Annotated in this window: 58 protein-coding genes and 2 other annotated features (1 of these 60 only partly in view); of the genes, 51 read left to right on the plus strand and 7 right to left on the minus strand. The window is 39.2% G+C overall.

The window, feature by feature from the left end; all coding sequences use genetic code 11:
* Positions 1-379 precede the first annotated feature (379 nt).
* From clpX to yihA, 4 genes are all read left to right on the plus strand, one after another.
* Positions 380-1645, plus strand: a complete 1266-nt coding sequence (clpX, locus tag AC4NPH_RS12180; RefSeq protein WP_013059367.1) for an ATP-dependent protease ATP-binding subunit ClpX — start codon at positions 380-382, stop codon at positions 1643-1645.
* A 152-nt stretch (positions 1646-1797) separates the two neighbouring features.
* The gene (gene lonB, locus AC4NPH_RS12185) at positions 1798-3465 is read left to right on the plus strand and encodes an ATP-dependent protease LonB (RefSeq protein ID WP_063672733.1); all 1668 of its coding nucleotides are present in this window, start codon (positions 1798-1800) and stop codon (positions 3463-3465) included.
* Positions 3466-3724: 259 nt separating this feature from the next.
* Positions 3725-6049 carry an endopeptidase La gene (gene lon / locus AC4NPH_RS12190; protein ID WP_041816624.1) on the plus strand — a complete coding sequence of 775 codons (2325 nt, stop codon included), beginning with the start codon at positions 3725-3727 and terminating at the stop codon, positions 6047-6049.
* The gene (yihA, locus tag AC4NPH_RS12195; protein WP_013059364.1) at positions 6046-6633 is read left to right on the plus strand and encodes a ribosome biogenesis GTP-binding protein YihA/YsxC; all 588 of its coding nucleotides are present in this window, start codon (positions 6046-6048) and stop codon (positions 6631-6633) included. The genes lon and yihA overlap by 4 nt, the downstream gene beginning before the upstream one ends.
* A gap of 93 nt (positions 6634-6726) precedes the next feature.
* Here the strand turns inward: yihA and AC4NPH_RS12200 are convergent, their stop codons facing one another.
* Positions 6727-7212: a LiaF transmembrane domain-containing protein gene (locus AC4NPH_RS12200; RefSeq protein WP_013059363.1), complete on the minus strand. Its 486-nt coding sequence runs from the start codon at positions 7210-7212 to the stop codon at positions 6727-6729.
* A gap of 329 nt (positions 7213-7541) precedes the next feature.
* Here AC4NPH_RS12200 and hemA point away from each other — a divergent pair, with 329 nt between their 5' ends.
* The 8 genes from hemA to ysxE all read left to right on the plus strand — a co-directional run bounded on the left by hemA (position 7542) and on the right by ysxE (position 16176).
* Positions 7542-8882 carry a glutamyl-tRNA reductase gene (gene hemA / locus AC4NPH_RS12205; RefSeq protein WP_491938768.1) on the plus strand — a complete coding sequence of 447 codons (1341 nt, stop codon included), beginning with the start codon at positions 7542-7544 and terminating at the stop codon, positions 8880-8882.
* Between the two features lie 14 nt (positions 8883-8896).
* A complete protein-coding gene (locus tag AC4NPH_RS12210) occupies positions 8897-9730 on the plus strand; it encodes a cytochrome C assembly family protein (RefSeq protein WP_013059361.1) in 834 nt (277 codons plus the stop codon).
* Positions 9731-9743: 13 nt separating this feature from the next.
* Complete coding sequence (hemC, locus tag AC4NPH_RS12215) at positions 9744-10676, plus strand: hydroxymethylbilane synthase (RefSeq protein WP_053487758.1); 933 nt, start codon at positions 9744-9746, stop codon at positions 10674-10676.
* On the plus strand, positions 10676-11449 hold the full coding sequence (locus AC4NPH_RS12220) for a uroporphyrinogen-III synthase (RefSeq protein WP_013059359.1): 774 nt from the start codon (positions 10676-10678) through the stop codon (positions 11447-11449). The genes hemC and AC4NPH_RS12220 overlap by 1 nt, the downstream gene beginning before the upstream one ends.
* A 17-nt stretch (positions 11450-11466) precedes the next feature.
* Entirely contained in the window at positions 11467-12447 is a 981-nt protein-coding gene (gene hemB, locus AC4NPH_RS12225; protein WP_013059358.1) for a porphobilinogen synthase, read from the plus strand.
* Positions 12448-12463: 16 nt separating this feature from the next.
* Positions 12464-13753: a glutamate-1-semialdehyde 2,1-aminomutase gene (gene hemL / locus AC4NPH_RS12230; protein ID WP_013059357.1), complete on the plus strand. Its 1290-nt coding sequence runs from the start codon at positions 12464-12466 to the stop codon at positions 13751-13753.
* Positions 13754-13900: 147 nt separating this feature from the next.
* Complete coding sequence (spoVID, locus tag AC4NPH_RS12235) at positions 13901-15049, plus strand: stage VI sporulation protein D (RefSeq protein WP_063672731.1); 1149 nt, start codon at positions 13901-13903, stop codon at positions 15047-15049.
* Between the two features lie 77 nt (positions 15050-15126).
* A complete protein-coding gene (ysxE, locus tag AC4NPH_RS12240) occupies positions 15127-16176 on the plus strand; it encodes a spore coat protein YsxE (RefSeq protein ID WP_013059355.1) in 1050 nt (349 codons plus the stop codon).
* A gap of 11 nt (positions 16177-16187) precedes the next feature.
* On the opposite strand, the gene AC4NPH_RS12245 is transcribed toward ysxE, so the two are convergent.
* Positions 16188-16385 (minus strand): YszA family small membrane protein, encoded by a 198-nt coding sequence (locus tag AC4NPH_RS12245; RefSeq protein WP_013059354.1) that lies wholly within the window; start codon positions 16383-16385, stop codon positions 16188-16190.
* 230 nt (positions 16386-16615) lie between these two features.
* Positions 16616-16860: a binding site (T-box leader), on the plus strand.
* A gap of 82 nt (positions 16861-16942) precedes the next feature.
* Here AC4NPH_RS12245 and AC4NPH_RS12250 point away from each other — a divergent pair.
* From AC4NPH_RS12250 to pheA, 23 genes are all read left to right on the plus strand, one after another.
* Entirely contained in the window at positions 16943-19585 is a 2643-nt protein-coding gene (locus tag AC4NPH_RS12250; protein ID WP_055992453.1) for a valine--tRNA ligase, read from the plus strand.
* A gap of 96 nt (positions 19586-19681) precedes the next feature.
* The gene (locus tag AC4NPH_RS12255; protein ID WP_055992456.1) at positions 19682-20980 is read left to right on the plus strand and encodes a bifunctional folylpolyglutamate synthase/dihydrofolate synthase; all 1299 of its coding nucleotides are present in this window, start codon (positions 19682-19684) and stop codon (positions 20978-20980) included.
* 156 nt (positions 20981-21136) lie between these two features.
* The gene (locus tag AC4NPH_RS12260; protein WP_013059351.1) at positions 21137-21694 is read left to right on the plus strand and encodes a DUF420 domain-containing protein; all 558 of its coding nucleotides are present in this window, start codon (positions 21137-21139) and stop codon (positions 21692-21694) included.
* 185 nt (positions 21695-21879) lie between these two features.
* On the plus strand, positions 21880-22074 hold the full coding sequence (locus tag AC4NPH_RS12265) for a hypothetical protein (protein ID WP_491938770.1): 195 nt from the start codon (positions 21880-21882) through the stop codon (positions 22072-22074).
* Positions 22071-22862 carry a prepilin peptidase gene (locus AC4NPH_RS12270; protein WP_491938771.1) on the plus strand — a complete coding sequence of 264 codons (792 nt, stop codon included), beginning with the start codon at positions 22071-22073 and terminating at the stop codon, positions 22860-22862. The genes AC4NPH_RS12265 and AC4NPH_RS12270 overlap by 4 nt, the downstream gene beginning before the upstream one ends.
* A gap of 83 nt (positions 22863-22945) precedes the next feature.
* Positions 22946-24019, plus strand: coding sequence for an SPOR domain-containing protein (locus AC4NPH_RS12275; RefSeq protein ID WP_053487753.1), 1074 nt, complete (start codon positions 22946-22948; stop codon positions 24017-24019).
* Positions 24020-24129: 110 nt separating this feature from the next.
* Positions 24130-24699: a Maf family protein gene (locus AC4NPH_RS12280; protein ID WP_013059347.1), complete on the plus strand. Its 570-nt coding sequence runs from the start codon at positions 24130-24132 to the stop codon at positions 24697-24699.
* Positions 24700-24714: 15 nt separating this feature from the next.
* On the plus strand, positions 24715-25401 hold the full coding sequence (gene radC, locus AC4NPH_RS12285) for a RadC family protein (protein WP_063672727.1): 687 nt from the start codon (positions 24715-24717) through the stop codon (positions 25399-25401).
* Between the two features lie 229 nt (positions 25402-25630).
* The gene (locus tag AC4NPH_RS12290; protein WP_013059345.1) at positions 25631-26656 is read left to right on the plus strand and encodes a rod shape-determining protein; all 1026 of its coding nucleotides are present in this window, start codon (positions 25631-25633) and stop codon (positions 26654-26656) included.
* Between the two features lie 19 nt (positions 26657-26675).
* Positions 26676-27557, plus strand: coding sequence for a rod shape-determining protein MreC (gene mreC, locus AC4NPH_RS12295; RefSeq protein WP_013059344.1), 882 nt, complete (start codon positions 26676-26678; stop codon positions 27555-27557).
* Positions 27557-28075 carry a rod shape-determining protein MreD gene (gene mreD / locus AC4NPH_RS12300; RefSeq protein ID WP_013059343.1) on the plus strand — a complete coding sequence of 173 codons (519 nt, stop codon included), beginning with the start codon at positions 27557-27559 and terminating at the stop codon, positions 28073-28075. Before mreC ends, mreD begins: the two co-directional genes overlap by 1 nt.
* Before the next feature lie 116 nt (positions 28076-28191).
* Entirely contained in the window at positions 28192-28875 is a 684-nt protein-coding gene (gene minC, locus AC4NPH_RS12305) for a septum site-determining protein MinC (protein WP_013059342.1), read from the plus strand.
* Positions 28876-28877: 2 nt separating this feature from the next.
* On the plus strand, positions 28878-29678 hold the full coding sequence (gene minD / locus AC4NPH_RS12310) for a septum site-determining protein MinD (RefSeq protein WP_013059341.1): 801 nt from the start codon (positions 28878-28880) through the stop codon (positions 29676-29678).
* A 120-nt stretch (positions 29679-29798) separates the two neighbouring features.
* A complete protein-coding gene (locus tag AC4NPH_RS12315) occupies positions 29799-30581 on the plus strand; it encodes a M23 family metallopeptidase (protein WP_013059340.1) in 783 nt (260 codons plus the stop codon).
* Positions 30574-31440 carry a M50 family metallopeptidase gene (locus AC4NPH_RS12320; protein WP_053487751.1) on the plus strand — a complete coding sequence of 289 codons (867 nt, stop codon included), beginning with the start codon at positions 30574-30576 and terminating at the stop codon, positions 31438-31440. Before AC4NPH_RS12315 ends, AC4NPH_RS12320 begins: the two co-directional genes overlap by 8 nt.
* An 83-nt stretch (positions 31441-31523) precedes the next feature.
* Complete coding sequence (locus AC4NPH_RS12325) at positions 31524-32993, plus strand: Rne/Rng family ribonuclease (RefSeq protein WP_063672725.1); 1470 nt, start codon at positions 31524-31526, stop codon at positions 32991-32993.
* Between the two features lie 78 nt (positions 32994-33071).
* Positions 33072-33143 (plus strand) — a sequence feature (ribosomal protein L21 leader region).
* A 14-nt stretch (positions 33144-33157) separates the two neighbouring features.
* The gene (gene rplU / locus AC4NPH_RS12330) at positions 33158-33466 is read left to right on the plus strand and encodes a 50S ribosomal protein L21 (RefSeq protein ID WP_013059337.1); all 309 of its coding nucleotides are present in this window, start codon (positions 33158-33160) and stop codon (positions 33464-33466) included.
* Between the two features lie 9 nt (positions 33467-33475).
* Positions 33476-33808: a ribosomal-processing cysteine protease Prp gene (locus AC4NPH_RS12335; RefSeq protein WP_097812590.1), complete on the plus strand. Its 333-nt coding sequence runs from the start codon at positions 33476-33478 to the stop codon at positions 33806-33808.
* Positions 33809-33824: 16 nt separating this feature from the next.
* A complete protein-coding gene (gene rpmA / locus AC4NPH_RS12340) occupies positions 33825-34118 on the plus strand; it encodes a 50S ribosomal protein L27 (protein ID WP_013059335.1) in 294 nt (97 codons plus the stop codon).
* Positions 34119-34289: 171 nt separating this feature from the next.
* Positions 34290-34826 (plus strand): Spo0B C-terminal domain-containing protein, encoded by a 537-nt coding sequence (locus AC4NPH_RS12345; RefSeq protein ID WP_029320103.1) that lies wholly within the window; start codon positions 34290-34292, stop codon positions 34824-34826.
* Between the two features lie 51 nt (positions 34827-34877).
* On the plus strand, positions 34878-36164 hold the full coding sequence (obgE, locus tag AC4NPH_RS12350; RefSeq protein ID WP_013059333.1) for a GTPase ObgE: 1287 nt from the start codon (positions 34878-34880) through the stop codon (positions 36162-36164).
* A gap of 33 nt (positions 36165-36197) precedes the next feature.
* The gene (locus tag AC4NPH_RS12355) at positions 36198-36647 is read left to right on the plus strand and encodes an ACT domain-containing protein (protein ID WP_013059332.1); all 450 of its coding nucleotides are present in this window, start codon (positions 36198-36200) and stop codon (positions 36645-36647) included.
* Between the two features lie 28 nt (positions 36648-36675).
* Entirely contained in the window at positions 36676-37548 is an 873-nt protein-coding gene (gene pheA, locus AC4NPH_RS12360) for a prephenate dehydratase (protein ID WP_013059331.1), read from the plus strand.
* A 29-nt stretch (positions 37549-37577) separates the two neighbouring features.
* Here the strand turns inward: pheA and AC4NPH_RS12365 are convergent, their stop codons facing one another.
* The gene (locus AC4NPH_RS12365) at positions 37578-38123 is read right to left on the minus strand and encodes a transcription repressor NadR (protein ID WP_013059330.1); all 546 of its coding nucleotides are present in this window, start codon (positions 38121-38123) and stop codon (positions 37578-37580) included.
* A 15-nt stretch (positions 38124-38138) separates the two neighbouring features.
* The gene (locus AC4NPH_RS12370) at positions 38139-39275 is read right to left on the minus strand and encodes an IscS subfamily cysteine desulfurase (RefSeq protein WP_098399859.1); all 1137 of its coding nucleotides are present in this window, start codon (positions 39273-39275) and stop codon (positions 38139-38141) included.
* A gap of 89 nt (positions 39276-39364) precedes the next feature.
* Between AC4NPH_RS12370 and nadB the strand changes: the two genes are divergently transcribed.
* The 6 genes from nadB (at position 39365) to AC4NPH_RS12400 (ending at position 46100) form a co-directional block, all read left to right on the plus strand.
* Positions 39365-40909, plus strand: coding sequence for an L-aspartate oxidase (gene nadB / locus AC4NPH_RS12375; protein WP_013059329.1), 1545 nt, complete (start codon positions 39365-39367; stop codon positions 40907-40909).
* A 36-nt stretch (positions 40910-40945) separates the two neighbouring features.
* Positions 40946-41839 (plus strand): carboxylating nicotinate-nucleotide diphosphorylase, encoded by an 894-nt coding sequence (gene nadC, locus AC4NPH_RS12380; RefSeq protein ID WP_013059328.1) that lies wholly within the window; start codon positions 40946-40948, stop codon positions 41837-41839.
* Positions 41796-42896: a quinolinate synthase NadA gene (gene nadA, locus AC4NPH_RS12385; protein ID WP_055992468.1), complete on the plus strand. Its 1101-nt coding sequence runs from the start codon at positions 41796-41798 to the stop codon at positions 42894-42896. Before nadC ends, nadA begins: the two co-directional genes overlap by 44 nt.
* A gap of 214 nt (positions 42897-43110) precedes the next feature.
* Positions 43111-44391, plus strand: a complete 1281-nt coding sequence (gene safA / locus AC4NPH_RS12390) for a SafA/ExsA family spore coat assembly protein (RefSeq protein ID WP_097812591.1) — start codon at positions 43111-43113, stop codon at positions 44389-44391.
* A complete protein-coding gene (locus tag AC4NPH_RS12395) occupies positions 44381-45346 on the plus strand; it encodes a phosphotransferase (RefSeq protein ID WP_228541022.1) in 966 nt (321 codons plus the stop codon). Before safA ends, AC4NPH_RS12395 begins: the two co-directional genes overlap by 11 nt.
* A gap of 94 nt (positions 45347-45440) precedes the next feature.
* A complete protein-coding gene (locus tag AC4NPH_RS12400) occupies positions 45441-46100 on the plus strand; it encodes a YhcN/YlaJ family sporulation lipoprotein (RefSeq protein WP_013059324.1) in 660 nt (219 codons plus the stop codon).
* A 103-nt stretch (positions 46101-46203) separates the two neighbouring features.
* Here the strand turns inward: AC4NPH_RS12400 and AC4NPH_RS12405 are convergent, their stop codons facing one another.
* Entirely contained in the window at positions 46204-47283 is a 1080-nt protein-coding gene (locus AC4NPH_RS12405; protein ID WP_429582125.1) for a YsnF/AvaK domain-containing protein, read from the minus strand.
* A 290-nt stretch (positions 47284-47573) separates the two neighbouring features.
* On the opposite strand from AC4NPH_RS12405, the gene AC4NPH_RS12410 reads away from it, so the two are divergent.
* The 7 genes from AC4NPH_RS12410 (at position 47574) to yajC (ending at position 52785) form a co-directional block, all read left to right on the plus strand.
* Entirely contained in the window at positions 47574-48086 is a 513-nt protein-coding gene (locus AC4NPH_RS12410; protein WP_081252168.1) for a BofC C-terminal domain-containing protein, read from the plus strand.
* A 321-nt stretch (positions 48087-48407) separates the two neighbouring features.
* Positions 48408-49019 carry a Holliday junction branch migration protein RuvA gene (gene ruvA, locus AC4NPH_RS12415; protein ID WP_013059321.1) on the plus strand — a complete coding sequence of 204 codons (612 nt, stop codon included), beginning with the start codon at positions 48408-48410 and terminating at the stop codon, positions 49017-49019.
* A gap of 16 nt (positions 49020-49035) precedes the next feature.
* Complete coding sequence (gene ruvB, locus AC4NPH_RS12420; protein WP_013059320.1) at positions 49036-50037, plus strand: Holliday junction branch migration DNA helicase RuvB; 1002 nt, start codon at positions 49036-49038, stop codon at positions 50035-50037.
* Positions 50034-50234, plus strand: coding sequence for a DUF2905 domain-containing protein (locus AC4NPH_RS12425; RefSeq protein ID WP_013059319.1), 201 nt, complete (start codon positions 50034-50036; stop codon positions 50232-50234). Before ruvB ends, AC4NPH_RS12425 begins: the two co-directional genes overlap by 4 nt.
* A gap of 23 nt (positions 50235-50257) precedes the next feature.
* Positions 50258-51286 (plus strand): tRNA preQ1(34) S-adenosylmethionine ribosyltransferase-isomerase QueA, encoded by a 1029-nt coding sequence (gene queA, locus AC4NPH_RS12430; protein ID WP_013059318.1) that lies wholly within the window; start codon positions 50258-50260, stop codon positions 51284-51286.
* Between the two features lie 23 nt (positions 51287-51309).
* Positions 51310-52449 (plus strand): tRNA guanosine(34) transglycosylase Tgt, encoded by a 1140-nt coding sequence (tgt, locus tag AC4NPH_RS12435; protein WP_013059317.1) that lies wholly within the window; start codon positions 51310-51312, stop codon positions 52447-52449.
* Positions 52450-52521: 72 nt separating this feature from the next.
* Positions 52522-52785, plus strand: coding sequence for a preprotein translocase subunit YajC (yajC, locus tag AC4NPH_RS12440; RefSeq protein WP_013059316.1), 264 nt, complete (start codon positions 52522-52524; stop codon positions 52783-52785).
* A gap of 35 nt (positions 52786-52820) precedes the next feature.
* Here yajC and AC4NPH_RS12445 read toward each other — a convergent pair whose 3' ends face one another.
* A complete protein-coding gene (locus AC4NPH_RS12445; RefSeq protein WP_013059315.1) occupies positions 52821-53204 on the minus strand; it encodes a TIGR04086 family membrane protein in 384 nt (127 codons plus the stop codon).
* 146 nt (positions 53205-53350) lie between these two features.
* Between AC4NPH_RS12445 and AC4NPH_RS12450 the strand changes: the two genes are divergently transcribed.
* Positions 53351-54004 (plus strand): DUF421 domain-containing protein, encoded by a 654-nt coding sequence (locus AC4NPH_RS12450; protein WP_029320123.1) that lies wholly within the window; start codon positions 53351-53353, stop codon positions 54002-54004.
* Positions 54005-54024: 20 nt separating this feature from the next.
* Here the strand turns inward: AC4NPH_RS12450 and spoVB are convergent, their stop codons facing one another.
* Positions 54025-55575 (minus strand): stage V sporulation protein B, encoded by a 1551-nt coding sequence (gene spoVB / locus AC4NPH_RS12455; RefSeq protein WP_029320125.1) that lies wholly within the window; start codon positions 55573-55575, stop codon positions 54025-54027.
* A gap of 123 nt (positions 55576-55698) precedes the next feature.
* On the opposite strand from spoVB, the gene AC4NPH_RS12460 reads away from it, so the two are divergent.
* Together AC4NPH_RS12460 and secDF are read left to right on the plus strand one after the other, a co-directional pair.
* The gene (locus tag AC4NPH_RS12460; RefSeq protein ID WP_013059312.1) at positions 55699-55992 is read left to right on the plus strand and encodes a post-transcriptional regulator; all 294 of its coding nucleotides are present in this window, start codon (positions 55699-55701) and stop codon (positions 55990-55992) included.
* 137 nt (positions 55993-56129) lie between these two features.
* On the plus strand, positions 56130-57671 hold the 5' portion of the coding sequence (gene secDF, locus AC4NPH_RS12465) for a protein translocase subunit SecDF (protein ID WP_013059311.1). Its footprint extends 696 nt past the window's final position; 1542 of the gene's 2238 nt are visible here — the first part of the coding sequence; it begins with the start codon at positions 56130-56132; its stop codon lies beyond the right edge, outside the window.

Below are 57671 nucleotides of genomic sequence, written 5' to 3' on the forward strand. Positions count from 1 at the left end.
AGTAAGAAACAAGGCGCGACTTGATCGTGCCTTGTTTTATAAACTTCAATAGTTTTTTTATATCATAACCAACACCGTAGAAGCAGCTTTAACCCATTGTTTGAAATCCGTGGTTATGAAATAGGCCCAATAAGAGGACACTATATAATAGCAGATCTCCATTCTGTTATGCTCATCAACAACATATACATAAAACGTTTTAGTATCTATTCAAGAAAATGTATGGTAAAATGCAATACAAATCTTTTCATAGCGCTTTTACTATGTGATAAAGAGGGGCATTTACCTACAAATAGATGAGTTGTTCATGTTGTTGGGCTATAGCGCGGATAGAAATCAGCTTCGAGCACTTTAGTAAATACTACAAGGGGTGAAAATTATGTTTAAATTTAACGATGAAAAAGGGCAGTTAAAATGCTCATTTTGTGGTAAAACACAAGAACAAGTACGCAAGTTAGTTGCGGGTCCAGGTGTTTACATATGCGATGAATGTATTGAACTTTGCACGGAAATCGTAGAAGAAGAGTTAGGTACAGAAGAAGAAGTAGAATTTAAAGATGTACCAAAACCAAAAGAAATTCGTGACATTTTAGATGAGTATGTAATTGGTCAAGAGGATGCGAAAAAATCGTTATCCGTTGCGGTATACAACCATTACAAACGAATCAATTCAAACAGTAAAATTGATGACGTTGAGTTATCAAAAAGTAATATTGCATTAATTGGACCTACAGGAAGCGGTAAAACTTTACTAGCTCAAACATTGGCTCGTATTTTAAACGTACCGTTTGCGATTGCAGATGCAACATCTCTAACAGAAGCGGGTTATGTAGGAGAAGATGTTGAAAACATCTTATTAAAATTAATTCAATCAGCTGATTACGATGTGGAGAAAGCTGAAAAAGGTATCATCTACATCGATGAAATTGATAAAGTAGCGCGTAAGTCTGAAAACCCATCTATTACACGTGATGTATCAGGTGAAGGTGTGCAGCAGGCTCTTCTTAAAATCTTAGAAGGTACTGTAGCAAGTGTTCCTCCTCAAGGTGGACGTAAACACCCTCATCAAGAATTTATTCAAATTGATACAACAAATATTTTATTTATTTGCGGTGGTGCATTTGACGGAATCGAACCTATTATTAAGCGTCGTCTAGGTAAAAAAGTAATTGGTTTCGGTTCAGAAACAAAACAACAAGACTTTACAGAAAAAGAGTTACTAGCAAAAGTATTACCGGAAGATTTATTAAAATTTGGTTTAATTCCAGAGTTTATTGGTCGTTTACCGGTTACTGCTAGCTTAGTGCCTCTTGATGAAGAAGCGCTAGTTGAGATTTTAACAAAACCGAAAAATGCACTAGTGAAACAATATCAAAAAATGCTTGAACTTGATGACGTTGAACTTGAGTTCGAAGACGAGGCTTTAGTAGAAATTTCTAAAAAAGCAATCGAGCGTAAAACAGGTGCTCGTGGTCTACGTTCAATCATTGAAGGTATTATGTTAGATGTAATGTTTGATCTTCCTTCACGTGATGATATTACAAAATGTATTATCACAGGTGAAACTGTTCGTGATCAAGCGGCTCCTAAGTTCGTATTAGAAGACGGATCTACTATTCAAGAAGGCAGCAAAACATCAGCATAAAAAAAGCCGGGTACTCAAATTGAGTATCCGGCTTTTTTCTGTTGATGAAGCACAACTAAATTTTACTTTTTACTAGAATCTTGTTTATTCCTACTGCTGCAGGGAGATAATAACTGATAATTATCTTACTAAACTGCGCAGGAGGTTTATCTATGAACTGGACGAATATTGCCTTAATGGTCCAACTCTTTTTTGGTATCATCATTGGCTTATATTTTTGGAATTTATTACGCAATCAGCGTACGCAAAAAGTCTCAATTGACCGGGATTCAAAGAAAGAAATGGAGCAATTGCAGAAAATGAGAGCCATCTCTTTAACTGAGCCGCTTGCTGAACGTGTGAGGCCGTCTAGCTTCTCCGATATTGTCGGACAAGAGGATGGAATTCGGTCACTAAAGGCTGCCCTTTGCGGCCCTAATCCACAGCACGTGATTGTATACGGGCCGCCTGGAGTAGGAAAAACAGCAGCAGCACGTTTAGTGTTAGAAGAAGCAAAAAAAAATAAAAAATCACCTTTCAAACAATCGGCTGTATTTGTAGAGTTAGATGCAACTACGGCGCGTTTTGATGAGCGAGGCATTGCTGATCCTTTGATTGGGTCTGTTCATGATCCTATTTACCAAGGAGCAGGTGCCATGGGCCAAGCTGGAATTCCGCAGCCAAAACAAGGAGCGGTTACAGATGCACACGGGGGAATTTTATTTATTGATGAAATTGGAGAGCTCCATCCTATTCAGATGAATAAGCTGTTAAAGGTTCTAGAAGATCGAAAAGTGTTTATGGAAAGCGCCTATTACAGCGAAGAAAACACACAAATCCCGACACATATTCACGATATTTTTCAAAATGGGTTGCCAGCAGACTTTCGCTTGATTGGTGCGACGACTAGAACGCCTAATGAAATTCCGCCTGCCATTCGTTCCAGATGCGTAGAGGTATTTTTCCGTGAGCTTGATCGTGACGAAATTATTACAGTTGCAAAAAAAGCAGCAAATAAAGTAAGAATGGATATATCAGAAGAAGGTTTATCTCTTTTTTCTACATATGCACGCAATGGACGTGAAACGGTTAATATGATGCAAATTGCGGCTGGATTAGCGATATCAGAGGAACGAACGGACATTAAAAATGAAGATATTGAATGGATTGTTCATTCTAGTCAACTATCTCCAAGACACGATCCGAAAATTGCAGATGAGGAAAAAGTGGGACTTATTAATGGATTAGCGGTGTACGGGCCCAACTCTGGAGCACTTTTAGAAATTGAAGTCAAAGCGATTCCTGCAAAAGAGAAAGGGAACATTATTATTACAGGTATCGTTGAAGAGGAAAGTATAGGGACTCAAGGGAAGTCTATCCGCCGTAAAAGTATGGCTAAAAGCTCAATTGAAAATGTCATAACGGTTCTTCGTTCAATGGATGTTCCAGCCGATGAGTATGATATTCATGTAAACTTTCCGGGAGGCGTGCCAATTGATGGACCTTCTGCTGGTATTGCGATGGCAACAGGGATCTACTCAGCGATTTATGAAGTGCCAATTAAACATACGGTAGCAATGACAGGAGAAATTGGTCTGCACGGCAACGTAAAGCCAATTGGCGGTGTGATTCCAAAAATCAAGGCAGCAAAACAAGCGGGCGTTCAGACGGTGATTGTGCCAAAGGAAAATATGAATGCAATGGTAGAAAAGGTAAAAGGTATCGATATTATTCCTGTCCATCATTTAACAGAGGTGTTCGAACAAGCACTATTGTCTATACATGAGCATGTTGCACATTTGTCGGTAGATCCAGCTATTTCAAATAGAGAATCTAGCTAATTCTATCATGATAATTAAAAATTAATGGTCAGATGAATATTCATCGCCTTTTTCGCGTATAAAACCTTTATACATAGACAACGAAAAAGGCGTTTTTTTATGAAAAGAGCTTAAAAAGATATATTTTGCCTTTTAATTCTTTCTCATGGTACAATTAGTAATTACTATTGTTAGACATGTGTATACAAATGAGATAAAATTGTTAAAAGAATTCACACTTTACATACTTTAATTGACGAGCATTGGAGGTGTTCATTGCATGGCAGAAAAAGAAAAATTGACAATGCCGCTATTGCCTTTACGAGGTTTGATCGTCTATCCGACAATGGTGCTTCATTTAGATGTTGGGCGAGATAAATCTGTGCAAGCATTAGAAAAAGCAATGATGGATGATCACTTAGTTTGTTTAGTATCACAAAAAGATATGGGTATCGATGAACCAACAAAAGAGGATTTATATAGAACCGGTACGTTAGCAAAGATTAAACAAATGCTAAAGCTGCCGAATGGAACGATGCGCGTCTTAGTAGAAGGACTAAATCGCGTAACCGTTACAGAATTTGAAGACAGCGAAGAATATTTTGTTGTGCACGTGGAAAAGCAAAACGAAGAACATCAGGTTGATGTAGAAGATAAAGCGCTGATGCGCACGCTTTTAGACTATTTCGAACAATACATAAAACTTTCCAAAAAGGTGTCCGTTGAAACTCTTTCAACCGTAAGCGACATTGAAGAACCAGGAAGATTAGCGGATATTGTAGCCTCTCATTTACCAATAAAAATTCAGCTTAAACAAGAAATTTTAGAAATAACTGATGTGAAAGAAAGATTAAATACGATCATTTCTCATATTCAAGACGAGCAAGAAGTTTTGCAGCTGGAGAAAAAAATTGGACAGCGTGTAAAGAAATCAATGGAACGCACTCAGAAAGAGTATTATCTTCGTGAGCAAATGAAGGCGATTCAAAAAGAGCTTGGAGACAAAGAAGGAAAGACGGGAGAAGTAGCAACACTTCGCGAAAAAATTGAAGCAAGTGGGATGACGGACCATGTCAAACAAGTGGCGTTTAAAGAATTGGATCGCTATGAAAAAATTCCTGCTACCTCCGCTGAAAGCTCAGTCATTCGAAATTATATCGAGTGGTTGATTGCGCTACCTTGGACAAATGAAACGGAAGATACGCTCAATATTCATAATGCTGAACAAGTGCTGAACGATGAGCACTATGGCCTTGAAAAAGTGAAGGAACGCGTATTAGAGTATCTAGCTGTGCAGCAGTTGACAAAATCTCTTAAAGGCCCTATTTTATGTTTAGCAGGACCTCCTGGCGTAGGGAAAACATCCCTAGCCCGTTCAATTGCTACGTCTCTAGATCGTCATTTTGTACGAGTGTCTCTAGGCGGCGTGAGAGATGAGTCAGAAATCCGCGGTCATCGTCGCACGTACGTGGGAGCTATGCCTGGACGCATTATTCAAGGAATGAAAAAAGCAGGAACGATTAATCCGGTATTTCTGCTTGATGAAATCGATAAAATGTCAAATGATTTCCGTGGAGACCCGTCTTCTGCTTTGTTAGAAGTATTGGATCCTGAACAAAACCATAATTTCAGCGATCACTATATAGAAGAAACGTATGATTTATCAAAAGTGATGTTCGTGGCTACAGCTAATAACTTAGCTACGATTCCGGGGCCGTTGCGCGATCGAATGGAAATTATTCAAATTGCTGGTTACACGGAGCTGGAAAAGCTTGAAATCGCGAAGCGTCACCTATTGCTGCGCCAGCTAGAAAATCACGGATTGCAAAAGGGCAATTTGCAGATTCGCGATGACGCGTTAACAGCAATCATCCGTTTATATACGAGAGAAGCCGGTGTTCGTAACCTTGAACGCGAAATTGCTTCCATTTGCCGAAAAGCAGCTCGTATCGTAGTCTCTGGCGAGAAAAAGCGCGTGGTGGTGACGGCCAAAACGCTTGAAGAATTCCTTGGTAAGCCTAGGTTCCGTTACGGACAGGCTGAGACGGAAGATCAAGTCGGCGTTGCTACAGGTCTTGCTTACACAACTGTAGGAGGAGACACGCTAGCCATTGAAGTAAGCTTGTCCCCTGGTAAAGGAAGACTAGTGCTAACCGGAAAGCTTGGAGACGTAATGAAAGAATCAGCTCAGGCAGCATTTAGCTACGTGCGTTCAAATACAGAGAAACTAGGAATTGATGAAAAGTTTTATGAAAAACATGATATTCATATCCATGTTCCAGAAGGAGCTGTACCAAAGGATGGACCTTCTGCAGGAATTACCATTGCCACTGCTCTAGTATCAGCACTAACGGGTAAACCAGTGCGCAGAGAAGTAGGAATGACAGGAGAAATTACACTAAGAGGTCGCGTATTACCAATCGGCGGTTTAAAAGAAAAGTCACTTAGTGCACATCGTGCCGGATTAACTAAAATATTAATCCCTCATGATAATGAACGTGATATTGAAGATATCCCTGACAGTGTACAAGAGGAATTAGACATCGTTCTTGTGTCACATGTGGACCAAGTATTGGAACATGCGCTAGTAGGAGAGGTAAAATGAAAGTAACTCAAGCCGATATTGTCATCAGTGCCGTACGCCCTGAACAATATCCTAAAGAAAACCTGCCAGAGTTTGCGTTAGCAGGCCGTTCAAATGTAGGGAAATCATCTTTTATTAACAAGATGCTCAATCGCAAAAGCTTAGCGCGTACGTCGTCTAAGCCCGGAAAAACTCAAACGCTTAACTTCTTTTTAATTAATGAAATCCTTCACTTTGTAGACGTACCTGGCTACGGATTTGCAAAAGTGTCTAAAAAAGAGCGTGAAGCATGGGGGAAAATGATTGAAACGTATTTAACAAATCGTGAGCAGCTTAAAGCTGTGTTAATGATTGTTGATCTACGCCATGCCCCTTCAAAGGATGACGTTATGATGTATGAGTTTTTGAAGCACCATGACCTTCCCGTTATGGTTATTGCGACGAAAGCTGATAAAATTCCTAAAGGAAAATGGCAAAAGCACTTAAAAGTAGTGAGAGAAACGCTGGACTTAGATCCAAATGATGAATTAATTCATTTCTCATCTGAAACAGGTGAAGGAAAAGATAAAGCGTGGAAATCTTTGCAGTATCGCATGACTCACTAAACAAAGGAATAGAATCTAAAAAAATGGAACGTTTATCATCACTCTAACAGGAAGTGAGTCAAACGTTCCATTTTTTTAACTTGTTTACATAGATTACTTTCGTTTGAAAAATAATAAATATAGCCCAACTAGTAACAATAAAATAGGCCAGAAGGTTGTTAAATAATTTACGCCGTCTTCAACTTTTGGCAAAAATAGTTTAAGACGGTCTGAAAACATCATTAAAATGGCAATAATTAAAAGGGTGCCGCCTTGGAAAAAGCCTGATTTGGCTTTTCTAGCACTGAGTAAAAAGCTAATGGCCACCATAAAAACGACCATGCTAATATTCGTAGGCCAAAAGGGAATTTGTTCACTTACATAGAAATGAATACCTAAAGTGATTAATATGTAGCTTGCAAGCAAGTTTGAATGATCTTGAGATAAAGCAGACTCAGTTAACAGGGCTGCTCCTATTAAAATTAACAGTACAGGCCACGTGTATACCTTTGCTGCAATGCTCATATGTAGTTCATTCAGTAAGAAAAAGATTCCAAATCCAACTAGTAAGACACCAAAAAACATTGATTGCTTTTTCATAGTAACCTCCAGGTGTTTCAAAACAGAAAACGTGATAAAACGCTGCTTTTTTGATACAATTTATTACGGAATAACAGTTAATATCTTAACACATGTTTTCAAAGACTGTTCACATTTTTTTTTCGAATGACTTATAGAACATGTTATAATAGTTAGAGATAAGGCGAAGCTTACACCTGTGTAATGTCCGCCGCTTTTTACGAATAGTAGAATGAAGAACGCCGGATTTTACGGGCAGTTATCTCACTGTAGCTCTTTGGAAATTTAGGGGTTACTGCCCGTCAAATTCGGATAAATAAGCACATTTCAATTATAGGGGGTATGTACAAATGCATATTATAGCAGTCGGCTTAAACTTTCGAACAGCCCCTGTTGAAATAAGAGAAAAGCTTAGTTTTAATGAGCAAGAACTAGCAGCTGCCATGAAAACGTTAAGCGGCCAAAAAAGTATTTTGGAAAACATCATTGTTTCAACATGCAATCGTACGGAAATTTATGCTGTTGTTGATCAATTACACACGGGCCGTTATTATGTAAAAGCATTTTTAGCTGAATGGTTCGGAATAGATAAAGAAGAGTTTTCGCCTTATTTAACCATCTATGAAAATGATGGAGCCATCGAACATTTATACCGAGTAGCATGTGGATTAGATTCAATGGTGATTGGTGAAACACAAATTCTTGGACAAGTGCGTTCAAGCTTTTTGCTTGCTCAAGAAGAAGAAACAATTGGAACGGTTTTTAATCAGCTGTTTAAACAAGCTGTGACATTAGCCAAAAAAGCTCATCATGAAACAGAAATTGGTGCGAATGCAGTTTCTGTCAGCTATGCAGCTGTAGAGCTTGCTAAAAAGATTTTTGGAGACTTATCATCCAAACATGTGTTGATTCTTGGTGCGGGAAAAATGGGTCAGCTTGCCGTACAGAATTTATATGGCAGCGGAGCTAAAAAAGTAACGGTAGTGAATCGAACATTTGAAAAGGCACAAGAGCTAGCAAACCGTTTTTCTGGAGAAGCCAAACCGTTTGCTGATCTTCAACATGCTTTAAGCGAAGCAGATATCTTAATTAGTTCAACAGGGGCTAATGACTATGTAGTAACGAAACAAATGATGAGTGAAGCCGAGCGTACGCGTAAAGGTCGTCCATTGTTTATGGTAGACATCGCCGTTCCGCGTGACTTAGATCCAGAACTAGACGAGCTAGAGACGGTCTTTTTATATGATATCGACGATTTAAACGGGATTGTAGAATCCAATTTGCAAGAGCGTCAAAAAGCTGCGGATGAAATTGAAATTATGCTTGAAGCTGAAATTGTTGCTTTCAAGTCTTGGCTTGGTACATTAGGCGTTGTGCCTGTTATTTCTGCACTTCGTCAAAAAGCACTTACCATTCAAGCTGAAACGATGAAAAGCATTGATCGTAAGCTTCCAGATTTATCTGAGCGTGAGCGCAAAGTTTTAAATAAACATACAAAAAGTATAATTAATCAACTTCTTCGCGATCCAATTTTACACGCGAAAGAATTGGCTGGAGAGAAACATGCTGAAGAGTCTTTAGAGCTGTTCATGAAAATTTTTAATATTGAACAGGAAGTTGCTTTACAAAAAGAAAAAGAAGAGCAGCTTCATACATCGATTACGTCTCATTCAGTAGCTTATCAGTCTTAAGTGAGGATTGAATAATGGTTGATATGGAATTAACCAGAATCTATGAATTGATTGTGATTTTATACGCGGTGAGCGTTTTATTATATTTTATTGATTTTGTACAAAATAACCGGAAGGCAAACTCGATAGCCTTCTGGTTACTTTCTATTGTGTGGGTTTTGCAAACAGCCTTTTTAATTTTACGAATGTTTGAGACGGGAAGGTTTCCTATTCTTACCGTTTCTGAAGGGCTGTATTTTTACGCGTGGGTCTTAATTACTCTTTCACTTGTGATTAATCGCCTGTTCCGCGTTGATTTTATGGTGTTTTTTACAAATGTGATTGGTTTCTTAATTATGGCTATTCATACGTTTGCTCCACTTGAAACATACACTGCTGTCCAGTCGGAGCGCCTTGTGTCAGAATTATTAATCATTCATATTACTATGGCTATTTTATCTTATGGCGCTTTTTCAGTCTCTTTTGTTTTTTCCGCTCTGTATCTTGTTCAGTATAATTTATTGAAAAAGAAGAAGTGGGGCAAGCGCTTGCTAAGAATTGAAGATTTAACAAAGCTAGATTACATGTCCTATGTATTAATTTTAATTGGTGTACCGCTGTTATTGCTTTCGTTAATCTTAGGAATCATATGGGCTTATATTAAATACGTAGATTTTCATTGGTACGATACAAAAGTGTTAGGTTCATTTTTAATGTTTGTTGCATACAGCGCTTACTTGTATGCTAGACTGCGTAGAGGTATTCAAGGAAAGGCAATCGCAATGTGGAATATTGGATTGTTCTTAGTCTTACTTATTAATTTCTTTTTATTTGGCAGTTTATCGAATTTTCACTTTTGGGGTTCGTAATTAGGAGGACAACATGCGAAAAATTATTGTCGGCTCTCGTCGAAGCAAACTTGCGTTAACACAGACCAAGTGGGTCATTGAACAGTTAAAAAAACAAGGTCTTCCTTTTGAGTTTGAAATTAAAGAAATGGTTACAAAAGGGGACCAAATTTTAAATGTAACGCTGTCCAAAGTAGGCGGTAAAGGTCTTTTTGTAAAAGAAATTGAACAAGCCATGTTAGATAAAGAAATTGATATGGCCGTTCATAGTATGAAAGATATGCCGGCTGTTTTGCCAGAAGGATTAACGATTGGATGTATTCCTTTACGAGAAGATCATCGTGATGCGCTTATTTCAAAAAATGGCGAGCGATTTGAGGAGCTACCAAGCGGTGCTGTGATTGGGACAAGCAGCTTGCGTCGAGGGGCACAGCTTCTATCTATGCGTTCAGATATCGAAATTAAATGGATTCGAGGAAATATCGACACACGCCTAGAGAAATTAAAAAATGAAGATTACGATGCGATTATCTTGGCAGCTGCAGGGTTATCTCGTATGGGCTGGTCGAAAGATACGGTCACTCAGTACCTAGAGCCGGAAATAAGTGTTCCCGCTGTGGGACAAGGAGCTTTAGCTATCGAATGCCGAGAAAATGACCATGAATTATTATCGCTTCTTCAAGCTCTAAATCATGATGAAACCGCTCGTGCTGTTAGAGCTGAACGCGTATTTTTAAAAGAGATGGAAGGCGGATGCCAAGTGCCGATTGCGGGTTATGGGCGTATATTGGACGGCGGAAACATTGAGCTAACGTCGCTAGTTGCGTCTCCTGATGGCAAAACGATTTACAAAGAGCACATTACGGGAAAAGACCCCGTTGCTATCGGTTCAGAAGCTGCTGAGCGCTTAACATCTCAAGGAGCTAAGCTTTTAATTGACCGTGTAAAAGAGGAGCTGGACAAATAATGAGTCATGAGGCTCCTCTTTTTTTGAAAAAAGTTTTGATTACAAGAGAAGCGAAGCAGGCTCATTCATTTGCAGCACAGGTTAAAAAGCTTGGAGGCATACCTTTAAGCTTACCAGTCCTCACGTTCGTACGTTCTAACAATGAAAAAGAAGTGGAAGATGTCCTGCTGTCGATTGACTGTTTTGATTGGATTGTTTTTACAAGTCAAAACGGCATTTCTTTTTTCTTTGAATGGCTAAAAGAGTTAAATATCAGTTGGAGTGTTTTAAAAAGATTAAAAGTGGCTGCGGTTGGAGAAAAAACCGCAAAATTGCTAGAAAAACACGATGTTAATGTGCAACTTGTTCCAAAAGAATACGTTGCGGAATCACTTCTTGAGTCGTTAAAAGCAAATGTGTCACATCACGAGCGAGTTCTCCTTGTACGAGGACAATTAGCCCGCTCTGTTTTAAAAGATGGGTTAAAAGAGTGTGAGGTAACGGATCTAGTTGTATATCAGACCATTCGAAATCAAGACTCTGAACGCTTGGTTAAGCAACATTTAGAAACAGGAATTGATGCCATTACTTTTACAAGTTCTTCTACAGTGAGATTTTTTGTCGAGTCAGTTAAAGATATTCCGAATTGGCTTGAGCTTATAAATAGAACCAAAGTTGTTTGCATCGGTCCTATTACGAGTCAGACAGCGAGCGAATATGGAATTAAGCATCTTGTTCCTAACACATACACAATAAATGGTATGATAGATATGTTGGTTAGTTGTTTTGAATAATAAAGGAGGATTTTAACATGAAAGATTTACAATTTACACGTCATCGTCGTCTTCGTAATTCTGTAAATATGCGTGCGCTTGTACGCGAAACACATTTACATCCTGAAGACTTTATATATCCTATTTTTATTGTAGAAGGTGAACAAAAAAGAAATGCTGTAAAATCAATGCCAGGTGTGGATCAAATTTCTTTAGACTACTTGAATGATGAAATCCAAGAGTTAGTCGATTTAGGAATCAAGTCAGCTATGGTATTTGGTGTTCCCGCTGAAAAAGATGCGGTGGGCTCACAGGCATACCATGACCACGGAATTGTCCAAAAAGGTATTCGTCAAATTAAAGAAAATTTTCCAGACTTTGTTGTTATCGCAGATACATGCTTATGTCAATACACAGATCATGGCCACTGTGGTGTAATTGAAGACGGAAAAATCTTAAACGATCCTAGCCTTGACTTATTAGCGCGTACAGCGGTTAGTCAAGCTAAAGCAGGAGCGGATATTATTGCGCCTTCAAACATGATGGACGGTTTCGTGGCAGCTATTCGCCACGGTCTAGACGAAGGTGGATTTGAAGATGTGCCCGTGATGTCTTATGCAGTTAAATATGCATCTGCTTTTTACGGACCATTCCGCGATGCAGCGCATTCTTCTCCTCAATTTGGAGACCGTAAAACATATCAAATGGACCCAGCCAATCGCTTAGAAGCACTTCGAGAAGCAGAATCTGATGTCGAAGAAGGAGCAGATTTCTTAATTGTAAAACCAGCTCTATCATATTTAGATATTATGCGCGATGTGAAAAATACGTTTAATTTACCGGTAGTGGCTTATAATGTGAGCGGTGAATATTCAATGATTAAAGCGGCAGCTCAAAACGGCTGGGTAAATGAAAAAGAGATTGTTCTTGAAAAATTAATTAGCATGAAGCGTGCAGGAGCGGATTTAATTGTAACGTATCATGCTAAAGACGCAGCACGCTGGTTATCTGACAAGTAATTAAGGAGGCTTACACATGAGAAGTTATGAAAAGTCAAAAGCAGCTTTTTTAGAAGCGCAGCAATTAATGCCGGGTGGAGTAAACAGTCCTGTTCGTGCATTTAAATCAGTAGATATGGATCCTATTTTTATGGAACGAGGAAAAGGCGCTACGATTTACGATATTGACGGCAACAAATATATTGACTACGTCTTATCATGGGGACCTTTAATTCACGGACATTCCAACGATCAAGTAGTTGAAGCAGTAAAAAAAGTAACGGAATCTGGTACAAGCTTTGGTGCACCAACATTAATTGAAAATGAGCTTGCTAAGGTTGTTATTGAGCGCGTTCCTTCAATCGAAATCGTCCGTATGGTGAGTTCAGGTACGGAAGCAACGATGAGCGCACTGCGTTTAGCACGTGGCTATACGGGCCGCAACAAAATTTTAAAATTTGAAGGCTGTTACCATGGACACGGTGACTCTCTTCTAATTAAAGCTGGCTCAGGCGTTGCAACGTTAGGCCTACCAGATAGCCCGGGAGTGCCTGAAGGAATCGCTAAAAACACGATTACAGTGCCGTACAATGATTTAGAAAGCGTACAATATGCTTTTAAAGAATTCGGAGATGACATTGCCGGAGTAATCGTTGAACCGGTAGCAGGAAATATGGGTGTGGTACCGCCTCAGCCAGGTTTCTTACAAGGGCTTCGTGATATCACATCTGAATATGGCTCACTGCTCATTTTTGATGAAGTAATGACAGGGTTTCGCGTAGCGTACAACTGTGCACAGGGCTACTATAACATTACGCCTGACTTAACTTGCTTAGGAAAAGTAATCGGTGGTGGTTTACCAGTAGGTGCTTACGGTGGTAAAGCAGAAATTATGGAGCGAGTTGCACCAAGCGGCCCGATTTATCAAGCAGGTACATTATCAGGTAATCCGCTTGCGATGACAGCTGGATACGAGACGTTAACGCAGCTAACACCTCAATCCTACGATGAGTTCATTCGTAAAGCAGATCGCTTAGAAGAAGGATTGATGGCAGCAGCTGAAAAATATGATGTGCCGTTTACGGTAAACCGAGCTGGTTCAATGATCGGTTTCTTCTTTACAAACGAACAGGTAATAAATTACGAAACAGCGAAAACATCGAATTTAGATTATTTTGCAGCTTACTATCGTGAAATGGCTAATGAAGGCGTGTTTTTACCTCCTTCTCAATTCGAAGGAATGTTTTTATCAACTTCTCATACAGATGCAGACATTGAACATACAATTGCAGCAGCTGAAAAAGCTTTTTCGAAGTTACGTGGATAAACAGATAAATAAGATTGACTTTTATATCAAAGCTTACGGAGTATTCCGTAAGCTTTTTTAGTTTTAAAGACATATTTTAATTTATTTGTTCATACATCTTTAATGACCGCGCTATTACCTGGCGGGTGTTGGAAGGGGGAGAACAATTTGTCGCAGGATAATTTATCATGTCTGCGTTTTTCCGTAGAAGAATCAGTATGGTTTCAAAAAGGACAGGAAGTCTCACAACTTTTGTCTATCTCCTTAGAGCCTCAAGTATCTATTCAAGAATATGACCAATACGTGTCTATTCGAGGAGCATTACAATTAACAGGTGAATACGAAACGTACGAGGGAGAGCACTCGTTACGCGAATATACAAATGAGAATCAAGTGCAATCTATCTCTGTCCGTGAAGACGGAACGGCTGAATTATCACATCAATTTCCTGTTGATATTACCATTCCTAAAAATCGTATTCAAAGTATTGAAGATGTATATGTATCTATTGATTTATTTGATTATGAATTGCCGGGCACAAATCAGCTGCAGCTAATGGCTGACTTGTCCATCACAGGGTTGTACGGAGAACAGCATGAAGAACGAGAAGAAGAGGAAGAGTTTTCGGAGGAACAGCACATCGTCTCCTATGAAGAAGTGGACGATGCTGAAGAAGTATATACTGAAAACGTTGCTCAAGAAGAAGAGGAACAAGAGGAACAAGAGTTTGACGTAAGCTATCGTGAAGCTCCCGCACTTTTAGAGGCAGAGGCTATTGAAGAAGATCATTCAGAAGAGCCCCCTAGTTATTTTTCATCTGTATTTAAAAAAGAATCTCGTGCTGAGCCGGTCGTGGAATATGAAGAGGAAGCATATGAACCATTTGAAGTCGAAGTGAAAAAAGAGGCCCAAATCGAGGAAGAAAGAGAAGACAACGTGATTGAGCTCTTTCAGCTTCGTCAAGAGCAAGAAAGCTTCGAAGAATCGAAAGCTAGTGAATTGAATACGTATGCTGACGTTCAACAAGAGACTGAGCAAGAAGAAGCTGAACAAGAAGAGGAAAAGATTATTGTTGAATTTCGGAAAGAAGAAAATGAAAGCGGCCGAAATGAAAACGCCCTTTATTTAACAAAGCTCTTTTCGCGGGAAGAAGAAGCTTTTTCAACGTGGAAGCTTTGTATTGTTCAAGACGGAGATTCGCTTGATACGATAGCAAACCGCTATAATACGAATGTACAAAACATTTTACGAGTAAATAATTTAGAAGATGAATATGAGCTGGAAGAAGGAAGCATCTTAAATATTCCCGTTCGTTAAAGTCGGAAAGAAAACAGTTTTGACGCATATAATGTCTTAACTGTTTTCTTTATTTTTTACGAGGAAGGAGAATATAGATGCAGCGGACAGTAGCAGACTACAAAGTATTGTTAAAAGAATATGACTTAGATGTTGACTTTATCGAAGACTACGGAAAAGTAAAAAAAGTCTATACGAAAACCGGCGTGTTTGCGCTTAAAGAAATGGCGAATCATCAAGAGCGAAATCAAAACTTCATTCAAAAGCTGCAGAACGTGTATCAAAAAGGATGGATGGGATTTGTCCCTATTTATCAAACGAAGCGTTCTCAGCCCATTGTTTCAGATGAAAGCGGCTCGTATTACTTAATGCCGTGGCTCCCAAATAATCCGACCGAAGAGCGTGATATTCGATATCATAAATTATTTCAAGAGCTTGCTAAGCTTCACGGCGCTTCGGCGCAGGAAGTAGAAGTGAAAAAAGAAGATATAGAAAATCATTATACATCGATGAAAGAAACGTGGGAAAAACGTCAGGAAGAGCTGAAGCAGTACGTAGTAGAATACGAGAAGAAAGTTTATATGTCCCCGTTTGAATTGCATTACTGTACATTTTATTATGAAATGACAAGAGCGCTTGAATTTGGTTTTGGAAAGCTCGATCAGTGGAACGATGAAATGGAAGAAAAGGAAAAGATCCGGCTGGTTACTTCTCATGGAAAGCTATCGGCTAAACATTTTATCTATGACGAGCGGGGAAATGGTTTTTTTATTAATTTTGAACATGCAAAAGATGCTTCACCGATTTATGATTTGGTCTCATTTTATTTCCGTACTCTTCGCACATACCCAGTAACTACCTATGACAGCTATGAGTGGTTTAGTACGTATGAAAAACATTTTGCTCTCAGAGAAGAGGAACGGCTGCTTTTGCACAGTTATTTGGCGTTTCCAGAACCCTTGTATCAGTGCATCGTTCAATATAGGCAGCATAAAGAAAGTAAAACAGAGCTTGAACATATGCAGTCATTTATTCGAGCATACTGGCTGACGAAAAACATTGAACAGCTCAATATTAAAATATTTGAAGTAGATCAGCAAAAAAAAATGGCAGCGGAAGCAGCTGCACAAGCCCAAGCGAACGAATAGCGCTTGGGTTTTTAAATCCAGTCGGAATATAAAGCAACCGCTAGTATGGCAAGCAATGCCAACAACAGTACATCAAAGGTTGTAGGGAAAAATAGTGTACGTATACCTTGAAAAATTGTTAAAGGAACAATAAACTGTCCACAAGCCGCTCCTGCTGTTTTGAGCCACCGCTGCAGCTGATACGAATTTACATTTATTCGTTTCTTCATTTGTACATGCCCCTTTCAATCCACGTGCCCAGGTTAAAGTAAGTATATGAAAAAAGAAAGAAATGGTGACATTTTTTTGAGTGGGCTCTTCATTTTATTTCCAAAATTAGCGAGCGAATGAAAAAATAAAGAGCAGAACAAAAAAATTATGAATATAATCATAAAAAAATGGAGAAGATTATTGACGATTCAACATTTTTTCATATAGTATAATTAAGAGAAATTCATACATAAATACAGTGAATAGGAAGAGTACGGGATGTTCGTCTTTCAGAGAGAGAAATCAGTTGCTGTGAGATTTCTTAAGAATGTGCACTCGGAATGTCGCCTATGAGTAGCTTTTTTGAACAGCTGCATAGCTCAGTAGAAAAAGCCGGTTAATCAACCGTTATGAAATGAAGTGTATAGGCTTATCAAACGGGATACGTCTATAAAAAAAGGTGGTACCGCGAAATCAACTCCTTTCGTCCTTTTATTAGGAAAGGAGTTTTTTTATGTTTATAAAAGCTTTACACAGTTTCTAAGGACTGAAACTTTATATTATGGAGGTATACATTATGTCTGAAAAAGAAGTGACTCTTCCAACGAAGTATGATCCAAAAGCCGTTGAAGAAAATCGTTATCAGTATTGGTTAGACGGGAAGTTTTTTGAAGCAACAAATGACCCTGAAAAAGAGCCATATACAATTGTAATTCCACCCCCAAACGTAACGGGCAAGCTGCATTTAGGCCACGCTTGGGATACAACGTTACAAGACATCTTAACGCGTATGAAGCGCATGCAAGGCTATGACGTTTTATGGCTTCCTGGCATGGACCATGCGGGGATTGCAACGCAGGCAAAAGTAGAAGAAAAGCTTCGCAGCGAAGGGAAAAGCCGCTACGATCTAGGCCGCGAAAATTTTGTAGCCGAAACGTGGAAATGGAAAGAAGAATATGCAAGCTTTATTCGCCAGCAGTGGTCGAAGCTAGGACTTGGCTTAGACTATTCACGCGAGCGCTTCACGCTTGATGAAGGCCTTTCTAAAGCAGTGCGCGAAGTATTCGTAACGCTTTACAAAAAAGGGTTAATCTATCGCGGAGAATATATTATTAACTGGGATCCAGCTACAAAAACAGCTCTTTCAGACATCGAGGTTATTTACAAAGATGTACAAGGTGCGTTTTATCATATGCGCTATCCGTTGGCAGATGGTTCTGGACATATTGAAATCGCAACAACTCGTCCTGAAACAATGCTAGGAGATACGGCTGTAGCTGTTCACCCTGAAGATGATCGCTATAAGCACTTAATTGGCAAAAAGGTTGTCCTTCCGATTGTAGGGCGTGAAATTCCAATCGTAGGCGATGATTATGTAGATATGGAATTCGGTTCTGGTGCGGTGAAAATCACGCCTGCTCATGACCCGAACGATTTTGAAATTGGAAACCGTCATAATTTAGAGCGTATTTTAGTGATGAATCAAGACGGTACGATGAACGACAAAGCAGGTAAATATGAAGGAATGGATCGTTTTGCTTGCCGTAAGCAAATTGTTAAAGACCTTCAAGAAGACGGTGTATTGTTCAACATTGAAGACCACATGCATTCAGTAGGTCACAGTGAACGAAGCGGTGCCGTTGTTGAACCTTATTTATCAACTCAGTGGTTTGTAAAAATGCAGCCGTTAGCAGATAAAGCAGTAGATCTTCAAAAACAAGAAGAAAAAGTAAACTTTGTGCCTGATCGTTTTGAAAAGACATACTTACACTGGATGGAAAATATTCGCGACTGGTGTATTTCACGTCAGCTTTGGTGGGGACATCGCATTCCAGCTTGGTATCATAAAAAAACTGGAGAAGTATACGTAGATCATGAGGCTCCAGCAGATATCGAAAACTGGGAACAAGATTCAGATGTATTAGACACATGGTTCAGTTCAGCGCTATGGCCATTCTCAACAATGGGCTGGCCCGATGTGGATGCAGCTGATTTCAAACGCTACTACCCAACAAATGTGCTTGTAACAGGCTACGATATTATTTTCTTCTGGGTATCTCGTATGATTTTCCAAGGTCTTGAATTTACGGGTAAACGTCCGTTTGACGATGTACTCATTCACGGTCTTGTACGAGATGCTGAAGGTCGTAAAATGAGTAAATCACTTGGTAACGGTGTAGATCCAATGGAAGTAATCGAGAAATACGGTGCAGATTCTCTTCGCTACTTCTTATCTACAGGAAGCTCACCAGGACAAGATTTACGCTTCAGCTTTGAAAAAGTCGAAGCGACATGGAACTTTGCAAATAAAATTTGGAATGCTTCTCGTTTTGCATTAATGAACATGGACGGCATCACATTTGAAGAGCTTGATTTATCAGGCGAAAAGTCTGTTGCTGATAAATGGATTTTAACGCGCTTAAATGAAACGATTGAGCACGTAACAAAATTAGCTGACAAATATGAATTCGGTGAAGTTGGACGTATTCTCTATAACTTTATTTGGGATGATTTCTGCGATTGGTACATTGAAATGGCTAAACTTCCTCTTTACGGAGAAGATGAAGCAGTTAAAAAGACAACTCGCTCAATTTTAGCTTATGTACTTGATAATACAATGCGACTTTTACATCCATTCATGCCGTTTATTACCGAAGAAATTTGGCAAAGCTTGCCGCATGAAGGCGAATCAATTACAGTAGCTAAATGGCCGGAAGTACGCCCTGAGCTTTCTGATAAAGAAGCTGCTAACGATATGCGTTTACTTGTAGATATTATCCGCGCTGTTCGTAACATTCGTGCTGAAGTGAACACGCCGATGAGCAAACAAGTAAAATTATTTATCAAAGCTAAAGATGAAAATATTCAAAGCCAGCTCGAAAAGAACCGTGCGTATGTAGAACGTTTCTGTAATCCAAGTGAGCTTGTGATTTCAACAGATGTTTCATTAGATGAAAAAGCGATGACTGCTGTTGTAACAGGCGCAGAATTAATTTTACCTCTTGAAGGTTTAATTAATATCGAAGAAGAAATCGCGCGTTTAGAAAAAGAATACGACAAGTTAAACAAAGAAGTAGAACGTGTACAAAAGAAATTAAACAACCAAGGCTTTATTGCAAAAGCGCCTGCTAAAGTAGTAGAAGAAGAGCGTGCAAAAGAGCAGGATTATGTTGAAAAACGCGAAGCTGTTCAGTCTCGTATTGCTGAATTACGCGGATAATCAATGGGTTAATGAACCAACAGAAAAAGCGTGGCTTGTATAGCGACGCTTTTTCTTTACATAATAATAGCGATGGAAAAGAAAGGTGAATAAAAGATGATAACGACATATGAAGAAGCGCTTGATTGGATTCATAACAGACTTCGCTTTGGAATCAAGCCGGGGTTAGAACGAATGGAATGGATGCTAGAGCAGCTTGATTTTCCGCAGCAAAATCTAAATGCTATTCATGTTGCTGGTACGAATGGTAAAGGTTCTACCGTTTCTTATTTGCGAAACATGTTAGAAGAAGCAGGGTATAAAGTTGGAACCTTTACTTCTCCTTATATCGAAACATTTAATGAACGGATCAGCGTGAATGGAAAGCCTATTTCAAATGAAGCAATGACTGCTCTTGTTCAGGAAATAAAGCCTGTTGTGGAGCGACTAGAACATACAAACTTAGGATCAGCAACGGAATTTGAAGTGATTACAGTCATGGCTTTTCTTTATTTCGGCTATCATGAGTCAGTTGACTATGCTGTGTTTGAAACAGGTCTTGGAGGACGATATGACTCAACAAACGTTGTGAATCCTATGGTGAGTATTATTACAAACATTGGATTTGATCACATGGCAATACTAGGAGATACGGTAGAAGAAATTGCAGCAGAAAAAGCGGGGATTATTAAAAAAGAAGTCCCTATTATTACCGGTGCAGAGCAAGTAAAGGCGCTTGATGTCATTACTGAAGAAGCAAAGTCAAAGCAGGCTTCGTTATTTGTGTTAGGAAAAGATTTTGACATTAAAAACTATGAGCCCTTAGCAAATGGGGAAGGCTTTGCGTTAAAAACGCCTTATGGCACATTTGAACATTTAGAATTAAATATGCTTGGCTATCATCAAGTGAAAAATGCAGCTTTGGCTGTCATGGCCGTTTGTTATTTAAAAGAAAAGAAAAAGCTTTCTATCTCCAAGGAGCAAATGATAAAAGGGATTCAGCATACAAAGTGGAACGGCCGCTTTGAGATAGTAAATGAGCATCCTTTAACGATTATTGATGGGGCTCATAATGCAGAAGGCATTGATAGCTTGTTATCTACTTTACGCCTTCATTATGAAGATCGAAGCATTCATTTAGTTTTCAGCTGTTTAAATGATAAAAGCGCTGATCGAATGGTCCAAGAACTTGAAACAATCGCTGCAAGTATTACATTTACGTCGTTTGACTTTCCTCGTGCTCGCCCAGCTCAAGAGCTTTATGAGATGAGTACTCATCATAATAAGCATATGGACGAGGAGTGGAAAAAAGCAATTGCTTACGTAAAAGAAAAGGCGACAGGTGAACAAGACATGGTCGTGATTACAGGGTCTCTGTATTTTATATCAGAAGTGCGGGCTTTTCTTCTAAAATGAGCAAAAGCAGCAAGTGAAATCTTGCTGCTTTTAACATAATGTGAGGAAGGGATACGGATAATAAGGAAGCACTAAGTTCAAAGTATTGTCACTTTCACCCCTTAGGTAAGTGATATATAATAAACATGTACATCACTAAATAAGGAGATTGTTAACATGAGTAAGAATAATGAAAAAATTGTACCGAAAAGTAATAAAAACTTTACTGGTATTATTCTTACCTTTTCAGTGATAGCGAATGTTATTATTTTACTGCTATTCTTTTCGAATATTGGCTATCAAGGAAAAGTAAGTTTTGATTTGACTATCTTTCCACGGTTAAATGCTATTTTGAATAGTTTTACGTTTATTTTTTTAGTTGCAGCATTGATTTCAATTTTCAGGAAAAATATTAATGCTCATAAAGGTTTTATTTTAGCAGCATTCACTTCCACACTGCTCTTTTTAGTTTCATATTTAACGTTCCATTACATTTCCACAGAAACAGCTACGTTTGGTGGAGAAGGAATCGTTCGTCCCATTTACTTCTTTATTTTGATCACACACAGTTTCCTAGCAGCGATTATTGTTCCGCTGGCACTGTTTGCACTTGTGTGGGGCTGGACAATGCAAGTTGAAAAACACAAAAAAATTGTGCGATGGACAATGCCAATCTGGCTTTATGTAAGTCTTACAGGTGTAATTGTCTACTTATTTATGGCTCCTTACTATTAAAAGACGTCTGCTTTTGCAGACGTTTTTTTATGCTGTTTTTGTTTTTTAGTGGTATAATCCTTATTACCTATAAAAAGTGTGTTTTAAGGAAGGAGGCATACAGAATATGACTTTTATGGGTATTATGATTCAGTTTATTAACGAAGGAGCTGTTTGATACTAATCAATAAAGGAGAGATATTGAAATGGATAAACTGTCAACGAGGAATAAAGGAATTTCTCTAATGAGAGTGATCATACTGGTTATCGTAATAGGTCTTCTAGCAGCTTTTCTCATTCCGTTTATTGGCAGCTATTTAAGGGAACGAGATACATTCCTTCACTCAAAAGAAAACCTACAATTAGTAAGCAGCAGGCCTGAGATGGAAGAAATAGTATGAGTTTAATTTACCTCTATGCATTTGTTTCAGGTATCACGTTAGGTTCATTTTATAACGTAGCAGGACTTAGAATACCTCAGAAAAAATCTATTTTATCTCCAAGATCTCATTGTCCACACTGTTTATACGTTCTTTCTCCACAACAATTAATTCCCATAGTCTCCTACATTAAAAATGCAGGAAAATGTAGTATGTGTCACAAAAAAATCTCCTTCATCTACCCGTTCATAGAATTTTCGACAGGAAGTTTATTTGTATATGCTTTTTTTAGATTGAATATGACGTTAGAACTGATTGTCATATTAACCTTTGTTTCTTTTTTAACAATTATAGTTGTCTCAGACATAGCCTATATGATTGTCCCAAATAAGGTGCTGCTTTTCTTTTTGCCTATCTTTCTACTTGAGCGTCTTTTCATTCCATTAAATTCGTGGAGTGATTCCTTAATGGGAGGAGGAATCGCATTTTTTCTCCTCTTTCTAATCGCATTTCTCAGCAGAGGAGGGCTTGGAGAAGGAGATATTAAATTGTATGCTTTGATTGGTATTGTGCTTGGAGTAAAGCTTGTTTTGCTATCGCTTTTTTTAGCTATATTAATAGGCGGAACCGTTAGTATAGGAGCGTTATTAATGAAAAAGGCAAAGGTAGGTGTACCAATTCCTTTCGTTCCATTTATTTTTATAGGCACAATCGCTGCTTATTTTCATGGAAACGAATTGATAGATTGGTATGTTAGCAACTATTTTTTATTGAACTTCAAGTCTTCGACAAATTTAAAATTTCTGTAACTAAATAGCGAAAACCTTTTGTAACAAGACGACAAATGTCTTGTTATTTTTTTTTTCTTCTATGATAGCATGGAAAAAAGTGTATGTTTTATGTCGGTTTACCTCAGCTTGCAACCGGTACTAAGACTACGTTAACTAAAGGCGGTGGGGCAGTGGACAAGCAGGAACGAAAAATTTCAATTAAAATCAACGGTCAATCCAAGGAAGAACAAGCGCCAGAAAAAGACGAGTTTACGTGGGTTCTTCCGGAACCGGGATCCACAGATTCTCATGTGGAAGAAAATAAAGTGGTGTTTATTGAAGATGTAAGAAATGAAAAAAAGAAAAAGCCGCGATTACATCCTAAAAATGTTTCGATTAAAACGGTAAACGGCGGTGTGATCAAACGAACAGCTGTGATTGTACTGCTAGCAGTCGGAATAGGCAGCGGCATCGGTATGGTTGGTGTGAAAATGATGACAGGAAGCGAACAGCCTGTAAGCAAAGCACAAACAAGTGAGCAAACGAAAGAAGAAAAAGCTTCTCAAACAGCGTCTACCACTGAAAGTGTTGGTAAAGCTGAAAAGAAAAGCGAACAGGAATCGAAGGGGACATCAGCTGCTGCTTCTACTTTAGAACCTTTTTCCTTTTACATTGTTCAAGCAGGTGCTTTTTCATCAAAAACTGCTGCAAATAAAGCAATGGATAAATGGAAAGAAGAGAACGAAGCAGGCGAGATCTTTTCACCTAAAACCTATTCTCTTGTCGTTGGTGCTGCCACTGGAGAAGAAAAAGCGAACGCACTTAGTAAAACGTATAAACAACAAGGTAAAGATGTATATGTAAAGTCTTATGAAATTAAGCCCACTAGCGAATTAGGGAAAAAAGATCAAACGGTTATAACAACAGCGCAGCCGTTTATGGCTAATCTCTTAGATCAATCTGCTAAAGCGATTGAAGGACAGCGGGTAGCCGATATCAAATCTCTGAAAAAAGAGCTGACAAAAGTTCAGAAAGAAGCGTCAAATGAAGACATTAAAACCATGGTGAGCACCCTTCAAAAAGCTGCTGCTTCTCTTTCTTCATATGAAGACAATAAAAGCAGTAAAGATGCTTGGCTTGCTCAGCGATACGTGTTAAAAGCTCTTCAGCAGTATGAAAGCCTTGTAACGTCTTAACAAGTGAGGTAGTGTAATGCTGCCTCACTTGTTTATTGTCATTTGGAGATGAAATTGCTAAAATAACGGTGTGTCCTTCTTTTTTAAATCAAAATGCAAAGGTGAGATGTATGAAACAAACATTAATTTTAGCCTCAGGCTCTCCTCGTCGAAAAGAATTACTTCAGCAGCTTCACATTCCCTTTACTGTTCACGTTAGTACAATTGAAGAAATCGTCAATCCATCATACACTCCGTCCGAGGTAGTAATGGATTTAGCTAGGCAAAAAGCAGTGGACGTTGCTTCGCATCATAAAGAGGATATTGTCCTAGGTGCCGATACAGTTGTCGTATATGGCAATCGTATTTTAGGAAAGCCAAAAACGAAACAAGAAGCGATTGAAACACTTACGATGCTGTCAGGTCAAAAACATCAGGTATTAACTGGAGTAGCGTTCGTATCAAATGCAAAAGTTCATACGTTTTATGAACAAACAGATGTAGAGTTTTGGCCGATTGAACAAGATGAAATCGTACAGTACGTAGAGTCAGGAGAGCCTATGGATAAGGCTGGTTCTTATGGAATTCAAGGTCTCGGTGCTGCGCTAGTTAAAAAAATTGAAGGAGACTATTTCTCCGTGGTGGGCTTGCCGCTCTCCCGAACAATACGTGAGCTAAAACAATACGGTTTCGTTTACTAAAAAGGAGTGGCGAAATTGGATCAATCATTGTTAATTAAAGATTTCCCTCAAGATGAAAGACCTCGAGAGCGCCTTGTGTCAATGGGTGCTTCTAGTCTTTCTAACCACGAGCTTATTGCTATTTTGCTGCGCACTGGAACTAAAGATGAATCTGTTCTTCAGCTGTCCAATCGCATATTAACGCATTTTGAAGGTCTTCAACTTTTGCAGCATGCATCGCTTGATGAAATGATGAATATTAAAGGTATCGGACCTGCAAAAGCAATTCAAATTATAGCGGCTATTGAAATAGGTAACAGGATTGTACAGCGGAAATCTAGTCAGCGATATACCATTCATGGCCCTGAAGACGGAGCTAATTATGTGATGGAAGAAATGCGCGTGCTGTCTCAAGAGCATTTCGTCTGTTTATACCTCAACACGAAAAATCAAGTTCTCCACAAGCAAACCATTTTTATCGGAAGCCTCAATTCATCTATTGTCCATCCAAGAGAAGTATTTAAAGAAGCCTTTCGTCGTTCAGCTGCATCCCTTATTTGTATTCATAATCATCCCTCCGGCGACCCTACTCCCAGCAGAGAAGATATAGAGGTAACGAAGCGCTTAAAAGAGTGCGGATTTATCATAGGAATTGAATTGTTAGATCATTTAATTATCGGAGATCGAAAATATATTAGTTTAAAAGAAAAAGGATACATGTAAGGCTATGCTTTTTAAAATCCTTGGGTTATAATAGTAGTCATGATTTTAAATGACAAGTTCTTTACAATCATTCGTTATTAATAGACAAAGTATGACTTTTTATCATACAATATTTGGCGTTGACATCTATGAAAAAAGTATAGAAAATAAAAAATGTTACTTATGAAATGAAGAAATTGAATTATGGAATTTTTACCTTTGCATTTTGGTAAGAGAAAGGAAGAGACACATGTTTGGAATCGGTACTAGAGACCTTGGAATAGATTTGGGTACTGCAAATACGCTCGTTTATGTAAAAGGAAAAGGAATTGTTGTGCGTGAGCCGTCTGTTGTGGCTTTGCAAACTGATACAAAACAAATCGTTGCGGTAGGTAACGATGCAAAAAATATGATTGGTCGTACACCTGGGAACGTAGTAGCCCTTCGTCCAATGAAAGATGGAGTTATTGCAGATTACGAAACAACTGCGACGATGATGAAATATTACATCAATCAAGCTCAAAAAACAAAAAGTTTGTTTGCGGGTAAGCCGTATGTAATGGTTTGTGTACCTTCTGGCATTACAGCTGTTGAGAAACGTGCCGTTATTGATGCGACTCGTCAGGCTGGCGCGCGTGATGCGTATACAATTGAAGAACCGTTTGCTGCAGCAATCGGCGCCAATCTACCGGTTTGGGAGCCAACGGGAAGTATGGTAGTAGATATTGGCGGAGGAACAACAGAAGTTGCGATTATTTCTTTAGGAGGAATCGTAACATGTCAGTCAATCCGTATCGCTGGGGACGAGATGGATGAAGCGATTATTCAATATATTCGCAAGAATTACAATTTAATGATCGGTGAGCGTACGTCAGAAGCATTAAAAGTAGAAGTCGGTTCTGCCGGAATTCCAGAAGGTATTGAAAATATGGAAATTCGCGGACGTGACTTACTAACAGGTCTACCGAAAACAATCGAAATTTCAGCAGAAGAAATTGCAGAAGCGCTAAAAGATACAGTGGCTTCTATTGTAGATTCAGTAAAAAGTACATTAGAAAAAACACCACCTGAACTTGCGGCGGATATTATGGATCGCGGTATTGTATTAACAGGCGGTGGCGCATTGCTACGTAATTTAGATAAAGTTATTAGTGAGGAAACAAATATGCCGGTTGTCATCGCAGAAGATCCGCTTGACTGTGTTGCAATTGGAACTGGTAAAGCGTTAGAACACATTGATTTATTTAAAAATCGTACAAGCGATTCATATCGCTAAATATTAAGAGGTGTAGATCGTGCCACAATTTTTCTTAAATAAACGTTTAGTTATTTTATTAGTCAGTATTATTGTATTAGTGGCATTGATTGGCTTTTCGTTAAATGGTCGTAAAAATGTAACGTGGCCTGAACAGTTTGTCAAAGATACGGTTGGTCTTGTTCAGGCTACCTTTAATGAACCCGCACAATTTGTAGCGGGTTTCTTTCAGAATGTAGGTGACTTAAAGCGTACATACGAAGAAAACGAGGTATTAAAAGCCCGTTTAGACGAACGCATGCAATTAGAAACGAAAGCCAACGCTTTGCAGCAAGAAAATAAAAAATTAAGAGCACAGCTCGACAAAAAAACGGATTTAAGTCAATACAACCCAATCGAAGCAACAGTTATTGCTCGTAATCCAGACCGTTGGCATGAGGTAATTGCCATTGATAAAGGGACGGTTCATAATGTGCAGGAAAATATGGCTGTTATGACTCCTGAAGGGCTGATTGGTAAAGTGAAGCATGCATCTAAGTTCACATCTACTGTGCAGTTAATTAGTTCATCAGATCGTACAAACCGTGTATCTGCTAAAATTCAGGCTAAAAAAGAAGTGTTTGGTTTAATTGAAGGCTATGATGATAAAGAACAGGCGCTTGTTATGCGTCGTATTCCATTTGATGCTGATATTAAAGAAAAGCAAAAAGTAGTAACGTCTGGTCTAGGACAAGAAGACGGTATTTTCCCTAGCAATCTTCCAATTGGCGTTATCACAAAAATTGAGCCTGATGAATATGGATTAACGAAAAAAGCTTATATCAAACCTGCTGCTGACTTGTATGACTTAGATAACGTAGTTGTAGCTAAAAGAAGTGCGCCCGCTGCTGAAGACGATTTAGGGGCGGAGGAGGCTAACTGATGAAGCGGTTTGTCCTTCCTATTCTCGTGCTTGTCGTTTTTATGTTTGAAAGTATCTTTGTTAATTTTGTCGCCATGGCATCACCATGGCGAGACTGGATTCTATCGCCTCATTTTGTTGTAGTGGTACTGGCTTTTATGTCAGTGTATTATCACCCAAAGCAAGCGATGCTATATGGGGTAATCCTTGGATTCATGTACGATATTGCCTTTACGGATGTCTTAGGAGTATACGCGCTTGGATTGCCGGCCGTATGCTATATCGTATCAAAACTAATGAAGATTTTTCAGCAAAATACGCTTATCGTAATCTGCATGTCGCTATTAGCTGTAGCCATTATTGAGTTTTATGTATATGGAATTAATAGCATTATTAATATATCTGATATGACCATTGGTCGCTTCTTGCAAGAGCGATTTTACGCAACCATCATTTTAAATGCCATATTTGCACTCATTTTTGCATTTCCGCTTCAAAGATGTTTTCAATATTTCGCTAAATTTATCGATGAACGCTGATCGGAACATATATTACGCTTCTCGTTCATGATAGGATAAAAATGCTGATTGAAGAAACGAAAAAAAGGAATTGAGTAAGTCTCTGTCGAAATTATATATTCGTTGAGGTGAGCGTCTTGAATAAACAAAAGCAACAAAATGTGACAATTAAAGGAACAAAAGATGGATTAACGTTGCATCTCAATGATACATGTTCATTTGCAGAGCTTTTGACGGAACTTAAGACGAAGCTTTTGACAAATAAGCATGGCGATGCCGATCAGATCGTCACAGTGTATGTCAAAATCGGAAATCGTTATTTAACTACAGAGCAGGAAACCGAATTGAAGGCGCTCATAGAAGAAAATCAGTATTTAGTAGTTAAACAAATTGATAGTAACGTTATTTTAAAGCAAGATGCAGTCCGAGTAAGAGAAGAAAGTGAATTAGTATCTGTTACAAAGGTAGTTCGTTCAGGACAGGTTCTCCATGTAGAAGGCGATTTGCTTCTAGTCGGAGACGTAAATCCCGGAGGAACCGTTGTAGCTGGAGGAAATTTATTTGTATTAGGTGCTTTAAAAGGGATTGCTCATGCAGGATATCGAGGCAATAAAAACGCCGTTATTGCTGCATCGTTAATGAAACCTTCACAGCTGCGCATTGCTGATATCATTACCCGATCAGAAGAAGAGCGCAGTGAGAAGGAAGAGAATATAATGGAATGTGCATACTTAGATGATAATGATCAAATGGTGATAGATCGCGTGCAAACTTTACCGCATCTAAGACCGAATTTGACCAGGGTAGAAAGGAGAATTTGACAGTGGGAGAGGCTATTGTTGTTACGTCTGGTAAAGGTGGAGTTGGAAAAACAACGACATCAGCCAATTTAGGTACTGCTCTAGCATTAGCTGGAAAGCGCGTGTGTCTAGTAGACACTGATATCGGCTTACGCAACTTGGATGTTGTAATGGGGCTTGAAAATCGTATTATTTATGATCTTGTAGACGTGGTAGAAGGTCGATGCCAACCGCAAAAAGCCTTGATTAAGGACAAGCGTTTTGAATGTTTGTACTTACTTCCTGCTGCTCAAACGAGTGACAAAACAGCTGTTCAACCAGAACAAATGAGAGAGTTAGTTCTTCAGTTAAAGCAAGACTATGACTATGTGGTTATTGATTGCCCAGCTGGTATTGAACAAGGCTATAAGAATGCCGTAGCTGGCGCTGATAAGGCACTCGTTGTGACAACACCGGAAGTTTCAGCTGTTCGTGATGCTGACCGTATTATTGGATTATTGGAGCAAGAGGATATCGAGTCTCCAAAACTGGTTATTAACCGAATCCGTAGTCATATGATGAAAAATGGAGACATGCTGGACGTGGAAGAAATTTCTCAGCTTCTGGCTGTTGATTTAATTGGAATCGTTGCTGACGATGAAAATGTTATTCGTGCTTCTAACAACGGTGAACCAATTGTCATGGACCCATCAAGCAAAGCATCAATTGCATATCGTAATATTGCAAGACGTATTCTAGGTGAAACGGTTCCTCTTCAATCGTTAGATGAAGAAGATAAGGGAATGTTTGCACGTATTAAACGATTCTTTGGTGTTCGTTCTTAAAAAGCTTCCGATAGAGGAAGCTTTTTTTATTTGTGTGATTTTGTAGAGTCAAGCTGTCATAAGCTCCACGGACAAGTCATATAGTTGATTATACGATAAGAACAAGGAGAATGATGAATCATGAATCGACGTGCTGATGAAATCCGTAAACGAATTGCTGAGCGTAAGCGAAAACAATTAAATACAACGAAGCGTCTTCCTCAAGAACCTCTTCATACGTCCTTAATGAGCGAAGAAGAAAAATATGGATCGATGGATTATTCTGCGGTTGAATACACACCATCAGCAAAGGAATATCACCCGTTATTTCGAAAAGACCGCTTTTTATTTAAAATCTTAGCTTCAGCCTGCTTAGTGTTAATTGTAGGGATTATGTTCAAGAACGCTTCTCCTACTTTTGAACAGGCCAGAGTGGTGGTTCAACAAACAATGGATAAAGAATTTCAGTTTGCAGCTGTTTCCTCCTGGTACGAAGATAAGTTTGGGAAGCCGTTAACGCTATTGCCGAATAAAGAGTCTAGCAAAACGGAGCAAAGTGTAAGCGGAGAATATGCTACTCCAGCTTCAGGGAAAGTAACGGAAACATTTGCTCAAAGTAAGCAAGGCGTGACGGTTCAAACAGGATTGGATTCGGTTGTAGAAGCAATGAGTGAAGGTATCGTAAGGTATGTAGGAAAACGTGATGATACTGGGAATACCGTTATTATTCAACATGCCGATGGAACCGAAACTTGGTATGGACAGCTCAAAAAAATCAATGTTAGTATGTATGATTTTGTAAATAAAGGCAAAGAAGTAGGAATTGTGGAAAACAGTAAAAAAGGCGATGCTGGAACATTCTATTTTGCTATTAAAAAAGGCGATAAGTTTGTGGATCCTAGTCAGGTGATTCAATTTGAATAGTGCTTTTTCGTTATTGATGAAAATTCACATTCATCCATTGTTTTGGGGGGTTTTCGTAATTGGTATCTTAACGGCTACGGTAAAGCAGCTTTTTTTGTTATTTATTATTGTAATTATTCATGAACTGGGCCACGCCGTAGCGGCTCAGTGTTTTTCTTGGCGGATTCGCAGAATTATGCTCTTACCTTTTGGGGGAGTAGCAGAAGTAGATGAACATGGGAATCGTCCATTTCGAGAAGAGTTTATTGTGACAATAAGTGGACCTCTTCAGCATCTCTGGATGTTTGGAGCTGCTTTCTTATTAATGAAAATAAATGTGTTGTCTTTGGAAACGTATGAGCAATTTATGTTTCAATGCACGGTGATTTTACTGTTTAATCTTTTGCCCATTTGGCCATTGGACGGAGGGAAGCTGCTTTTTTTAATTTGCAGTCGGTCTTTACCATTTTTAGAAGCGCATAAGCTCGCGCTCCGGTTATCAACGTTTTTTTTAGCTGTCGGTATTATTTACGCCGTCATTATGTATCCTTTTCAGCTGCACTTATGGATTGTTATTTCATTTTTAATTATATCCGGATATTTGGAATGGAAGAGCAGGCAATTTGTCTACATGCGCTTTTTGTTGGAGAGATATCATGGCAAAGAGCATCCAATTGGAGCTTTAAAAACGTTAAGTGTATCAACCAGTGAGACGCTCCATCAAGTTCTGCAAAAATTCCAAAGAGGTTGTAAGCATATGATTATTGCTACATCTCAAACAGGCGAGCATGTACAGATTGATGAAAATGAACTTTTACACGCTTACTTTGTAGAAAAAAGAACAAATAGCCAACTAGACGAACTTGTAACAGTTTACTGATTTCTAGTAACATAGAATAGAATGAAAAAAGTTCGGTTGCACTGACCGAACTTTTTCCTATGAATTTAGATTAAAGTGAGGCAATGTATGTGAAGGCATGTATTATTAACGCGGCTACTTCTTCAAAACGTATAGCCGTGATAAACGATAAAGCACTAGAAAAAATCTATTTAGAAGAACAAAGCGAGAATCAAATTATTGGTGATATATATTGGGGTAAAGTAGTAAAAGTACTGCCGCATATGCAAGCAGCCTTTATCGATATCGGTTTATCAATGAACGGGTTTATTCATCGAAATGAACTTGTATCCTATCAGCAGTCAGAGAATCCTCACAAAGATCAGCAGCCGATGTCTGCTTTTATTCGTGAAGGAGAAAAAGTATTGGTTCAAGTTGTAAAAGAAGGCATTGGGACAAAAGGGCCCAAGCTGACGGGTATCATTGAATTTTCTTCTGATGAGCTTGTATATTTACCGCACGGAAACTATGTCGCTGTATCCAAAAAAATAGCTGAGCCAAAACGACAACAGTGGAAACAGCTTGGTGAGCGGTTAAAACAGGGGATGGAAGGCTTTTTATTTCGAACAGCGATTGCAGAAAAATCAGAAGCCGCGGTCCAACATAAAATAAAAGAGCTACAGAAAAAATATGAGCGCCTTGAACGACAGACACAGGTAATGAAAGCTCCTGCCCTAGTCAGCAAAGGACAAGATTTTCTCGAAACAAGAGTGCAAGCTGCACTTCAACAAGGAATTGATGGGATAGTAGTAGATGACTTCGACCTATATCAGCATCTTCAAACTACCTACTCTAACTTGTCAATAGAGTACTATAAAGGAAATGAAAATATTTTCTCTTTTTACGATCTGGAACGGCAAATAGAGAAGCTTTTAAAGCGAATCGTGTGGCTCAAAAGCGGAGGCTATATCGTTATTGACGAAACGGAAGCGATGACGGTCGTGGACGTGAACACGGGGAAGTTTTCAGGAAAAGATAATATTCGAAAGACAATGCTTCAAACAAATATGGAAGCTGCGTATGAACTGTCCAAACAGATGCAATTACGTCACTTAGGCGGCATGATCTTAATTGATTTTATAAATATGCCTCATAAAGAAGATCGGACAGAAGTAGAAAGATACATGAAAAAGCTATGTGAACAAGATGAAGTGCGGACGAATATAGTTGGCTTTACAGAGCTTGGCATATTGCAATTAACGCGGAAGAAAGTGCGCAATAGTATTGGATCAACATTAACTATGCCTTGTGAAGTATGTGAAGGAACCGGTAAAATGATTGATTCCAAAACGGCTGCTTTTCAAATTGAACGTGTAATTTGGGAACATCGCGGCGCGGAAGAAGAGGCTATTTGGATTGAGACGCGAAGTGATGTTATAAATGAAATGAAGGCTCAAGGATTTCTCAACGCTTTAGAGAAAATGGTAAAAAAAACCATATACCTTACACCAAGCGATGATTATACAAACGCATTTGTTTTGCGTCAATTGGGGTCGAATGAGCAGATCCAAAAAAGGGTCTCTGCTTCTATATAAAATTTTAGAAGAAAACATGAATTCCAATTGACACTAACCTTTGATTTGTAGTAAGATTTAATATGTTGGTTTGTAGCACCCGTGCTACAACCGCTCAGAACAGGTTTTAAGTTCACTTGAACACCTGTGATGGCGAGTCTTAGTTTTTAGAGGAGGTGCAGAGAATGTACGCAATTATTGAAACTGGTGGTAAGCAAATTAAAGTAGAGGCTGGTCAAGCAATCTACGTTGAAAAACTTGCTGGTGAACAAGGCGAAACAGTTACTTTTGACAAAGTATTATTTGTAGGTGGCGACAGCGTGAAAGTTGGTGTTCCTTTCGTAGAAGGTGCAACAGTTACGGCTAAAGTTGAAAAACAAGGTCGCGCTAAAAAGATCACTGTATTTAAATACAAAGCAAAGAAAAACTATCGTCGTAAGCAAGGTCACCGTCAACCTTACACAAAAGTTGTAATCGACGCTATCAACGCGTAATTATAACAAATGATTAAGGTGACGATTTCTCGTGATGCAAATAAGAAAGTTGACGGGTTCACGATGAGTGGACATGCTGACTTTTCCGAACACGGAAAAGATCTTGTTTGTGCGGGAGCATCTGCAGTTTCATTTGGGACAATTAATGCTATCTTTTCAATAAGTGGGGTTGAACCGCACTTAGAGCAAGGTGGAGATGGTGGGTATCTCCGTTGTGAGATTCCAAATGATGTGGATTCGTTCACATTGGAACAGATTCAATTGCTATTAGAAGGTATGGTTGTTTCACTGAAAACGATCGAATTAGATTACAGTAATTATATAAAAATTAACGACAACTAAACAGGAGGTGGATGTCATGTTAGTAAGATTAGACCTTCAATTCTTCGCTTCTAAAAAAGGAGTAGGTAGTACTAAAAACGGTCGTGATTCAATCTCGAAACGTCTTGGTGCTAAACGTGCTGATGGCCAATTCGTATCTGGTGGTTCAATTTTATACCGTCAACGCGGTACTAAAATTTACCCAGGTGCAAACGTAGGTCGTGGTGGAGATGATACTTTATTCGCTCAAATCGACGGTATCGTTAAATTTGAACGTTTCGGTCGTGACCGTAAAAAAGTATCTGTATACCCTGTTGCTCAAGAAGCATAAGATACAAAAAGAAAACTCTAACCCAAGTAGGTTAGAGTTTTCTTTTTGTAGAATATTTCACCTATTACCCATTGGAATTTGTTATAATCGAACATATCTAAGAAGATTGATACGAGATGTTTGTCAGCGTTGTGAAATACTTATGCTCGAGTCAAAGTTAGGAGTGCTAAGATGGAAAAAGAATGGGATGTCGTAGAGGTATTAAGATACGCGCGGCATGATTGGTTAAATAAGCTGCAATTAATCAAAGGCAATCTAGCGTTGAATCGGCTTGATCGAGCGAATGAAATCATTGAAGAAATTGTAAATGAATCCAAACATGAATCCAAGTTAACAAACATCAATATGCGACTGTTTGCGGGCTTTGTTATGACCTATCATTGGAATAACCATGCTGTTCGCTTAGATGTGGAAGTGCTCGGAGAATTGAAGGATTTATCACAATACGATGAGTTCGTATACAACTGGTGTTGCTATTTGACAGAAGCACTCGAAAAATATGTTGATTATCATGCAGAAAACTATTTGAGTATTTCAGTATGCATTGAAGAACGGGGAATTCGTTTCTTTTTTGACTTTAGTGGAATACTAACAGATATACAGAAGCTACAAAACAAGCTACAATGTTATGAGTGCGCTCAAGGAGTTGCATTGGTTGAACAGCATATGTCTGAAGATGAATTTAGCCTTATGCTTACAATAAGTTAACAGCGCTTTTGCTATTGCAGGAGCTAAGATATAGAACGGAGTGAAAAAGAAATGTTTGTAGATCAGGTCAAGGTATATGTAAAAGGTGGCGACGGAGGAAATGGAATGGTTGCCTTTCGTCGCGAAAAGTACGTACCAAAAGGAGGTCCTGCAGGTGGTGATGGTGGTCACGGTGCAGATGTCATCTTTGAAGTAGAAGAAGGATTACGTACGCTGATGGATTTCCGCTATAAGCGTCACTTTAAAGCAAGCCGCGGTGAACATGGAATGTCAAAAGGACAGCACGGACGTAACGCTGAGCCGATGGTTGTAAAAGTTCCACCAGGTACGGTTGTGTTAGATGAAGATACGAACGAAACGATTGCTGATTTAGTTGAGCACGGCCAGCGCGCAGTGATTGCTAAAGGTGGACGCGGAGGGCGTGGGAATACGCGTTTTGCTACACCTGCAAATCCAGCACCGGAGCTTTCAGAAAATGGAGAGCCAGGTAAAGAGAGAAATGTAATTCTTGAATTAAAAGTATTAGCGGATGTAGGATTAGTTGGTTTCCCAAGTGTTGGAAAGTCAACGTTATTATCCGTAACGTCTGCTGCAAAGCCAAAAATTGCTGAATATCATTTTACAACAATTAATCCGAATTTAGGAGTAGTTGAAACAGAAGATAATCGCAGTTTTGTGATGGCGGATTTACCAGGGCTAATCGAAGGTGCACATGAAGGGGTAGGATTAGGTCATCAGTTTTTACGTCACATTGAACGTACCCGCGTTATTGTCCATGTAATCGATATGTCAGGTTTAGAAGGCCGTGATCCATATGAAGATTACTTAACCATTAATGAAGAGCTGCGTCAATATAATATGCGTTTAACAGAACGTCCGCAAGTAGTGGTAGCAAATAAAATGGATATCCCGCAAGCTGAAGAGAATCTAGCTGCATTCAAAGAAAAAGTAGGAGACGAAGTGAAAGTCTTTCCAATTTCTGCAGCAACACGTGATGGAATCCGCGAACTGTTATTTACAGTAGCTGATCTTGTAGAAACTACGCCGGAATTCCCAATGCAAGAAGAGGAAGATCTATCTATGCACCGCGTACTGTACAAGCATGAAAAGAAAGAAGTGGAATTTGTTATTACGCGTGATAGTGATGGCTCATACGTATTAAGCGGTGAAAAAATCGAAAAATTATTCAAGATGACTGACTTCTCACGTGAAGAATCAGTTCGTCGATTTGCGCGTCAGCTTCGAGGCATGGGCGTCGATGAAGCCCTTCGTGAACGAGGAGCAAAAGATGGCGATATTGTAAAGCTGTTTGAATATGAATTTGAATTTATTGACTAATTGTTGTTCATAGGATAAGGGGAGGGGCTTTACTTGCATAAGAGCGATAAGCAGTTTTATTTAGTTCGCGAAGATGTATTACCAGAAGCGATGAAAAAAACATTGGATGCGAAGCTGTTAATTGAACGGGGAAAAGCTGAATCGGTAGCAGATGCTGTACAAGCCGTAGACTTGAGTCGCAGTGCTTTTTATAAGTACCGCGACACGGTCTTTCCGTTTCAGACGGTTGTCAAACAGCGAATTATTTCACTATTTTTTCATATTGAAGATCGATCAGGAACTTTATCACATTTATTGAGCACCGTTGCATCATCGGGATGCAATGTGTTAACGATTCACCAAACCATCCCTTTACAAGGGCGTGCCAACGTAACTCTTTCATTAGATACAGCAAGCATGAATGTTGAATTAAATGAAATGCTGCGAAGACTGAAAAGCTTAGAGTTTGTAGATAAAGTGGACGTGCTTGGTTCAGGGGCATAATGGCAAACAGATATAGATAAGGAGAGGCATGATTGTGGGGAAAGTAGGATATTTAGGACCAAAGGCAACATTTACACATGTAGCCGTCCAAGGCGTATTTAAACAGCACGACCATATTCCATACAAAACAATTCCAGCATGCATTGATGCAGTGGATAACGGAGAAATTGAGTATGGAATTGTACCGTTAGAAAATGCACTTGAAGGATCTGTAAATTTAACACTTGATTATCTTATTCATGAACGTCGTCTGCCGATTGTTGGGGAAATTGTGCTTCCAATTCGTCAGCATTTAATGGTTCATCCATCTCGTGCAAAACAGTGGAAAAACATTGAAACGATTTATTCTCATCCTCATGCAATTGCGCAGTGTCATAAATTTTTACACGGAGAATGTACGTCAACTGCAGTAGAAGAGATGACATCAACGGCGTTTGCTGCGAAGTATGTAAGCGAACACCCTGAGCTTAATATTGGAGCTATTGCGAATGGGTTAGCAGCCCATGAATATGGATTACATATTGCCTGCCCGAACATTCATGATTATGATCATAATACAACAAGATTTGTTATTCTGCATAAAGATGGAGGGCAAGAGGTGCCATTTTTAGCTGGAAACGGGTGCAAGACAACGTTAATGATTACACTTCCATCTGATCAGGCAGGAGCGCTTCATCAAGTGCTTTCAGCCTTCTCCTGGCGTAAGCTAAATCTGTCTAAAATTGAATCCCGTCCTATGAAAACAGGGCTTGGAAACTATTTCTTTATCGTTGATATTGAACAAAAAATGGATGAAGTATTAATCCCTGGGGCTATGGCTGAACTTGAGGCACTAGGCTGTAGCGTAGAGCTTTTAGGAAGCTATCCCCATACACTACTTGAAACAGAAATCCCGCTTTAAAGCGGGATTTTTTTTGTTATAACACCTTTTTATTCATTCGAAACTAAATAGCCTTCCTCTTCAAGAGCTAAGCAGGCAGCATTCAGTTTTTCAATTGTATCTGCTTCAATCGTATGAAGGTGAATCCCATCTGTTAGCTGAGATAAATAAGTTGCGTTTGTTTCTTGAATTTTTTCTATGAACGTTTCTACTTCTTTTCGGGTTTGAATCATAACGGAAGCCGTTAATTCACCATACACAGGGTGTTCAACGGTTACATCTTTTACGAGAACGCCGTGGTCAACAAGCAGGAGAAGCTCCTTTTCAGCATCTTCTGGCGTATGCTGACAGGCAATAATTCGCTGATGCACGGTAGTTTGAGATGGATTTTGAATATAAATATATCCTTGGCTTGTTGCGATAATGGGCTCATTTTTAGCTTTAAGCAGTGAAATATCTTGTACAATGACTTGGCGGCTAACGTTTGTTCGTTTCGAAAGCTCACTGCCTGTCATTGGTTTATTCTCTGTTTGTAACCATTGTAGAATAAGTTCTCTTCTTTCTTCTCCAAGAATTTTCTTTTGAGTTCCTGGCACCTTTAATCCCTCCTTTTACACTGTCATAAATTCTTGCTGTAATAAATGAAAAACGGATATGAGTCGATCAATATGCTTAAACGTTGAATGTTGACTGAATGAAATACGTACAAAGTTCTTAGCATTCGCAGTCGATTTCCCAATCGCAAGTAGAGAAGCTAATGGTTCCTGCTGATTTACATGGCAGGCACTTCCCGTAGATATAGCAATTCCGTGACGATTACATTGTAACATAACATATTGACCCTGTATGTTTGAAAACGTCAGTCCAATAATTCCAGGAAAATGAGAGTTCCCAAGACCTTCTACTTCTATAAAAGGAGCAAGAGGCTCTAGGTTTTCCAGTAAGTACGATTTTAAGCGCTCATAATGGCTTCGGGCGGTCTTCATTTCTGCATATGCGCATTCAGCTGCTTCAGTAAAGGCAGCAATGCCCGCTGTATTTACAGTCCCAGGGCGAAAGCCTTTTTCATGAGTTGCTTTATGGTAAATAGGCTTCCAAGAAGAACTTGAATTCATGTATACCATTCCTACACCTTTTGGTCCGTAAATTTTATGACTAGAGACTGAGATGCTATCAGCTTTCAGCTTTTTAACATCAATAGGAAGCTTACCGAAAGATTGAACACAATCACAGTGAAAGAGAATTTCTTTTTTAGCTAAAAAATGGCCAATATCCTCAACTGGCTGAATTGTACCGAGCTCATGATTGATATGCTGAATGGCTACTAGCACAGTGTCAGGTCGAATAGCTTTCTTTAAGTCGTCTACAGACACAACTCCGTTTTGATCTACAGGTACGTAAGATAGGGAAAATCCTTCTTTTTCAAGCTGCTGCAACGTATGAAGAACCGAAGAATGTTCAAGCTTCGTTGTCACTATATGTTTTCTTTCGTCATTTTTTCCTTTTAAAAGAGAATGAATAGCTAAGTAATTAGCTTCTGTTCCCCCGCTTGTAAAAAAAAGATCATCCTCTCGACAATTTACTAACAGGCTTAATTTTTTTCTGCATAGCGTAAGTAAATTCTCTGCTTGTGTTCCAAGTGTGTGAAGGCTGCTGGAGTTTCCATAATAGCTTGTTGCCGCTTCAGTATATACTTCAATTGCTTCTTGTCTCATTGGCGTTGTTGCTGCATAGTCCAGATAAATCATTTTCTCCCTCCGATAAAAAAACTTCTTGTCTTTCATTTAATAATATGTAAATATAGGTGTCAAGACACATGTAAATAAAGAGGTGTAAAATGTTAGAGACGGATGTTTTAATTATTGGAAGCGGATTAGCAGCGTTTTCTGCAGCTTATGAACTGTGTCGTCATAACAGAGTTGTAATGGTAACGAAAGGGAAAATTGACCGCAATAACTCAGTTCTTGCTCAAGGCGGAGTAGCAGCTGCTATTGGAAGCAGCGATCACTGGAGTGAACATCTCTATGATACGTTGGTTGCGGGCAATAAGCATTGCAATGAACAAGCGGTACGCACTTTAGTGGAAGAAGGTGCGGCTGTAGTAAATGAATTGATTCATAAAGGAATGAAGTTTGATAAAAATCCAGATGGTACGCTGCATTTTGGAAAAGAAGGAGCCCATCGTATGAATCGTATTCTGCATGCAGGTGGCGATGCAACAGGACAAGCGCTGTTCGCTTTTTTGAAAAAAGAAGTACTGCCATATATTACAGTGATTGAAAACGAAATGATTCAGCATTTAGTAACTGTAGATGGAACGTGCAGAGGTGCTATCGGACAAGGTGAAAACAACAAAATTACTATATATCATGCTCGCCAAACGGTTATTGCTACCGGAGGAATCGGCGCTTTGTACAAGCATACATCTAACCAGCCGCTTGCGACAGGAGATGGGCTAGCGCTTGCGTACAGGGCTGGAGCAAAATTAGCGGACTTAGAATTTGTTCAGTTTCATCCGACGCTTTTGTATCAAAAGGAAGCGAAAGGTCTAGTATCCGAAGCGGTTCGAGGGGAAGGTGGCGTGCTGGTAAATGAATGGAATGAACGCATAATGGAAGGCGTTCATCCCTTTAAGGATTTAGCACCGCGAGATGTTGTAGCAAGGACAATTTTTAATGAAATGAAAAAAGGAAGATCCATATTTTTAGACATTGAAAAAGTGGCTCATTTCCAACGAAAATTTCCTACGATTACGGCACTGTGTCGAAAGTATAAAATTCAACTGGACAAAAAACGAATACCTGTTACTCCCGGCGCACATTTTTTAATGGGTGGAATTGAAGTAGATGGTTACGGACAAACAAGTGTTGAAGGATTGTATGCTGTGGGGGAAGTTTCTTCTACAGGCGTTCATGGAGCAAATCGTCTAGCAAGCAATTCATTGTTAGAGTGTCTTGTATTTGGAAAACGGACAGGGCGTCATATTTTACATAAAGCGAGAACGGTATCTCGTTATGTCCCCGTCCATTACGTCTATAAAGGCATGCCTAAAATACTGCCTGCCACAAGACAAATTCAGCATAAAATGATGGATTGTGTAGGAATCATTCGTCATGAAAACGAATTGGCTACTATTGTGCATGAATTCACAAATTATCTGGATGGAATACCTCTTGATCAAGAAGTTATATATTCGAGGGAAGCTGCGACCATCTGCAATATGCTAACTGCAGGTCTGCTTATTGCAGAGTCCTCTCTTGCAAGAAAAGAAAGTAGAGGAGGACATTACCGAAGTGACTTTCCGCATGAAAACCAAGAATGGGAGCATAAGCGAATTATTAAGCAGTCTACTGCTTCAACAAAACAGTCATTGATTTTATAAGCAAGGAAATTTAAAAAGAAAGGTGAAGGTAGCACAATGAACACGTTGAAATTACAAAAACTATTGCAGTCTTTTTTTATAGAAGACATTGGAGATGGAGATATAACCTGTGAAGCTATTTTTTCTCCGTCTGACCAAGGGAAAGCTGTGTTCACGGCAAAGCAATCAGGTATTATCGCAGGAGTGGAATTGATTAAAGAAGGATTTCATTTAATAGACCCTGACGTGAAAGTGAATTTCGAGAAAAAAGATGGAGATGTTCTTAAGCCTGGCGATAAAATAGCTACCGTTTCAGGACCCGTGCGATCTATTTTGACCGGTGAACGGGTAATCTTAAACTTACTTCAAAGAATGAGTGGCATTGCCACGATGACGCACAAAGCCGTAGCGCTGCTTGGCAGCTCACATACGCGCATATGTGACACGCGAAAAACAACGCCTGGTATGCGAATGTTAGAAAAGTATGCTGTTCGTGCTGGAGGAGGTTATAATCATCGTTTTGGATTGTACGATGGCGTCATGTTAAAAGATAACCATATTGCACATGCAGGATCTATTCTAGACGCTGTTGTGAAAGTAAGAGAGCAGGTTGGACATATGGTTAAGGTGGAAGTAGAAATTGAAAACAAAAGTCAATTGCTAGAAGCAATAGAGGCAGGAGCAGATGTCATTATGTTCGATAACTGTTCTCCAGAAGTCATTAAAGATTGGATACCGCTGGTTCCCGCTCATATTGTCACAGAAGCATCCGGTGGAATTACGCTTGGCACGCTCCATTCTTTTAGAGACAGCGGAGTGGACTATATTTCACTTGGAGCTCTAACGCATTCAGCAGGGTCTATCGATATCAGCTTGGACTTATTAACAGAAAGGGGAACAGGAAATCATGAGTTTATTACAAACGCTTCAGCAGCAAACGCTGCCCGCTAAATATACGCAGCTCACAGAAAATGAAATGAAAAGAAGAGTACTAGAAATCAAGAAAAAGCTCGGAAGCAAATTGTTTCTGCTCGGCCATCATTATCAAAAAGACGAAGTGTACGAATTTGCAGATGCGGTAGGAGACTCCTTACAGCTGGCTCAAATAGCAGCTGAAAATAGAGAAGCTGAGCATATTGTGTTTTGCGGCGTTCACTTCATGGCAGAAACAGCTGATATTTTAACAGCTGAAAATCAAAAAGTCATTTTACCCGATATGCGCGCTGGCTGTTCAATGGCTGATATGGCTACTATTCAGCAAACAGAAAAGGCATGGCCTGTCTTACAGGATCTTTTCGGAGATACGATTATTCCGCTTACGTATGTGAACTCTACAGCTGCAATTAAATCTTTTGTAGGCGAACATGATGGTGCAACAGTAACATCGTCAAATGCAAAAAATATGGTGGAGTGGGCATTTTCTAAAAAAGAGCGCATTCTCTTTTTGCCAGATCAGCATTTAGGCAGAAACACTGCTTATGATTTAGGTGTTGGACTAGATGAAATGGCCATTTGGAATCCTATTGAAGAAATGCTTGAATATGAAGGGGATATAAACAACATCAAGGTGATTCTGTGGAAAGGTCACTGTTCTGTGCACGAAAATTTCACGGTTAAAAATATTGATTATTTACGCGAGAAGCAGCCTGATATGAATATTATTGTTCATCCGGAGTGTTCTTATGAAGTGGTGCAAAAATCAGATTATGCAGGTTCTACAAAATATATTATTGATACAATTGAAAAAGCTCCTTCAGGCTCTAAATGGGCCATTGGCACGGAAATGAACTTAGTGAAACGGATTATCAACAGTCATCCGGATAAAGAAATTGTTTCGCTTAATCCTTATATGTGTCCTTGTTTGACGATGAACCGAATTGATTTGCCTCACTTGCTGTGGGCTTTAGAAAGCATCGAAGAAGGAACAGAAGTGAATCAAATCAAGGTGGATAAACATACAGCGCAAGGGGCGATCAAAGCGCTAACGAATATGTTAGAACGAGCATAAAAATTTTTAAGACAATTAAAAAGAGAAGGTCTAAAAGAAGACTTATTGACATATTGTTTGTGTTGATAAGTCTTTTTTTCTTTATCATAAAAACTTGAACCAAACTGTGGGCGAAATGAATAAAAAAATGGTTCAAGGCATATCTTGTGATGAACAAACAGAACTTACTTTGATTTTGCACATATAGATGGCAGAGACTCTACTCGGGAGGGGAATGACGTTGAAAATCCATATCGTTCAAAAAGGGGATACCCTTTGGAAAATCGCTGAAAAGTATGGGGTTAATTTTGAAGAGTTAAAAAAAGCGAATTCTCAATTAAGCAATCCAGACATGATCATGCCTGGAATGAAAATTAAAGTTCCGACAAGCGGAGTGCCTGTTCAAAAAGAAGGAGCTCCTTCACCTGGTATAAAAGAAATGCCTAAAGTTCAACATCCTTATAGTGACCAATCCACAAAAGCTTATCCAGTAACGGAAATTGATGAAAGTCCAGATGAGAAAAAGTCAGCTAATCAGCCTGCTCAAACACCGTTTATGCAACCGATAAAAGAAGCACCAATTGCGCAGCCAAAGAAAGAAGCACCGATTGCTCAACCGAAAAAGGAAGCGCCGATTGCGCAGCCAAAAAAAGAAGCACCGGTCGCACAGCCTAAAAAAGAAGCACCAATTGCGCAGCCTAAAAAAGAAATGCCAGTTGCGCCAAAGCTTCCTAAATTAAAGCCAATTGCACCTGAGATTGATATTAACAATTATTACACCGTTAATATGGCGATGCAGGCTCCAAAAAAAGAAGCACCAAAAGAACTACCCAAGCATGAATCGCCAGAAAGTCCTGAGATGGAGAGTATAGAAATGCCTCCTCAAATGCCATGTTACCCAATCATGCCGATATCGCCTGTGATGCCAGGCTACGGATTTAATTATATGCCGTGTCATCCGCCAATGTATGCACCGCAGCCATATCCAATGCCAATGTATCAACAGGCTCCAATGCATCATCACGGTTATGAAAACGAATCGTTTGAAGAACATGCAATGGGCGCTCACATGGCACCGATGCCAATGTATCCAATGATGCCACACAGCTGCTATGGACCGGTACAATGTTCTCCTTGTCCGCCTCCATGGGGATATCAGCAGCCCGTTTATCCGGCCTATCATCAAGCACCGATGTATCCACAAGTACAAGGAGCTATGACAGGTGGCCATTATGAAAGTTCTTCCGATGGTTTTGGAAACGCACCTTACCATTATGGGCAGCAATATGCGCCACAGCAGCAAGGAGACTGCGGATGCGGTGAACCAAGACCTGACGACTATGCACCACAGCAGCCTTATCCACAGTACCAACAGCAGGTACCTTATGGCTTTCAGGACCCAAGGGCACCCTATCTAGCCCCATATGGCATGATTGGTGTACCTTCGTATCCTGCGTCTGACCCAAATGCATTTAGTATTCCAGAATATGATGAGTACGACGAAGATGAAGATTGATTATTATAGACGAGACGATTTTAATTTAAATCGTCTCTTTCTCTATTTGAAAAAAAGAGATATTCACGTTGAGACCTACCGTATGAAAAAGCCTCATGTCATCATAGCGGATACGAATAAAGGAAAAAAAGTAATAAAAGCATACAGAGACAAAGGTAAAATTGAACATGTTTATCATTTTTTATCTCAGATTCAACAAGGGTACGCTGTTAATTTCGAAGCTTACCCAGAAGGGGAACTTTATATAAAGGACCGTCATTTGTATTGGGCGATGATGCCTTTTGTTAAGCAAGTAAAAGAGGTAACGTATGAAAGTTTTCAGGATCGCGAAGAAGTATTACAAGCATTGATCCGCTATCATGGAGAAGTTCATAAAAAGAAAATAGCCGCGTATACAAAGCTTTCTGAGTATGATCTTATTTTAAAATGGAAAAAGCGGCTTTCCTCTTTTCGAGAAACCTCACATATATTTAGGGAATTTAATCAATTTCATGTATATAAAGACATTGTGACTTGGGGAGAAAAAGCTTTAGTCTTAATGGAACGTTTCAAAGATAGTGGGTTGAACTGTTCCATTATTCACGGTGACGTTGCTTCACATAATTTCTTGAAAACAAACCACTTGGGTATTGTTATGATTGATTTTGACTTATCGGCTAAAGCTCCTGCTCTTTATGACTATGTTCAGCTTGTCCAGCGCTTTTTGCCTTACGTCCAGTGGTCGATGAAAGAACTACTTCAACACTCGAAAATAAAAGAATTAAGCAAGCAGCGTTTTTTTCTTGCTTCTTTACTATTTCCATCGATGCTGATGAGAAACTGGAATGTAAATGTCTCTGCTTTATCATGGGCAAATCGCCAAAGGTTAATGCAGCAATCAGTCGAAGAATGGTCACAGCGTACACATTTTTATCGAGTGATTTACCAGCACTTACAAAACCTACATGACATGTAAAGAGTTTATAAACACTTCATCGAATAAGAAACGGCTTGTCTTTTAATCCTAATAGTAAGCTCAGAGTAAATAGAGCTTAAATTAGGGGGCGATTATGTTGAATAGGTATGTAGCAACTTCTTTAGCTTTTGCATGTATGATGGGACTTGGCGCTTGCAATAACAAAGACCAAGGTATGGAACAGCGCTATACAGATACGACACAGCCTGTTGGGTATCATACAAATGAAAAAGCGAATGAACATCGCGTAGATAATCCGAAAGGTCCAATGACTGAAGTTTTAGATGGGAATGGAACACCTAATTATCCGTTAAACGTAAGTGATGGACGTTTTGACAATCCGACAAACCCTTATGGAAACATCAATAATACAAATGATCGTACAAATGGTGTTGCTAATATGTATTATGGTGAAGATTATCCAAGAGACTTTACAGAAAAAGTGGCTGATCGGGCTGCAAGCGTTAAAGGTGTAGAAAATAGTCGCGCCGTTGTCCGTGGAGATCAGCTATTAGTTGCTGTGGATCCGGCCAAAGACATAAATAACGGCCGTTTAAAACAAAACGTGCTCGATAAAGTAAAGCCTATTGCAAAGGACTACAATGTTCAAGTAAAAGTAGATCATGATGTATTTATGAACGCTCGCTCTCTTGATGACGATATTCGAAATGGAAAAGACCGAAATACGATTCAAACTAATTTCAATGGTCTATTTGAATCAGTCGATGAGAATGTCAATCATAAACATCGTTAAATGAAGAAGCAGCTGTCTGTGAAGGACGGCTGTTTTTTTGATGAGAAGACATATAAAAAAGCTGCCATTGAAGCCAGGCAGCTATTCCTCGAACATGTAACTATTAATTTTTCTTGTTAGAAGCAGATTTGTTTGTTGTTTTGGATTCCGCTTCTTCCTTTTGAGCGTTAGTTTCATTTTGTTTGAGGCGACCTTCTCTTTTTTTCGTATCTGCTGGTGCCGTAGCGACACTCTTTGTATTTTTTACATTTTTTGCAGAAGAGCTTGTCTCATTAGCTTGTGTGTTTGGCTTCTCGTTGTTAGTTGTCTGACTATTTTCGTATTCAGCTTCCACGTCGCTTGCTAGAGCTGCAGAAACTTGAGCGTAAGTATTGTCTGTATAGTTCATCATATTTTCGTATACTTCAGGGCTCGCGAGCCCTGAAGGTTCTACGCTTGCTTCTTCTTTCTTAATCGTTTCAGTCCATTCTTTTGTTTCTTGAATAAGTTTTTTTCCTATAATTACTTCTTCAACAATAACTGGTCTTTTGGTTATTTCTACTCGTTCTTCCATGATTGGAACACGAATAATTTCATCTTCTGTAAGTGGCCCAGCGTTATAGTCTCCGTCAACTACAGGGCGACGTTCAATATAAAACTCTTCTCTCGTAACAGGAACGTGTACAGTTCTTTCTTCCTCTATTACTTTTTTGTGGAGTTTTACTTCACCCACTTGGACGCGTTCTTTTAAGACATCTAATTTTTCTTCACGTAGTTGGACGGCTCTATGCTCGTTGTGTTCCGTATAGGTTCCGTACGCTGGAGTTTGTTCAGAGCTTACGGCATCTATCAAGATTAGAATTTTACCAGCAGCTACATCTGTCTCGCATTGCACGGCTGAGAAGTCTGGTATGCCCATGCGGATTAATTTTGATTTCAAGCCGTTTCCTTGTTTGAGCCCCATGCCGCCTGTCATCATGGTAAAAAAGTTATCCATCATGACGCCAGCTAATGAACTTACGGCAGGTGAACCAGCTTCAATAATTACATTTGTATCGTGACCTATTTGAAATGTATTGCTTTTACTGTTAGAAATAACCATAATGTCTGTTTCTCGATAACCTTGATGCTTTAAATTATGGATAACATCTAAAGCTTCTTTCTCTGAAAAAAAAGTTCCGACTACACGTTTATTCATTCTCATTACTTCAGCTCCCTTTTTATGAAAATAGATAATAGAAGTCCTTACAATTACTTCCACTATGTACATACCCTTCGAAAATTTAATTAAAACGTTCAAGAGAAAATTTTACAAATAGTGTGCAAATGTAACAAATACTCCATGTTTTCTTAACATAATATCGTAAAAGGGATTTGCTTCATAAAATAAGAGGATAAAAGAAAATAAGTAGGTCAAACTATTAGTGTAGATTTTCACAAAACCTTTTTAGATAATACTAAAAAGAGTATGATTAACGTGTGAGGTGAAGGTGAGTGAAGAAAGTCATTCATCAAGCAGCTTTTTTAATGCTAGTAAGTATTGTGCTTTGTATAATGCCATACCGTGCAGATGCGAATGAAAAGGAGCCGATGACATTATTTCTTGAGTGCGTGTATGTGGATGGAGTCGTAAGTCAAGAGATGATCAAAAGCCCTTCTATGACGAAAAAACAATTAATGAAAAAATATAAAAATTGGCGACTGCTTAAAGAAACGGATCAAGAGCTAGTTTTTAGAACAAGCATAGACGATATTTCACCTATTTTAAAAGAAAACGGTTATGTAGGGCTTTCTGTTAACGGTATTCTCTCAGCATTTGAAGGCAAGCCAGCTTCGTCGCAGCACATTATACAGTCGTTTTTTCAAATTGACATCAAAAGGCTTGAGAGTTATCAGCATGAACAATTAAAGAAAGGTATTCGCGTTCAATCAAAAGATGAATATCTTTCTCTCATTAATTTCTATAAAATCTATCAGCTTCAGCAGCGGCCGCTTTCAATCAAGTAGCCGTTTTTTAGTATGGTAAAATAATTATTGAATTCAACATTCTAAATTGCTTCTATTTGCTTTTGGCGATATGTTAAAATGGTATTCAGCAGTCTAGTATTGTATATATTTTAAAAGGTCATTCATCAATAGAAGTGGGCGGTTCTATTTTTTACAGCTATTGTAAAAATAGGTTGACAAAGATGAAAAGAGGCAAACGTTCTCTTGAACGTCTTTTTAAAAAGCAGCTTTAAAGGAAAATAGAGAACGATGCGGGCAGGATTCTTCGTAGGCAAAGTTGAAGATCACTGCCCGCGCGTACGTGATTAAGGAGAGAGCTTATTGTTTGATTATATTAAAGGCACCGTTACATATATAAATCCTGAGTATGTAGTAATCGAAAACAACGGGATAGGCTATCAAGTCTTTACGCCGAATCCATATGTATTTTCAATTGATGAACAACCCAAGACGGTTTACACCTATCAATATGTAAGAGAAGACGTAATTGCACTTTACGGGTTTGCTTCCCGAGAACAAAAGGATTTATTTATGAAGTTAATTAGCGTGTCAGGAATCGGCCCAAAAGGCGGTTTAGCTATTTTAGCGTCAGGTAATCCAGCGCAGGTTGTCCAAGCTGTGGAAGAGGAAGACGAGAAGTTTTTAGTTAAGTTTCCAGGAGTAGGTAAAAAAACAGCTCGACAGATGATTCTAGATTTAAAAGGAAAACTGCATGATATTGTACCAGATGCCGTTCCTTCTTTATTTGCAGATTTGGACGCACAAGAAGTCAAATCTCAAAGTTCAGAAGCACTCGATGAAGCGATTGAAGCACTGAAAGTATTAGGTTATGCAGAAAGAGAAATCAAAAAAATTGTTCCGGCTTTAATGAAGGAAACGATGACAACGGATCAGTATATTAAAGAAGCGTTAAAACGATTATTGAAACAATAAGTAAGGGAGGAGTAAAATGGACGATCGTATTGTAACGGGAGATGTTCTTGGTGAAGAAGAAATCATCGAGCAAAGTTTGCGGCCGCAAACCTTACAGCAGTACATTGGTCAGCATAAAGTAAAATCCCATCTTGACATTTTTATTAAAGCTGCCAAAATGCGAAGCGAAACGTTAGATCACGTGCTTTTATATGGTCCTCCAGGATTGGGGAAAACAACTCTTGCTACTATTATCGCTAATGAAATGGGCGTACAAATCCGAACGACCTCAGGACCAGCTATTGAGCGTCCAGGAGACTTAGCCGCAGTTTTAACTAGCTTAGAGCCTGGAGATGTGCTTTTTATTGATGAAATTCATCGATTAAATCGTTCGGTTGAAGAAGTACTATACCCAGCAATGGAAGATTTCTGTTTAGATATTGTTATTGGAAAAGGACCGAGTGCACGTTCCGTCCGTCTGGATTTGCCTCCGTTTACGCTAGTAGGTGCAACGACAAGAGCAGGGCTTTTATCTTCTCCTTTGCGTGATCGCTTCGGCGTTTTAAGCCGTTTAGAATATTACCAAGAAGAAGATCTTGCTTCGATAGTAGAAAGGACAGCCGCTATTTTAGATGTAGAGATTGATGAGAAAGCTACGTTTGAGATGGCTAGGCGTGCTAGGGGAACCCCGCGTATTGCGAATCGCTTGCTTCGAAGAGTCAGAGATTTTGCTCAGGTCAAAGGAGACGGAGCCATAACCGAAAGGCTTGCCAACGAAGCATTAGAAATGTTGCAGGTGGACCGTTTAGGTCTTGATCATATTGACCATAAATTATTAAGAGGGATTATCGAAAAATTTAGGGGCGGACCTGTAGGGTTAGACACCATATCGGCTACTATTGGTGAAGAGTCTCACACAATTGAAGACGTATACGAGCCGTATCTATTGCAAATCGGCTTTTTGCAGCGAACGCCGCGAGGACGAATTGTGACGCCTTTGGTTTATGATCATTTTCAGCTGGAGGTGCCTGATCAGTGAATGATATGCCTAAGATGCTTATCACATTAGGGGGCATTTTAGTCGTCATTGGGCTATTATGGCAGTTTGTTGGCAAGCTTCCTGGCGATATTTTTATCAAAAAAGGAAATACAACCTTTTATTTCCCGATTGTGACATGTATTCTAGTAAGCGTTGTGTTATCACTTATTTTTTATGTAATTGGCAAATTTAAATAATTAAGTAGAAACAGGTGAACATTTTGAAAGTAGATTTATTTGATTTTCATTTACCAGAAGAATTGATTGCCCAAACGCCGCTTGAGCAGCGAGATGCGTCAAGACTCATGGTATTAAACAAGGAAACAGGAAGTGTGAAGCATCATATGTTTCATGACCTTCTTGATTATGTGCAAGAAGGAGATTGTTTAGTGTTAAACGACACGCGTGTTCTTCCTGCACGATTATTTGGGACAAAAGAAGATACAGGTGCTAATATTGAAGTATTGCTTTTAAAACAAACACAAGGCGATACGTGGGAGACGCTTGTAAAACCGGCTAAGCGAGTAAAAGAAGGCACGGTTATTTCGTTTGGTGACGGACGTCTGACAGCTGTATGTAAAGAAACGAGCGACCAAGGCGGACGTTTGTTAGAATTTAACTATGAAGGCATCTTTTATGAGGTGTTGGAACAACTGGGAGAAATGCCGCTGCCGCCTTATATTAAAGAACGCTTGGATGATCAAGAGCGCTACCAAACGGTTTTTGCTCGCGAACAAGGTTCTGCAGCAGCGCCAACAGCAGGTCTTCACTTTACAGAAGAGATGCTTGAACAGTTAAAAGAAAAAGGTGTGCATATTGCATTTTTAACGCTTCATGTCGGATTGGGTACATTCCGTCCAGTCAGCGTTGACGACTTAGAAGAGCACGATATGCACTCAGAGTTTTATCAAGTGAGTGAAGGAACCGCTGCTTTACTAAACAGCGTACGCGAAAAAGGCGGTCGCATTATTTCAGTAGGCACAACTTCTACCCGTACCCTTGAAACGATTGCAACTGAGCATAACGGCAAATTTGTTGCTTCTTCAGGCTGGACCAATATTTTTATCTTTCCAGGGTATGAATTTAAAGCAATTGATGGAATGATTACAAATTTCCACCTTCCAAAATCTACGCTCATTATGCTTGTAAGTGCCTTAGCAGGAAGGGAAAACGTCATTTCTGCCTATGAACAAGCTGTAGCAGAGAAGTATCGCTTTTTCAGCTTCGGCGACGCGATGCTAATTTTGTAATTTAACATGAAAGGAATACATCAATGACAGCAATTCGTTACGAACATATAAAAACTTGTAAACAAACAGGAGCGCGTTTAGGGATTGTCCATACGCCTCACGGCTCATTTGAAACGCCTATTTTTATGCCAGTAGGCACATTAGCTACAGTAAAAACAATGTCTCCGGAAGATTTAAAAGCAATGGGAGCAGGCATTATTTTAAGTAATACGTATCATTTATGGCTTCGTCCGGGTCATGAAATTGTTAAAAAAGCGGGAGGCCTTCATAAATTTATGAACTGGGATCGTCCCATCTTAACGGATTCAGGCGGCTTCCAAGTTTTTAGCTTAAGTGATTTGCGCCGTATTGAAGAAGAAGGAGTTCATTTCCGCAACCATTTGAATGGAGACAAGCTTTTCTTATCTCCAGAAAAAGCGATGGACATTCAAAATGCGCTTGGGTCTGATATTATGATGGCATTTGATGAATGTCCACCTTATCCAGCAGAATATGACTACTTAAAACGTTCAGTTGAACGCACAAGCCGCTGGGCAGAGCGATGCCTTGAGGCTCACAGCCGCCCTCAAGACCAAGGTCTTTTTGGGATTGTTCAAGGCGGAGAGTTTGAAGATTTACGCCGTCAAAGTGCAGCTGATTTAGTTTCAATGGACTTCCCAGGTTATGCTGTGGGAGGCCTGTCAGTTGGAGAACCAAAAGATGTAATGAATCGTGTGCTTGAGTTTACGACGCCATACTTACCAACCGACAAACCACGTTATTTAATGGGAGTAGGATCACCTGACTCGTTAATTGATGGAGCGATTCGCGGGATCGATATGTTTGATTGCGTATTACCAACGCGTATTGCACGTAACGGAACGCTTATGACAAGCGAAGGTCGTCTTGTTGTTAAAAATGCAAAATATGCAGAAGACTTCGGTCCGATTGATCCAAACTGTGACTGCTATACATGTCAAAATTATTCAAGAGCGTATATTCGCCACTTAATTCGTTGCAATGAAACGTTTGGAATTCGTTTAACATCTTACCATAACTTATATTTTCTGCTAAACTTAATGGAGCAAGTCCGTGAAGCCATTCGCGAAGACCGACTTGGCGATTTCCGCGATGAGTTCTTTGAAAAATATGGGTTTAACGGCCCGGACGCAAAGAATTTCTAGGTCACTACAGGAATTTTCATCAAATTTATGAATGAGTACCTGTTGATAATATAAATAAAAGGAGGAGTTTTCATGGGTGTTTTACAAAATATTTGGCCATTACTTTTAATGTTTGTCATTTTCTATTTCTTGTTAATCCGTCCACAGCAAAAACGTCAAAAAAACGTACAGCAAATGCAATCAGCACTTAAAAAAGGTGATAAGGTTGTTACAATTGGCGGTATGCACGGTTTGGTAGACGCAATTGATGAGTCACAAGTTGTGGTTCGCAGCACTGACGGTTCAAAATTAACGTTTGATCGCAATGCTATTCGTGAAGTAAGAAGCGTAGATTAATAAAAAAACGTCACGTACATGTACGTGACGTTTTTTTATGCTTCTCGTGAACCGGCAATGTTTACGCCAACAATTCCCCCGAGAATAGCGACTCCAATAAATCCAGCGTGAAATAACAGCTGCTGTGCAGAAAACAGGTGACTATAGCCGAGGAATTGTAGTAAAAACATTAAAAAAGAATAAGAAACACCAGTGGCTCCTCCAACAAGAAGTCCCTTTGAGCCGTTTCGTCCTCCCGCGATAAATCCTCCGATAAACAGTGTGATAAATGAGAGAATAAGTAAAAATAAACGGACCGACTGTTCTTCAACCGATGTAAATTTTAAAATAAGCGAAAAGATAATGCTAATTGCTAAACCCATCACCAAGACTGTTGCCACTCCTGCAAATACAGCGTTGCTCATTCGTTTTGCACCCAACTTGTTTCCCCCTCATGAAATAAAAAGATAGGTGAACCCTTAGTACGAGCATATTCGAGAGACCTTCAAAATAGACGCGTAAAAGTAAGGCTATTTTAAAATAAATGGTACAAACTACAAGGGAATACATAAAGGAGGTCTTTGCGGTGGAGTTGTTGATCATGGTTGCGCGAACCGTTCTTTTATATGTAGTAGTTTTAATTATTTTTCGCGTTATGGGTAAAAGGGAAATAGGGGAGCTGAGCATATTGGATTTAGTGGTCTTTATTATGATTGCTGAAATGGCAGTAATGGCTATTGAAAATCCAAAAGATCCTTTGCTGCATTCAATTCTTCCGATGTTAACGCTTCTTATTATTCAAATTGGCTTAGCTATATGGTCTCTTAAAAGCAATCGAATGCGAAATTTTATTGATGGAAAGCCTAGCATTATTATTGAAAATGGAAAAATAAACGAACATGAAATGAAAAGGCAGCGATATAACTTCAATGATTTGCTCGTGCAGCTGCGAGATAAAAATATAAAAAATGTAGCTGATGTTGAATTTGCTATTTTAGAATCTTCAGGAAGGCTATCCGTGTTTGAAAAAGATCAGCAATCAGGTGAAAAAGGCAATTTGAATTTGCCTTTTATCATTGACGGCATTATTCAAGAAGAGCATCTGCTGCATGAACATAAAACGACGGAATGGTTAAGGACAGAGCTGGCAAAGCTAGGGTATTCAAACTTAGATAAGATTTCATATTGTAGCTACGACAAAGGAAAATTTTTTATAGATTTGGTAGATGTGAAACAATAAAACGCGGATTGCTCCGCGTTTTATTTTCGTTTAAAATAGCGTAAAACAGAAAAACGGTTTAATTCTTCTCTTGTTATCAGTCTAAAAAGCAGCAAAAACAGTACGTATACAAAACTTGTAAGTGCAATCGATAAAACGGTTCGTAAGCTCAAAGGGATGGAAGTGAAAAGGTTCATATAAGCGAAGTGTCCGGTAAAACCTGATATTCCCATTACAGAAAAACTGCGAAGATACTCAAACACATGAAGCTTATACGTAATTTGTTTCATGACGGTAGACAGGTGTAAAAGAGTGACAAGCATCATTCCCACAACAATCGCAAGGCCAGCTCCCATAATGCCTAAATTGGGCTGAGTTGCGAGTAAGAAGATAAGAGATGTTTTGACCGCTGCTCCTATAAAACTGTTAATCATGGCGGCTTTTGCAAGGTCTAGCGCCTGCAGAACAGCTTGAAGCGGCCCTTGAAAGTAATAAAAGATAAAAAAAGGCGCCATTACTTTGACAAAAATAGCAGCTTTGTCAGAACCATACATCAATTCCATTACCGGATTAGCAAATACATAAAGAACAACAACGGCCAGTCCGCCTGTTACAAACGACAAGCGGAGAGCTTGATGAAGCCGATATTCGATTTGTTTCATTTGATTCTGTGCAAGAGATTCACTGATTGCGGGAACCAAAGAAGTGGATAGAGACACCGTTACAAAAGAAGGCAGCATCAGGAGAGGGAGTGCAAAGCCTGTTAATTCTCCATACTGCTTCGTTGCTACAGCTGTCGCTACTCCTGCAATTGCTAAACTTTGAGCTACTACAATCGGTTCTAAAAACCAAGAAATTGACCCAATCATGCGGCTTCCTGTCGTGGGAAGAGCGATTCGCATTAAATCAAAGAACGTGTCTTTGCCCGCATGTAAAGAAGCAAAAAATTTTCGTCTTACCGTTATTTTCTTCTTTCGCTTGAACATAAACACCATATAAAACAGTGAAGCTAGTTCTCCAAATACGGAAGATAGCATAGCGCCAGCCGCAGCGTACTCAATTCCATAAGGCAAAAATGCTTTTGTACATACGGCAATTAACGTAATGCGCACGACTTGTTCGATAATTTGAGAATAAGCGGCAGGCTTCATTTGCTGCTTTCCTTGAAAATATCCGCGGATGACAGACGAGACGGCGATGATTGGAATAACTGGAATAATCGCAAGCAGCGGATAGATCGTACGTGAATCTGTAAAGAAGGTTTTTGCTACAACGGGAGCGAATAATATTAGTCCGAGCGTAAATAAAATGCTCAGCGTACACGTAATACTTAAAGAGACGACAAGTATTTTTTTTATTTTATGCCTGTCACCTAAAGCTTCTGCTTCTGCCACTAACTTGGATATGGCAACCGGTAGCCCAAGCTGTGTTAAGGTGATTACTAATACCAGCGTGGGGACCGCCATCATATAAAGTCCCACACCTTCGTCTCCAATCATTCGAGCCACCACAATTCGATTGACAAACCCGAGTACACGTGTAATTAAGCCAGCAATTATTAAAATAATAGTTCCCTGTAAAAATTTAGACATATACTCACTCTTTCTTGAGGTTTATACAGTGAATATATGCGCCCCCGGTGTCCAAGCATGACAAGTATTCCTCATACGAGAAAGAAATTTTACGCAAAATGTCAAACGGAAAGGAGGATCGATATGACACATCCATTTATTTCAGCTTCGAAAGAACTTATACAGCCTGTCTTATCTAGCAAAATGGAAGAATTTCATATGCTTGGATATGAAGAAGTAACGGAGAACGATTTATTGAGTTATTTAGAAATGAAAAAATGGAAAAAAGAAAGGGAGCTATCTCTCCATCAAGTTGTAAATGATATTTTATCTGTTAAGATCACGCAGGTGATGAGTTATGTAACAATTGAATCTTATAAATCTGATATGTTCTCAAGTGTTAATAATGGAGAAGACTGGAAAGAATTATTAAAGTAGAGCTTGTAAAATACATGTATTAAAATTTGATAAGGTCTTTATTTGACAGACATTAGGTTATGAATGATAATTAGATTGGTCATTTATCTATTGTTATCATTTCATGTTTTTTACATAAGAAGGAGGATTTTCTGTCGATGGTTAAAAGAGGACGTATCGTTGCCTTTTTCCTCTTAGTACTGCTTGTGTTTAGTACAATCGGAACAACGATGACTGGAATTACAAAAGATATTAAACTTGGCCTCGACCTTCAAGGTGGATTTGAAATTTTATATAAAGTCAGTCCAGCTAAAAAAGGCGATGTCATTGACAAAAAGGCACTTAACAGCACGGTTGAAGCGCTCCGTCAACGTGTCGATGTACTGGGAGTTAGTGAGCCCAGCATTCAAATTGAAGGAAACGACCGCATCCGCGTTCAGCTAGCTGGTGTCACGAATCAAAAGCAAGCCAGGGATCTGTTATCAACTCAAGCAAACTTAACGTTCCGTGACGTGAACGATAAGGTGCTGATGGATGGTACAGACTTAGCGCAAGGCGGAGCAAAGCAATCGTTTGACCAAAGCAATCAGCCTAGCGTCTCACTAAAGTTAAAAAATGCGAAAAAATTTGAAAAGATCACGCGAGAGCTTTCTCAAAAACCAGCACCTAACAATTTAATTGTCATTTGGCTGGATTATGAAGAAGGAAAAGACTCGTACCAAAAAGAAGCGACAAAACAAAATCCGAAGTATCTATCTGCAGCCTCTGTTAGCAGCGTGTTAACACAGCCAGATGTTGAGATTTCAGGTGGCAACTTCACAGTGAAAAGTGCAACGCAGCTGGCGGAATTGCTAAATGCCGGGTCGCTGCCGGTTAAATTAGATGAGTTATACTCTACATCCGTTGGAGCACAGTTTGGAGAAGAAGCTCTTCATACGACTATATTAGCGGGTATTATCGGCATCGGAATTATCTTCCTTTACATGCTGTTTTTCTATCGTTTACCGGGGCTTATTGCCGTTATTACACTCAGTTTTTATATCTACTTAAACTTAGTGGTATTTGACTGGATGCACGTGGTTATGACGCTTCCAGGTATTGCGGCTCTTATTCTCGGTGTAGGTATGGCAGTAGATGCGAATATCATTACCTACGAGCGGATTAAAGATGAACTGAAAACAGGAAGGTCTGTTATATCGGCTTACCGGGCAGGGAATCGTCGTTCACTTGCGACCATTTTTGATGCCAATATTACAACGATGTTAGCGGCTCTTGTATTATTCTTTTATGGTCAAAGTTCAGTAAAAGGATTTGCCACAACGTTAATGATCGGGATTGTGCTAAGCTTTGTAACTGCTGTTTATGGTACTCGTTTACTAATGAGTCTTTTAGTAAACAGCCGCTGGTTTGATAAAAAACCAGGCTACTTTGGCGTGAAGAAAGAGCAAATTCACGATTTAAGCAAAGATGACGGCACAACCGTTTTACCTACAGCGTGGGATAAAATTGACTTTGTTAAATACCGTAAAGCATTTTTCACGTTCTCAAGCGTGCTTGTGATTATCGGTATTATCTCGGTTGCTGTGTTCAGGCTGAACCTCGGTATTGACTTTACGAGCGGAACTCGCATAGAGATTCCGGCAAATCATACCGTTACGCAGGCTGAGATACAGCGCGAAATGAAGTCTCTCGATATCAAA

It is taken from the genome of Priestia sp. MDV22-iso46 (assembly GCF_058629175.1).

Coding starts and splice junctions, on each gene's coding strand:
- clpX (WP_013059367.1), top strand. CDS start 380: ATGTTTAAATTTAACGATGAAAAAGGGCAGTTAAAATGCTCATTTTGT.
- lonB (WP_063672733.1), top strand. CDS start 1,798: ATGAACTGGACGAATATTGCCTTAATGGTCCAACTCTTTTTTGGTATC.
- lon (WP_041816624.1), top strand. CDS start 3,725: ATGGCAGAAAAAGAAAAATTGACAATGCCGCTATTGCCTTTACGAGGT.
- yihA (WP_013059364.1), top strand. CDS start 6,046: ATGAAAGTAACTCAAGCCGATATTGTCATCAGTGCCGTACGCCCTGAA.
- AC4NPH_RS12200 (WP_013059363.1), bottom strand. CDS start 7,212: ATGAAAAAGCAATCAATGTTTTTTGGTGTCTTACTAGTTGGATTTGGA.
- hemA (WP_491938768.1), top strand. CDS start 7,542: ATGCATATTATAGCAGTCGGCTTAAACTTTCGAACAGCCCCTGTTGAA.
- AC4NPH_RS12210 (WP_013059361.1), top strand. CDS start 8,897: ATGGTTGATATGGAATTAACCAGAATCTATGAATTGATTGTGATTTTA.
- hemC (WP_053487758.1), top strand. CDS start 9,744: ATGCGAAAAATTATTGTCGGCTCTCGTCGAAGCAAACTTGCGTTAACA.
- AC4NPH_RS12220 (WP_013059359.1), top strand. CDS start 10,676: ATGAGTCATGAGGCTCCTCTTTTTTTGAAAAAAGTTTTGATTACAAGA.
- hemB (WP_013059358.1), top strand. CDS start 11,467: ATGAAAGATTTACAATTTACACGTCATCGTCGTCTTCGTAATTCTGTA.
- hemL (WP_013059357.1), top strand. CDS start 12,464: ATGAGAAGTTATGAAAAGTCAAAAGCAGCTTTTTTAGAAGCGCAGCAA.
- ysxE (WP_013059355.1), top strand. CDS start 15,127: ATGCAGCGGACAGTAGCAGACTACAAAGTATTGTTAAAAGAATATGAC.
- AC4NPH_RS12245 (WP_013059354.1), bottom strand. CDS start 16,385: ATGAAGAAACGAATAAATGTAAATTCGTATCAGCTGCAGCGGTGGCTC.
- AC4NPH_RS12250 (WP_055992453.1), top strand. CDS start 16,943: ATGTCTGAAAAAGAAGTGACTCTTCCAACGAAGTATGATCCAAAAGCC.
- AC4NPH_RS12255 (WP_055992456.1), top strand. CDS start 19,682: ATGATAACGACATATGAAGAAGCGCTTGATTGGATTCATAACAGACTT.
- AC4NPH_RS12260 (WP_013059351.1), top strand. CDS start 21,137: ATGAGTAAGAATAATGAAAAAATTGTACCGAAAAGTAATAAAAACTTT.
- AC4NPH_RS12265 (WP_491938770.1), top strand. CDS start 21,880: ATGGATAAACTGTCAACGAGGAATAAAGGAATTTCTCTAATGAGAGTG.
- AC4NPH_RS12270 (WP_491938771.1), top strand. CDS start 22,071: ATGAGTTTAATTTACCTCTATGCATTTGTTTCAGGTATCACGTTAGGT.
- AC4NPH_RS12275 (WP_053487753.1), top strand. CDS start 22,946: ATGTTTTATGTCGGTTTACCTCAGCTTGCAACCGGTACTAAGACTACG.
- AC4NPH_RS12280 (WP_013059347.1), top strand. CDS start 24,130: ATGAAACAAACATTAATTTTAGCCTCAGGCTCTCCTCGTCGAAAAGAA.
- AC4NPH_RS12290 (WP_013059345.1), top strand. CDS start 25,631: ATGTTTGGAATCGGTACTAGAGACCTTGGAATAGATTTGGGTACTGCA.
- mreD (WP_013059343.1), top strand. CDS start 27,557: ATGAAGCGGTTTGTCCTTCCTATTCTCGTGCTTGTCGTTTTTATGTTT.
- AC4NPH_RS12315 (WP_013059340.1), top strand. CDS start 29,799: ATGAATCGACGTGCTGATGAAATCCGTAAACGAATTGCTGAGCGTAAG.
- AC4NPH_RS12325 (WP_063672725.1), top strand. CDS start 31,524: ATGTATGTGAAGGCATGTATTATTAACGCGGCTACTTCTTCAAAACGT.
- rplU (WP_013059337.1), top strand. CDS start 33,158: ATGTACGCAATTATTGAAACTGGTGGTAAGCAAATTAAAGTAGAGGCT.
- AC4NPH_RS12335 (WP_097812590.1), top strand. CDS start 33,476: ATGATTAAGGTGACGATTTCTCGTGATGCAAATAAGAAAGTTGACGGG.
- rpmA (WP_013059335.1), top strand. CDS start 33,825: ATGTTAGTAAGATTAGACCTTCAATTCTTCGCTTCTAAAAAAGGAGTA.
- AC4NPH_RS12345 (WP_029320103.1), top strand. CDS start 34,290: ATGGAAAAAGAATGGGATGTCGTAGAGGTATTAAGATACGCGCGGCAT.
- obgE (WP_013059333.1), top strand. CDS start 34,878: ATGTTTGTAGATCAGGTCAAGGTATATGTAAAAGGTGGCGACGGAGGA.
- pheA (WP_013059331.1), top strand. CDS start 36,676: ATGATTGTGGGGAAAGTAGGATATTTAGGACCAAAGGCAACATTTACA.
- AC4NPH_RS12370 (WP_098399859.1), bottom strand. CDS start 39,275: ATGATTTATCTGGACTATGCAGCAACAACGCCAATGAGACAAGAAGCA.
- nadB (WP_013059329.1), top strand. CDS start 39,365: ATGTTAGAGACGGATGTTTTAATTATTGGAAGCGGATTAGCAGCGTTT.
- nadC (WP_013059328.1), top strand. CDS start 40,946: ATGAACACGTTGAAATTACAAAAACTATTGCAGTCTTTTTTTATAGAA.
- nadA (WP_055992468.1), top strand. CDS start 41,796: ATGAGTTTATTACAAACGCTTCAGCAGCAAACGCTGCCCGCTAAATAT.
- safA (WP_097812591.1), top strand. CDS start 43,111: ATGACGTTGAAAATCCATATCGTTCAAAAAGGGGATACCCTTTGGAAA.
- AC4NPH_RS12395 (WP_228541022.1), top strand. CDS start 44,381: ATGAAGATTGATTATTATAGACGAGACGATTTTAATTTAAATCGTCTC.
- AC4NPH_RS12400 (WP_013059324.1), top strand. CDS start 45,441: ATGTTGAATAGGTATGTAGCAACTTCTTTAGCTTTTGCATGTATGATG.
- AC4NPH_RS12405 (WP_429582125.1), bottom strand. CDS start 47,283: ATGAGAATGAATAAACGTGTAGTCGGAACTTTTTTTTCAGAGAAAGAA.
- ruvB (WP_013059320.1), top strand. CDS start 49,036: ATGGACGATCGTATTGTAACGGGAGATGTTCTTGGTGAAGAAGAAATC.
- tgt (WP_013059317.1), top strand. CDS start 51,310: ATGACAGCAATTCGTTACGAACATATAAAAACTTGTAAACAAACAGGA.
- yajC (WP_013059316.1), top strand. CDS start 52,522: ATGGGTGTTTTACAAAATATTTGGCCATTACTTTTAATGTTTGTCATT.
- spoVB (WP_029320125.1), bottom strand. CDS start 55,575: ATGTCTAAATTTTTACAGGGAACTATTATTTTAATAATTGCTGGCTTA.
- AC4NPH_RS12460 (WP_013059312.1), top strand. CDS start 55,699: ATGACACATCCATTTATTTCAGCTTCGAAAGAACTTATACAGCCTGTC.